Genomic DNA, 57,671 nt, shown 5'->3' with positions numbered 1-57,671 from the left:
AGTTTGTGGATAACTCTCACTTTCTAATGGTCCGTAACGCTTTCTTTACAATATACTGCGTTTCTTTTGTCGGACTTTCCCGAAGCCATTCATCGCAGATTTCCACTACAAATTCGGGTTGAGATTTGCTGGCATCATTCAGCCAGTTGCCAACACTATCCTGTACATATCTGGAGGAATCTGATCGTAAAGGTTCCAGTATTTCCAGTCCAAGCCCTGGATTTTGTTTTAAAGCATCAATATGTTCACACCACACACCTCTTGGCCTTGTGGATTCGCTGGCAAAGCGTCTTACATTTTCATCGTCATGCATCGTCCATTCTGATAAAAGAGATAAGCTTTCCTCAAGGTTTCTGGCGATATCCGGGCGCATCGTCATCCAGCAGATTTCCCTCACTCCAAAATGAGAGTCAGAAGCAAATGGCTGAATTTTGTTTAATTTTTCCTTAAGTTGTAAATCGTTATTTCTTCCAATCGTATAAGCTGCCCAGCAACGTACCAGATCTGCGGGATGAACTGACAATTTCAAAAGAAATTCGTTATCCTTATTTTTCACAGCCAGATTAAGTAAGCCAATTCCTATTGTTTCATTAATGGTATTGACAGTTTGTTTTTTCAGCTGGTTTACACTTTCTAAAACGGGTTTCAAATATTCCTTACGATCATTCTGTAAAAGCAGATTTTCCAACAGCAACCTTTGATCTACTGCCAGCCATTCCGTAAGATTGGCGGTTTCAATTTCTCCTCTGTTCAGCTGTTCCAAAATATCCGTTGGAATATCTTTGATGGAGCGGGCTCCTTTTCGTTTTTCTGTCATACTATTTAATGATTACCTTTACAAAAGTCTGAAAGTGGGCGGAGAAAAACAATACCGCACATTTTTACCACATAGGGATAAAAAAGTCAATTTTATGGAAACAAAGGAAAGAGCTGAAGAAAATAAAATATGTCCGTTGGAAGTTGCTGTTAATACCATCAGTGGAAAATGGAAAATTCCTATTGTCTGGCAGATCAATGAAGGAAAAAAACGTCCCAGTGAATTTTTGCGAGGTATTGCTAAAGTGGACCGCAGGGTTCTCAATCAGCAGCTGAGTGAAATGGTGGAAGACGGTATTTTAACGAAACATTCTTTCAATGAACTTCCTCCAAGAGTAGAATATACTTTGACAGAACTTGGGGAAAAACTGGTAGAAATCCTCTGGCAGCTGAATGAATGGGGAAAATTATTGATTCCTGAAAAAGAGGAGTCGTTGAACCGCTAAATTTTCAAATAAGATATTGGCAGATAGGTGAAAAAAAATGATATTTGTGTTCACTAAAACGCATGAAAAAAGTTATCACAGGAATCATTGTTATTCTCATTTACACAGGCTGTACAAAAGAAAAAATATCAGACCGTTTATTACCTGAACCAGATAAAAATGAGCATTTAATTGCTGAAAATGCTTTAAAAATTAATAAAGGTAAAAATACTATCAGGGAAAGATTTTCTCCTCCGGAAGGGTATGATTGGATAGAAGAAAAACCTGGTTCTTTCGGATATTTTATTGAAAACTTCAAACTCAAACCTTACGGCAGCCAGATTGTAAAATATGACGGAAAACCTATTTCTACCCAGCATCTTCATGAAGCGGTTTTTGATATTGATACCGGAAATAAGGATCTTCAGCAATGTGCTGATGCAGTCATCCGAATGAGAGCTGAATATCTTTATAAGGCAAAAAAATTTAACGAAATTAAATTTCATTTTACAAGCGGTGATCTTTTCAGCTGGAATGATTATAAAAACGGAACGAGAGCTTTTGTCAGCGGAAATTCTGTCAACTTCAAAAGAGCTGCGTCTTTTGATGATTCTTATCAGAGTTTCAGAAATTATCTGGATGTCATTTTTAATTATGCAGGAACGATTTCATTAAATAAAGAAACAAAACCTGTCAATAAAAATTCAGATCTGAAAACAGGAGATATCCTGATCACACCGGGAAGTCCCGGACACATTGTTTTTATTTCCGGTGTCTGCCGGAATAAGAAAGGAAAAAGATTATTCTTATTAAGTGAAGGATTCACCCCGGCGCAATCGGTTCATGTACTTTCAAATCCGTTTAATCCCTATTTTACGCCCTGGTATGACCTTGACATCCATGCTGAGGAGACCAAAACTGCACGATATTTTTTTAAACCTACAAACTTCAGAAGCTTTTAATAATTTATATTCAAAACTATTGGAAACTTACTACGATAATCTGAACTTGTTTTTGTAAATTTGTTTTCGAAATTTTTTACTTGATGAAAGAGAGTGCTGTAAAAAAAATTGCAGTTCTTACTTCAGGAGGTGACTCTCCGGGTATGAATGCGGCGTTAAGAGCGGTAGTAAGAACCGCCAATTACTATAATATCGAATGCTACGGAGTGAGGGAAGGTTACAACGGCCTTATCAATAATGATTTCCTGAAAATGGGAGCCCGTTCCGTAAAAAATATAATCAACCAGGGCGGAACCATTCTAAAATCTGCCAGATCTGCTGAGTTCAGAACTAAAGAAGGCCGTCAGAAAGCTTATGATAACTGTATAAAGCTGGGAATTGACGGATTGGTATGTATCGGAGGTGACGGAACATTTACCGGTGCCAAAATCTTTAATGAAGAGTTCGGAATCAGGGTAATCGGTATCCCGGGAACGATCGACAACGATATTTTCGGAACTGATAATACGATCGGATACGACACTGCATTGAATACGGCAATGGATGCCATTGACAAAATCCGTGACACAGCAACTTCCCACAACAGGGTTTTCTTTGTGGAAGTAATGGGTCGTGATGCTGGTTTTATTGCTTTAAATAGCGGATTGGCAACCGGAGCTCTGGATATTTTAATTCCTGAGAAAAAAGACAGTATTGATGAGCTTTTCACAAAATTCAGGGATGCGGAAAAAACCGGAAAAGCATCAAGTATTGTGGTGGTTGCAGAGGGTGAGAAACTAGCCAATGTGTACGAACTTGCAGAAAAAACCAAACAAACCTTCCCTGATTATGACATTCGTGTAGCGATTTTGGGACATATGCAGAGAGGAGGTTCTCCAAGCTGTGCAGACAGGGTTTTGGCAAGCCGACTGGGCTATGGAGCCGTAACCGGATTAATGGAAGGACAAACCAATGTAATGGCAGGAATGCGTTCCAATGATCTGACGTATACGCCAATTGAAGAAGCCATTAAAAAACATAATGAAATCAATAAAGATCTTTTACTGATTTCAGAAATTTTAGCAATCTAATTATTTTTATAATCTAATAAAAACAAACTATTATGTCAACAATTAAAGTAGGTATCAACGGTTTTGGTAGAATTGGACGTCTTGTTTTCAGAGCAATGACTGAAAGAGACAACATTGAAGTTGTAGGAATCAATGACCTAATCAATGCAGAATACATGGCTTACATGTTAAAATATGACTCTGTACACGGTATTTTCCCAGGTGAGGTTTCTGTAGAAGGAAATGATCTTGTAGTAAACGGGAAAAAAATCAGAGTAACTGCTGAAAAAGATCCAAGTAACCTAAAATGGAATGAAATCGGTGCTGATTACGTAGTAGAATCTACCGGTTTATTCCTTGATAAAGACAGCGCTGCAAAACACCTTGCTGCAGGTGCTAAAAAAGTAATCCTTTCTGCTCCTTCTAAAGATGACACTCCAATGTTCGTAATGGGGGTAAACCACAAAGAGCTTACTGATGATATTAAAATCTTATCAAATGCTTCTTGTACTACAAACTGTTTAGCTCCTTTAGCTAAAGTAATCCACGATAACTTCGGAATCGCAGAAGGTTTGATGACTACTGTACACGCTACAACAGCTACTCAGAAAACGGTTGACGGTCCTTCAATGAAAGACTGGAGAGGTGGTAGAGCTGCTCTAAACAATATTATCCCTTCTTCTACAGGTGCTGCTAAAGCAGTAGGAAAAGTAATCCCTTCACTAAACGGAAAATTAACGGGTATGTCTTTCAGAGTACCAACTGTTGACGTTTCTGTAGTAGATTTAACAGTGAGAATTGAAAAGGCGGCTTCTTATGAAGAAATCTGTTCAGTTATCAAAGCTGCTTCTGAAGGCGAATTGAAAGGGATCCTAGGATATACTGAAGATGCAGTAGTATCTCAGGACTTCGTAGGAGATAAGAGAACTTCTATCTTCGACAAAGATGCTGGTATCATGCTTTCTCCTAACTTTGTGAAACTTGTTTCTTGGTATGACAACGAAATGGGTTACTCTAACAAGTTAGTTGATATGCTTGTACACGCTGCTTCTTTATAATCAATAATGAGCGATAAGCAATAAGTAATATAAAACCTTCCCGATGGGAAGGTTTTTTTATAAATACTATATTTGTCATTTAGTACTTTTCCTTTCCAATTGTTTAAAAGTTTGTTGAGATTTATTTTTTTGTATTGTCATTGCCATTAGAAAATAAATTATAAGTTACAGCAAAGAAAATAGCTGGTTTATACATTTCAGAATAGGAAACATCTAAATAATTAGGATTAATAAAATTATCATTAGCATCTAAATTATTTCTATTAAGTTTTTTTACATTTACAAAAGAAAGGCCTCCTGTAAAAACAAGTCTGTTCTTTTCTAAAAATGCAACAGAAGGTCCAGCATAAAAATTGAGTTTTGCATCCGTATTAATACTAATTCCCGATGAAATACCAAACATTGCCGTTTTTCCAAAATCCCAAAATATATGAGCTAAAACTCCAACTGCATGTGTAATACTATTTTTTTCATTTTCGTAAACACCACTACTTTTACCATCACTACTATATTTTAAAAGATAATTATCATCTCCTATAAAACTTAACATATAACCAGTACTGAAATTAACTTTTACTCCACCAAATGTTGTAATTTTTATAGGCTCAAATTTCTCTAACTCTTTATTATCTTTTCCTAAAAGAACAGGAGTTATCACTATTTCATCATCTGTTAATTGAGTTGCCTTAGTAAATGTAACAAAATCATCATTTTTTATAGTTTCATATGTTTTTCTCCCCACAAACGCTTTATTTATTATTTCATTTTTTTTCTTTTCTTCATTAACTATATCGATAATTTTTTTTGCAGAGTTCATTTCTTCTTCAAACATAACATTAGTAGAACTTACCTTTACATCATTAATTTTTGCTTTAGAACCATTAACACTAATTGTACCTAACAAAGAAATATTATCGGTTCTTGAATTAACATCTTTATAAAGTTTTTTCAATTCCACATATGATTTCTGTAATTCCAATATGTCTTTTTCTATAGGAGTATCTATTTCATATGTGTTTTCATATATTTTTTTTGCAAGAGCTTTAACTGAATCAACATTCTTTATAAAGTTATTATCTCCAAGTAATTCAACCAAAATATTATTTAGATTTGCTTTTCTCTCTATATTGGATGCTTTTTCTATTAAAACCTGATATTCAGCAATAAAATCTTCCTTAGGATTAAAAGAACTTGAAGCAGGATTTCTTCCTTTATTCTTATTTTCTTCACTTTTCTCTTCATTTCCTATAAAACTATCACTTATCGACTTTGGAATTTCAAATTGAAAATTTTCACCTTTAGCTTCTATATTACTACCTATTACTTTTAAAGGATTAACATTACTAATAACAAATTTTATAGTACTTCCTTTTTTTAATTTAAATCCAGCAGGATAAGTATCCTTATTAAACGGTTTAATAAATATTTCTAGAGAATTTCCATTTTTTTCGGTAGAAGAAACCGAACAATTTTGTCCAAAAGCCATCCCCACCCAACCGAGCAGAAACAGTAATACGATTTTTGTTTTCATGATTTTTATTTTTCTGGTTAAGTTTTTTTGAATTTTAGAATTAGTTTATCATTGTAGAAAAACGAAATATTTTTATAATTGAGTTTTCATGGTTATTAGTTTTGTTTTACACAAAGTTTCAAATTATATAAGCACAAGTAAATTACCCGTTTGTGGTATTTTTCATGAAAGTTTTCCTGGATAGCTGACAAATCTCACCAAAATATTTCAGCATAAAACTTGTACTTTTATAGGGAAAGGAATGAAACATGATACAACCGCGTTTTAAAGATGCCCCCCATTTCAGGAACTTTTGGGAAAATGGCAATGGAAAGCAGCTTATAGAATTTTCCGGGGCAGAAGTGAGTTTTGAGCATTTTGAAAAATTTGCTCCCTATTTTCATCATACGGATCAGATCGGTGACGAGGTGGTAAAAGATGTTTATTTCACTAAAAAATTTCATGAAGCTTCCAGAGAAATTGAACATTACATCAGAAATGGAGTTTCGGAAGCTGATGATGTCCCTGAAAGTGTAAAAAAAATGTTCAGCCAAACTCAAAAAATTCCTCAATGGCTGGATTATAACCTGCTCAAAAGCGGTGCTGAACTCTGCATGAGAAGCAATCTTGATTCATTAATTTCATTGAGGGATTATTGTCTGATTGGTGGTTATGATTATGCCTACCTCAACAAACCTTTAATTGTTACTGAAGCTTTGAAAAAAGGGGCGGTGAAGCGTCTTTCTGAAACCTTGGATTTTTGGGTGAATGCTACCCGGTACAACGCACTGGAAATCCATGCAAAAGGATATGAATTTGCCATAAAAACCCGTTTGATACATTCCTATGCAAGGCTTTCCATTAAAAAACATTATAAAGACTGGGATACCGAAAACTGGGGAGAGCCCATCAATTCCTGGGATATGATGGCAACGTATATTGGTTTCAGTCTGGTGTTTCTCCATAGCCTTACAAAGCTGGGAAATCGTTTTTCTGTTGAAGAAGAACAGGGAATTTTCCATCTTTGGAAATACGTGGGTTACCTTTTGGGAATTCCGGAGCAGCTTCTTCCTGATGATAAAAAACAGGCAACGGAATATTTTTATTTATGGACTTCCGTTCAGCCGCCTTCGGATAAAGATTCTGTTCTTCTGGCTCATTCTCTGCTGGATGAATCTCTCGAAAATCCTATCTTAAAATTTGAATTCCAAAGAAAAAACTTAAGATATCTGCACATCTGCTGTACCTGGTTTCTTTTAGATGATGAAGTTTGCAAAAGATTACAAATTCCGGAAGTTCCTTACAGAAATCTGTTTCCAAAATCGAAAATACTTTTCAACACAATTTATGACAGCCTTGTAAGCCGTAATGCCAGAATAAAAAGAGGAAACAAAGATCAGATGAAAGTACTGGAAGATTATCTTGCCATCACTAAAAATTCAAATTTCCATTAAAATTAATTGTTGGAACTCGCAAAGGCGTAAAAATTTCAAGACATTGCAAAAGTTTTTAGGACGCAAGAAAATCGAAGATTTTCAGCACGGAATATATAATTTCAAGTAAAATTCTTGCAATCAACCCGATGATACAGGTTTTCATTAATATCTGCGTTATCTGCAAAATCAGCGTGGGGTAAAAAAATACATACACTACTCAATTTTATCGGAGATAAAATCCTTGCGCCTTAAAGCATAATCTATATTAAAAGAATGGCGCCTTTGCAATTTCCAACAAAAAAACTCATCTTAATAAAGTAAAAAGCATTAAAAAAATACTTTAGATACAGCATTCCGCATGTGCTTCGTTATGAAGGAGATCACTTATAAAATTTTATCATTTTTTAACTCTAAAAACAGCTTTCAGGGACAAATAATATTAGCTTTTGATCTATAAATTATGTATTTTTGAGAAATTATTTTAATAGAGATGAGTAACATTGATGATAAGAAAAAAGCACTCGCTTTAGTGCTTGACAAGCTAGATAAAACATATGGGAAGGGAACGGTAATGACTTTAGGTGATGAATCTATAGACAATACGATAGAGGTCATTCCTTCCGGTTCTTTAGGTTTGGATATTGCCCTAGGGATAGGCGGATATCCAAAAGGAAGAATCATTGAAATATATGGTCCTGAATCTTCAGGTAAAACAACGTTGACCCTTCACGCCATTGCTGAAGCTCAAAAAGCAGGCGGTATTGCAGCATTCATTGATGCAGAGCACGCTTTCGATAGAACGTATGCTGCGAAATTAGGAATTGATCTTGAAAACCTGATCATTTCTCAGCCGGACAACGGTGAGCAGGCTTTAGAAATTGCAGATAATTTGATCCGTTCAGGAGCAATTGATATCGTAGTAATTGACTCTGTAGCGGCTCTTACTCCAAAAGCAGAAATCGAAGGTGAAATGGGAGATTCCAAAATGGGTCTTCATGCAAGATTAATGTCTCAGGCATTAAGAAAGCTTACTGCTACGATTTCAAGAACAAAATGTACCGTGATTTTCATCAACCAGTTGAGAGAAAAGATCGGTGTAATGTTCGGAAACCCTGAAACCACTACCGGAGGTAATGCACTGAAGTTTTACGCTTCTGTAAGAATTGATATCAGAAAAGCAAGTGCTCCTATCAAACAAGGTGATGAAGCAATCGGTAGCCGTGTGAAAGTGAAGATTGTGAAAAACAAAGTAGCTCCTCCATTCAAGCAGGCAGAATTTGACATCATGTATGGTGAAGGTGTTTCTAAAGTAGGAGAAATTCTTGATACCGCTGTAGATATGGGAATTGTGAAGAAAAGCGGATCATGGTTCAGCTACGAAGAGACTAAATTGGGTCAGGGACGTGATGCTGTAAAAGATGTTTTAAGAGATAATCCGGATCTTGCTGAAGAATTGGAAGCTAAGATTAAGGAAGAAATGAAAAACAAATAATTTTTCAGAAAATATAGAAAAGGCAGTCTTCGGATTGCCTTTTTCTGTTTTTAAAATAAAGATTTTTCTAACGCAAAGGTTTCATCTGTATGCTGTAATATTTTTAAGGGAGCAGAGAGCTGAATCAATTTCATTGATTCTTACTAAGCAAATGCATCATTTACCACAAAGCTCCATCAACGATGCGTTTAAATAAATGAAGGGTCAGAAAATAAAAAAGAGGTCATTCCGTAGAACAACCTCTTTGAGATTTTATATTTTTTTAAAATTATTCAGCAATTTTACCCTGCAGCTGAAGTGCTCCGGTCACTTTCATTCCTTTTGTAAGCGTTTCCATTCTCATGTTCTCTTTGTTCACAAAAGCATCAATGGTGAAGAAATCTTCATTCTCTTCATTCGTGATCAATTTCAACTTCAAAATATATCCTTTAACACTTCTATCTTCAAGCAATTCTGTTTCTTTAAAGTCTACTACCTGACCAATAAAATCGAAACATGCATAATTAGGCAGGTCCTGACTTGGTGCATAGGTAGTAAAATCCTCACTCATTTTGGTTCCATCCGGTAAATCAGTATTGGTTTGAACATCAAGAATGAAAACAATTCCGCTGACATTCACCTTCAGATGAGGCTGAGTCATGTAGGTATTTCTGTTTTCAGCATAATCTGTTGCAAAAAACCAAACACCAAAAGTATCTCTGGCAGGTCCTGCTACAATTGCCTGTAAATTCAATGCATTTTCCCATTCTCTGATTGATCTGGTTTCAAAATCCAGGGTATAATCCGTTTTTACTTCCGGAATTATAGTACTCAATTCATCTGTAACAATGGTTTTGAATCTTACATCTTCAAATTCGGTTTTATTTCTGGCCTCTCCTGTCGGATCAGAAACGGTGGACTGCATTAAAACTGTGCTAAGATACTGCCCGTAATCTTTAGTCTGAAAGTTCTGGTGTCCAAAAACGCCACTCCATGTATTCACAAGGTTATGAACATTGGATTTTCTGATAATTATCCCAGCTTCATTAGTGGTTTCAGGAGTCGTGATTCCTACTGTATTCTGGAAATAATTTTGTCCCTCAATCAACTGATGATTCATAATCGCATTATTTTCTTCATGAGAAAACTCTGCAAAACCTTTATACGTAATATTCTGGTTTTCGAAAATATAAGGCAATCCTGTTTTCTTCTTTTCATCACCGGCAAAGTGGTAAGCAAGTGAAATTCCCTTAAATTCCCCTTCCTGAATAGCCGGAGTGTGATTACCGTTATGATCAAACTGAGAATGATATAGTATCATATAAGATTTAATCTTACCTTCCTGAAGCTCACTTTCAAACTTTTCTTCCATCTGTGCAATCGCCTGTTGTGGAGAAAGTGCATAAGCATCTTCAGTAACCATATACGCAAAACCCTCTACCTCACCATTTTCTTTTTCAAAAGCAGAAAGCGGTGTATACTCACCTCTTAGCTGAAGGGCTATAGAATACACGATATAATCATTATAAATCCTGATTTTTTCATATTCTTCATTTACTTTCGGCTCTTCTGCCAGCTGCGAAGGAACTTCCGGTATTGTTTCCACAACTTCTTCCACCACTTGCTCTACTACTTTTTCTTCCGGCATTTTCATTTTCTGAACCGGAGTACTTACATTTTCCTGACTGTTATTTTTTTTCTTAAAAAAATCAAAGATTCCCATACTGTTATTTATAATTGGCGGTAAATATAATAAAAGTGCTCAACAGGCTCATCATAAAAAAAATGCCATTGTGTCAGTGTGCTCTTTATTGTTTTTATAATAAAAAATTCCGGCGGAGCCTTTGGCTCCGCCGGAATTCTGTTAATTAGGTTTATCATCTGTCAGTTCAAATCCCCAATCCTTTCCTTTTTGGGTTGCCGGGATTCCTTTTGTCATCCAGACCGGAGCTTTAGCACCTTTAAGATAATAATCAAAAAACTGCTGTTCGCGGATTTGAATATCTTTTCTGTTCTGACGTTTCATAAGGTTATGATCATCTCCATTATAATTCAGAAGCCATACCGGTTTTCCGAGACGGCGTAGTGCGGTAAACATTTCAATCCCCTGATACCATGGCACAGCTCCATCTTTATCATTACTCATAATAACTACCGGAGTTTGTACTTTATCAATGCTAAAAAGCGGTGAATTTTTAATATAAAGATCCGGTGCTTCCCACAAGTTTTTCCCCAATCTGCTTTGTGATTTCTCATACTGAAACTGTCTGTTCATTCCTGAAGTCCATCGGATTCCTCCATAGGCAGACGTCATGTTGACAACGGGTGCTCCACTCCATGCAGCTGCATACATATTGGTATGAGCAATAAGATAAGCAACCTGATAACCTCCCCAGCTTTGTCCCTGAATTCCTATTTTTGCACCGTCTACCCATGCATTTTGCTTTAACTTTTCAACTCCGGAATTAATATATTCCATGGCAGATTCTCCCGGGAAACCATCTGTATAAGAAATATCAGGAGTGAAAACAAGATATCCGTTGCTCACAAAATAAGAAATATTTAATCTTGAAGGTGTTGGAGCTGGTGCAACATACCGGTTTAAATTATCCGAAAGTTTTTCGTAGAAATAAACAATCATCGGATATTTTTTATTCGGATCAAAGTTTTCCGGTTTGTATAGCACTCCTGTAGAAGTATTTCCTTTTGGTGTTGTCCAGTTTACCAATTCGTTTGTTCCCCAGTTATATTGATTTTGCTGCAGATTGGTATTGCTCAGTTTTTGTTGTTCTGAAAAATCTGATGTTGCAAAAATATTGGGAGAAGCCGTGTATGATTCTTTTATCAGAATATACTGTTCAGCATTTTTTGCTTTTTGAAGGGTTCTGTATCCCCATACATTTTCCATCTGAATTTTTACCGGATCAGCGTTTGACTGAACAGATGTCTTAAAAATTCCGTTGGCCTTGGATGTATTGTCAAATGCGGATAAATAAATGACTGATTTTCTGTTTAAGCTTTTAATATCCTTATCCAGATCATAGGTATCAAATGTTATTTTATGCTTACGCCCATATCCATTGGTCATATTTCTTGGCTTTTTTGAACTGTTCAGAAAAAATTCCCAAAGATCGTAACGGTCTCTGATAATTACAGATTCATCATTATCTGTCCAGGATGCAATACCATAAGAATTTGGAAAATCCGGCATATCAAATTCCTCATCTACAAAAGAAACAGGTAAGCCTGTACTGAGCGGAAGGGTTTGTTTTGTCTTCACATTATAGCTCAGCCATTTCCCTTTTTCTCTGTCAAAGATCACAACAAATTTTCCCAGCGGAGATACAGCCGCTGCTCCATTGAGGTTTTTAATAATTTCGGTTCTCTCTCCCGTTTTATTGTCAATCAGAAAATAGGTTTTCTTTGTTGCACCTTCCCATTGTGAAGAAATCCTGTTATTGATACTGGTAATTCCCAGCGCAAATTCTGCATTTCCTTCGTTCACCAGTCGTAAAGTATCCAAATCTTCTCCGTCAATATTGGTAAAGAAATCCGGTTTTCCCGTTTGCATTACTGCAGCGTAGGATTTTTTCAGATCATTCTTCAATTCTTTTAGCTGTACCGTTTGCAGATAATCGTCCTTATAATTCCAGATATCCACAACGGCATGATCATTTGCAATCATTGCCGTATCTTTTGCAACAGGCTTTGGAGCAACACCGAAATACAACTGTTTCCCATTTTTACTGAACAGCGGCAACCGGTTTTCGGAAATTACCCAGTTTCTCTTCATCTGTGCATTCTCATTGGTAACAATTGCTTTTTTGTTTCCTTTAAAGTTAAAGTAATATAGCTGATACAATTTCACCAGATCATTCTGTGCAGAAGAAGTTCCTACATAAGCCAGCTGATTTCCTTCTTCGTCAAAAGACAATTGTGAAAAGTCTCCCTCCATTTCAGAAATTTTATTGATGGTTCCTTTTTGCAGATCAACTACCTGCACGGTTTGAAACGCATATTTCTTAGGTTTAGACTTGTCTGTATCTTTTTTATCCGAAGATTTTTCATCTGTTGAATCCTTTCCTTCTTTTTTATCTTTCTTTTCGTCCGGCTTCTTAGTCACAAAAACAAGTTGCTTCCCATTTTTGCTGAACTCATAGCGTATGACATTATCATATGTTGTACTTTTTCCATCCAAAAGGTTTTTCACCACAAGCTGTAATGGTTTTACATTTTTTTCTTCCTCTTTATTTTCTTCCCCGTCTTCTTTGTCGGAAGCATCATCAGAAGATTTATCTTTTATATTTTCCAGAAGATAAGCAACGTAAGAACCTGCTTTTTCAGGAATTTTAAATGATTTTACATTCGGAATTTTCTCTGTTTTATCATTAAAAAAATCAACAATGGCAAGGCTGTCTTTTGTTAATTTATTTTTCTTCAGTTTTTTATCTTTTACCGCTTTTATATCTTTATACTGCGGTCGGATCTGAAAAACAGCAAACCTGGAATCATTGGTAAAATCCACTTTTGCCGCTCTTGCAAACTTCTTTGTTGTCTTATTTTTAACGGAATATAAAGAAAGGTCAGAATTTCCTTCCTGAGCATCTACCGAATAGGCAATCCACTTTCCATCATTTGAGATTTTTCTTGATCCGATATTTTGCCAGCTGTCGTAAACAGAATGGTCTAAAGGCTTCTTCTGCCCATATACCCAGAAGGTCATGATGAGCAGCATAAAAACTGTACATTTCAACTTCATTTTAAAAATATTTTAAGATTTAAAAGTAAGGCATTTCTTTGACAAATCCATATAACAATACCTTTTCAATTTGAAAAAATGACATTCTGTCACTTTCTCCTGCATGGTATTTTTTTTGAGAAAGAATTTTAAATTAAAAATCTAAAATATGATGACTAAAGGAAATATTAATGTATCTGTGGAAAACATTTTCCCGCTTATTAAAAAATTTCTTTACAGTGACCACGAAATATTCCTAAGAGAATTGATCTCCAATGCAACGGATGCTACTTTAAAATTAAAACACCTGACAAGCATTGGTGAGGCAAAAGTGGAATATGGAAATCCCAAGCTTGAAGTTAAAATTGATAAAGACCAGAAAACGTTACGCATCATCGACCAGGGAATTGGTATGACCGGCGAAGAAGTTGAAAAATATATCAACCAAGTTGCTTTTTCAGGCGCTGAAGAGTTTTTGGAAAAATATAAGGATTCTGCAAAAGATTCCGGCATTATCGGACATTTCGGTCTTGGATTCTACTCTGCTTTCATGGTGGCTGAAAAGGTGGAAATCCTTACAAAATCTTATAAAGATGAGCCGGCAGTACGTTGGGTCTGTGACGGAAGCCCGGAATTCACGCTTGAAGAAACTACTGATAAAACAGACAGAGGAACGGAAATAATCCTTCATATTGCTGAAGATTCCGTAGAGTTTCTGGAAGAAGCAAAAATCCGTGAGCTGCTATTAAAGTATAACAAATTTATGCCTGTTCCGATTAAATTCGGGACAAAAACACATACACTTCCTTTACCGGAAGATGCTCCTGAAGATGCTGTGGCTGAAACAGAAGAGGTAGACAATATCATCAACAATCCGGTTCCGGCATGGACCATCGCTCCAAGTGAACTGACCAATGAGGATTATATGAAGTTCTATCATGAACTGTACCCAATGCAGTTTGAAGAACCGTTATTCAACATCCACCTGAATGTTGATTATCCTTTCAACCTTACCGGAATTTTATTTTTCCCGAAATTGAGCAATAATCTGAATATTGATAAAGATAAAATTCAATTATATCAAAACCAGGTATTTGTAACAGATGAAGTAAAAGGAATCGTTCCGGACTTCCTGATGTTATTAAGAGGTGTAATTGATTCTCCGGATATCCCATTGAACGTTTCCCGTTCTTATCTTCAGGCAGACGGTGCTGTAAAGAAAATTTCATCGTATATCACGAAAAAAGTTGCCGACAAAATGGCTTCTTTAATTAACGAAAACCGTGAAGATTATGAACAAAAATGGAACGACATCAAGGTAGTTATCGAATACGGAATCATTACTGAAGAAAAATTTTCTGAAAAAGCAGACAAATTCACTTTATATCCTACAACAGACGGTAAATATTTCCTGTGGGATGAACTGGTAGAGAAAATCAAGCCAATACAAACTGATAAAGACAACAAACTGGTTGTTCTGTATGCTACCAATGCTGATGAGCAGCACAGCTATATCCAGTCTGCAAAAGATAAAGGATATGAAGTTCTGTTATTGGATTCTCCTATCATTTCACACGTGATCCAGAAACTGGAAACTTCAAAAGAAAATATTTCGTTTGCAAGAGTAGATGCTGATCATGTTAATAACCTTATCAAAAAAGACGAGCCGGTAATTTCAAAATTGAATGAAACGGAAAAAGAATCATTGAAAAAGAATGTAGAAGAAGCTATTCAGGATTCTAAATTTACGGTACAGCTTGAAGATCTTGACAGCAATGATGCTCCGTTCACTATTACCCAGCCTGAATTCATGAGAAGAATGAAGGAAATGCAGGCTACAGGCGGAGGCGGTATGTTCGGAATGGGAGGTTTCCCGGAGATGTATAATCTTGTGGTGAACTCCAACAGTGAGCTTTCCAGCCAGATCTTAAAGACTGAGAATGCTGAAGAAAAAGAAAGCTTAATCAAATATGCTCTTGATCTTGCCAAGCTTTCACAAAACTTACTGAAAGGAAAAGACCTGACAGATTTTATACAGAGAAGCTATAAGCAGCTTGAAAAATAATTTACAAGAGACTGTTTCATTTTGAAGCAGTCTTTTTTGTTTAAAAGTATAAATTGTAAATAGATAATCCAAACCTTACAGTTTTTAGAAACCTGTAAGGTTTAAATCTTTAATCACATATTCTTTGATCAAATCAGAATTGATTCTGAAAGTAAAGTTTCAACAATTAAACCAGATAACCCTTCTGTTTTTAAATTTAGTTTCATTTTATCTTTAATTTTATTCTTTAGCACCTATTTTTTTCTACTTTTTATTGTATAGCTTCTGCTTTTTTGCCATTTTTGTATAAAATGTAGGTCATGCAAAAAGAAAAATTACGTCTCATCAGAAAGCAAAAAGGTTATACTCAACAACAGGTAGCTGATTTTATCGCAACAGATGTATCTAATTACAGCAGAAAAGAAAGCGGTGATGTGAGGATCGTAAAAGATGAGTGGGATAAACTTGCCCGTTTTCTGGATGTACCCATTGAGGACATTTATGAAGAAGAGGAAGCTACAGTAGTTGTTAATAATGATCATCCTGTATTTAATGATAGATCTGCAGGAGTTATCAGTAACCAAAATAATTATGATAATATCCCTGGCGACATCATTAAAAACCTTCAAAACTATATTGCTCTATTAAAAGAGGAGAACGAAAAGCTGAAAGAAGAACTAAAAGATCTCCCAAGAGGAAGAAAATAATACGGTTTCAAACTGTAGAAAATATTGATGTCACTTCATATTAATGTATGGAGTGACATTTTTTTATAATGAGATTAAATTTCATCAAATTACAATTCCTCCAATGGATCCCAGAACAGTTTTTTGAAATTCTTTATTCTGAGGTTTTCAACAATGATTCCTTCTGCTTCCAGCTTTGGCTGAAATTCGGGGACAGATAATACTCCTGAGCTTGAAATCACGCGGTGCGCAGGAACATCTTTCGGACATCCTCCCATCGCTTTTCCTACATGTCTGGAATGATTAGGATAACCAACAGCTTTTGCTATGGCGCCGTAAGTAGATACTCTTCCTTTGGGAATAAGTCTTGCCACTTCGTATACCTGTTGTTTGAAAATTTCGTCCATATCAAAATGATTATTTTAAGTTGGTTCTCTTTTTTGCATCATTTTTGAACTCTTTTCATCTCAATGATGTTTCATTAAAAGATAAAGATATGAAAAAATCATTTTTCAGGCTGTTGAATGCCGTTAATAAAAAAGTTCTTCCGAAATTGAGTAAGAAAGATCCTAATCATCTCACTAAGATAGAAAAGGGAATTCTGGCCTACAGATACTTTGTGCTGGTGAATTCTTTGGATTGATTTTTTATTTTCCTGCAGATCGCGCAGATTTTCACAAATGTTTATGTGTATTTTTGGGAAAATGCAAAGGCGCAAGATTATTTTAATACTATGTGTGGTAAGGCGCAAGGATTTTATCTCCGATAAAATTTCATACGACATAGCTTATTTTTTCTCTCGCTGATGATGCAGATTACGCAGATTGTAAAAATCTGTGCAATTCGTGTAATCTATGGGAATACTGTATACTATTTTTTAACCATTAAGAAAAATGAAGATGGGAAGAATAATTAAATTTCATCTTTGATGAAAGTAAAGCATGCGGATAAATAAAATAGCTTTAGCTATTTCTCTTAATGCCCTTTAAAACTTAAATAACCTTAATGGTTCAAATTATTTTTAGTTTTCAAAACAATTCTATTTTTACATCCTAAAACAAAAAGCGCTCCAAATGAATTGAAGCGCTGATATTATAATCTCCAGTGAGATATTTTTCTTAAGCGTTTTCCAAGATATAAGAGAACATCAATGGTGCACAGATCGTCGCATCACTTTCAACGATAAATTTCGGTGTAGTGATATCCAGTTTACCCCAGGTAATTTTCTCATTTGGAACTGCTCCTGAATATGAACCGTAAGAGGTAGTAGAGTCAGAAATCTGGCAGAAATAAGACCAGAAAGGAATGTCATGCATTTCCATATCCTGATATAACATTGGTACTACACAAATAGGGAAATCTCCTGCGATACCTCCACCAATCTGGAAGAATCCAACTCCTTTTCCTCCTGAGTTTTTAGTATACCAGTCAGCAAGGTAAGTCATATATTCGATCCCTGATTTCATTGTCGTAGGCTTAAGTTCTCCTTTGATGCAGTAAGAAGCGAAGATGTTACCCATTGTAGAATCTTCCCATCCCGGAACTACGATTGGTAGGTTAGCTTCTGCAGCAGCAATCATCCAGGAATTTTCTCTAGGAATTTCATAATACTGCTCCAATACTCCTGAAAGGATCATTTTGTACATGAATTCGTGAGGGAAATATCTTTCTCCTTTAGCTTCTGCGTCTTTCCAGATCTCTACGATATGTTTTTGTAATCTTCTGAAAGCTTCTTCTTCAGGGATACAAGTATCTGTAACTCTGTTCAGACCTCTTTCCAAAAGATCCCACTCATCCTGAGCCGTTAAATCTCTATAATGAGGAACTCTTTCATAGTGAGAGTGTGCTACAAGGTTCATTAAATCTTCTTCAAGGTTAGCCCCTGTACAAGAGATAAAATCTACTTTTCCCTGACGGATCATTTCAGCAAGAATCTTCCCTAATTCAGCAGTAGACATTGCTCCTGCCAAAGTAATCATCATTTTTCCGCCATCTTTAAGATGTGCAACATATCCTTTAGAAGCATCCACCAATGCAGCTGCGTTGAAGTGCAGGTAATACTTTTCTATGAATTCAGTTATCGGTTTGCTCATTTTTTTAATTTTTGCAAAGATAAAACTTAAAAACGGAATGCAGCGAAAGCACTTGAAGAAAGTATAACAGAGGCGTCTTTTTTTATCATTTGTTAAATTGGGAAGGTATAAGTTGGAAAATGCAAGGGCAAAGGGTTTTAAAACTTTGTGAATATTTTAAGGCCCAAGAAAATCGAAGGTTTTCAGCAAGGGAAAGCATCATTTTTACACATATTGCACAGATTTTTATTTTATATTATCCGAAAAATCAGCATGTGATAAAAAATAAATTGTACAGTATAAAATTTTATCGAAGATAAAATCCTTGCGCCCTTAAAGTAGGAGCCATGTCAAAAAATTTGCGACTTTGCGTTTTCCAACAATAAAAATTTATAAAAAAGCGCGACCCAAATGAGCCACGCTTTCACTAACAATCAACTTAATATTATTCATCAAAGATTTATCCTTCCCAGGTTTCCACTTTCAGAATTTCGATTTTTCTTTCTCCGTCTCTGAAAGGCCAGCTGATAACGTCTCCTACCTTATACCCTACTACTGCAAGAGCAATATCAGACAGAATGGAGTGTTTGTTTTTTTTAAGTTTTTCTTTCGTAGAAGGTACGAAAATGTATTCGTGTTCAAAACCAAGGGTATGGTCTTTTAATGTTACTTTTCTATCAACTGTGACAATATCAGCAGGAAGATCTCTTCTCAGGACCTGTTTTGCTTTTCTGAGCTCTTCGGTCAATCTTTTTTCTTCTTCGATGCTTACTTTTTTTCTTCTCAGTGTATCTTTTATGGCATCATAAATTCCGGTGGTTACAATAATATGATCAGACATTTTTTATTTTTTTAAATTAAAATGCAGTTATTCCCTGATGATCCAATGTAGAATCCAGGCATACAACAGCCTTCTTCTATAGAAAACTGCAAAAAACAATATATAAAATCCGAAATGAGTCCCTGCCTTGGATCCTGACAGGGCTTAGATAATGAAGTCCTTGGAACTTTTCAGAAAAGAATCTGTATGAAGATAAAGTAAAGACAGCAGCAATCCTGACCGGCGGTGTTCTGCAGATAAAAAAATTGTTGCTGTCATTATCAATTATTATTACTTCTAACAAATATACGGCTTAAAAACGGAATGTAGCGGCTGCACTTAAAGAAACTCTGTGCAAACCTTCTTTTTGATCATCATCAAATTTATAAGTCACCCCGTTATACTTCATTTTATTCAGGGTTCCGCCACTTAATCCTATTTTTGGCCCTATCATAAAATTCTTGCTTACCTGATATTGATATCCAAGATCAACTTCTGCCCCGAAAGTACTTCCTGTACCTTTTACAGATCCTGTTTTTGTAGTATAAGATAGTACTCCCAACGCCACATCTGCAAATACCTTATGTCTTGTATCCAGATGATTATTTGAAATAAGTCCGGAGAAACCGAAAAATGTAATATGATCCTTTGTCGTTACAGGAACAGATACTGGCATTCCATCTACATAACCAAGCAGAAATCCGTCGCTAGATGCACTGTAGTTGGAATATTTCACTCCGAATCCGAGACCGTTTTTCACTTCATAATGGGCTGCAATATCAAAGTTCAGTCCATTTTTCAGGTCTTTTACATATTCTTTTTCTTCTTTGCTAAGTCCGGGAATTGTCTTTGCAGTTCTCCATGCATATCCTATGGAAGGTCTGACAGAAAATTTCTGAGCGAAAGACATGATGGAGATTGAGAACACTCCAGCTACGATTAGTTTTTTTATCATGGTTTTAAAATTTCCGGCAAAAATAAAATTTTCTACCGGAGAAACCAATTAAAACCTGAAACGTCTGCTTTCTTTTTTATCTGAAAGCTTTTTCTTGTTATCCAGTCTTTTCTGTTTCTGACCTTTTGAAGGCTTGGTTGCTGTTCTTTTTTTCGGAACAATAAGTGCTTTGTTTACCATTTCAATAATTTTTTCAATGGCTTTATTTTTATTCATCAGTTGTGTTCTGCTTTCAGAAACTGAGAGGAATAAAAAACCGTCCGCATTGATCCTGTTTTTCAGTTTAAGCTGAATCAATACTTTTTCGGCTTCATTAAAAAAATCTGATGCATCTACTTTCCAAAGTACGGTAACGGCAGTCTCCACTTTATTGACGTTTTGTCCTCCTGCACCGCTGCTGCGGGAAGTTTTGAAACTGAGTTCTTTTGAAAAGTCTTTCATTTTTTAAGATTTTGAGATACCGGAATCAACTAGAGATCTCCAGTTAAATTTTTATACAATTCCAATCTGTTTACCTTCCCGTTGGGAGTTCTCGGAATTTCTCTGATGAAAATAATGTCTTTCGGCCTGTGGAATTTTTTTTCAAATGGTATTTCTGAAACTTTCCTTTTTACCTCATCAGATTCATTTCCTTCTATAATCAATATCAATTTCTGGCCCAAACTTTCATCCGGCAACCCTGCAAATATGACCTCATTTGGGAGTTCTTTTTTTACCAGGGCTTCCAGGGCTTCCGGAAAAATTTTTGCTCCTCCAGAGTTAATCACATTATCAATTCTTCCCAGGAATTTAAACTGTTTCTCATTCTTAATCTCAACTAAGTCATTAGTTTGCAATTCTTCAGCATTTACATTGGGAGCAAAGATCTTCAGACAACCTCTATCATCTAAAGAGATCGCTACATTTTCAAAAACGGTAAAATACTCTTCCTGTTCCGGCATTAATTGTTTTAATCCGATATGAGAAAGGGTTTCAGACATTCCATAGGTTTCAAAAATCCGGTTGGAAGAACTAAGGTTCATATGCCGGATTTTATTTTTCAGGCTTTCTGAAACGGCAGCACCACCAATGATCAGGTTTTTAATCAGATGAAGCTTTTCCAGTGAGTTTTCTACCTGAAGAGGTGTCATCGCACAAAAATCTACTTCTTCATTCAGATTTTCAAGAGGCTTTAAAGAAGGATCTGTAACTTTTAATTGTAACTTTCTTTCTATAGAACGGACAACCATCATTTTACCGGAAATGTATTCTACAGGCAGGCAAAGCAATGCCGTATCACCTTCTTTTAATCCTAAAAAATTACAGGTCATTACTGCTGAATTGACCATTTTCTTTGTTTCAATTTCAAAAATTTTCGGCACTCCGGTAGAACCCGAAGTCTGGACATTTACTCCTGTTTTTTGTGAAAACCATTCTTCCAGAAAATCTTTTACTTTCTTTTCAAATTCTGTAGAGAATGATAATTGATTAATATTGAGATTATTGAAGTCTATCAGCATGTTTTCCGTGAATAAATTCTACAGTAAATTTAAAAAAAAATTCAAAAATTTCTTGTATATAAAGAAAAAAGCTGTAAATTTGCACCACTAAAACAAACAGAGACTCATGGTGTAGCGGTAACACTACTGATTTTGGTTCAGTCATCTGGGGTTCGAATCCCTGTGAGTCTACAAACCATCCTTTTTTAAGGGTGGTTTTTGTTTATAATGCTAACTCAGTAAAAAAGCCACCCTTAGCAAGGGCGGCCTTTGTTATTTATTATTGTAAATACTTCTTGTTTCTGTATGATATTATTCTAAATATACATTAGATGGTTCCAAATCTCTTATTTGTTTTTTTTGATAAATTATATCAGAGGCATTATTAATAATCTCAAATACTCTTTTAGCTTTTCTGTTATTTTCTTTACTTTCCAAATCAAATGAGATATTAACTACCTTTTTTATACATGAATTGTTATAGGACACCCTACTCTTATATAAGGGACTCTTATTAAAAAATGATTTAGCAATAATAGAATCTGATAAGTCTAAAAATCTATTTTCTTTAAAGCATAAATTCATTCTTCTGATCTCATCTTTGCTGAGTATCACCTTTACGTCAGTTTTTCTTCCCCAATATGATCTTTCGAAAATATTAGTTTTTGAATTATAGCTATCTGTATGATTAAACTGTATCATAAAATTCATATTCTCACAATTATAATTCTGAGAATTATCTTTACAGGAAATCAAAAGTATAAACAATAAAAATATTAATTTTCTCATCTTGTTCTTGGTAATAATGAATAACTATTCCAATCTATTCTTCTTCTAAACAAAGGATCCAGGAATTTTATTAATTTATTAATAGACTGTTGCGAAGATACAGGAAGTTTATTAAAATACTGAGACCAATCTTTCATATTAACAAGATTATTAGGGTTATCATAAGTAATAGCTGTATGGGACAATCCATTAATATTAGTAAATACATGTTCAGAGTATTTTATTCCAAAATGCTCAACAGTATCATAAATCGCAATTTCATATTTAGAATCACTATCTATTGGTGTTAATTTATCAAACTCAGTAGTCTTCCCAAATGTAAATGTAATCCATGCGTGAGCAGTTTCATGCAACATAGTTTTAGCTAATAAAAATTTATTCAGTACTGCTGCTTTTGAAATACTAATTGTTGATTTAATATTTCTCCAACCAAAATTTCTTTTTGTATGTGCTACAACATTCTCACCTAAATTTGCATCATACTTATATTCCTTAACACCATAAGCTTTTTCAACATCAGTATCTTTAAACAACATGAGCTTTGTTTTTTTAATATTATAGTCAGCTTCGGCTTCGCTAATATTACCTTGTGAGTTTGTTATACCTTTATCATATACAACACGTGTCCTATTTACAAAATAATCTACTGTATAAGATACCCCTGCTATGACAGCAGCAGTTATTGCCCCCTTCAATATCCCCTGCATTACATTAGTATTATTTACAATAGCATCCAATGCTCCTCCTGCCGCACCAATAGCAGCTCCTTTTGCGACTACACCCCAAAAAGCGTTTCCAAAAATGTTTAATGCGCTTACACCCGCGGATACAGCTCCCATTATAGCTGATGTTAACATTGTCTTTAAGAATCCTGCTTTACTTGCATTTCCTGTAAGAGCAGCCATTCCGGTATAAATGAGTCCACCAATCACAACTGCTTTCAGGGCTCCTACAATCATTACTGGTAAAATAGCCAGAAAAGCAAATTCACCACTTGGATCATTATACATCAAAGGATTATTCAAGACATATCCATACTTGTTGTAATTTTGTGTATTATATGGGTCCTGAATATTTTCGTCGGCATTAAGGAATCTTCTTAGTAACGGGTCATAGAGTCTCCCGTTCATATGAATAATTCCCACCTCCATAAAGTGTTCATGAGATGTATATCCTCTATCTAACAATAAGCCGGCAGTACTTGTTATTTTTTTAATCATCTTAGCATCTGTAATCACAGAACCACTTCCCAGTTGCAGATGAGTAAAATTCCCCCAGGCATCAAAATGTCTCTGCTCCAGCTTATTACCTGCTTCATCACTGATTGCCAATATACTTCCTAAATAGTCTCTATGTAAAAATTTATACGAGCCATTACTTTCTGTAAAATTCTTTACATATATAATATTACTTTCATAAGGAGTTCCTCCAATATAGATGATATGTTTTTCCTGACCTGTTGTATTATTTTTAACAATTTCAAAGCTTCCATCTTCATTATAGAATTTAGTAAGCCGCCCTTCCTGCTTAGGATCAAAATTCCCGCCATAGGTAACCTTCTGCCTCATATTTGTTAATCCATACTGAAAAGCTACATCTCCATTTTCACCATCAATAAATACAGGATCATTATTTTCATTATAAACGATGGTTTGAATCAAATCATTTTTATAGTTCTGAACTCCATCTGCATTAAGGATCATTCCCGTTGCCTGATACACTTTGGATGAATTGTCAAATCTAATTTTTCCCACTTGATTATTAACCATAATTCTTCCTCTGGCATCATATTCATTCGTGTGAGACTGATTCGTGACCGGATTAGTCCATTTTATCAATCTATTATTACCATCATAATCAAATATTTCCGTGATATTAAAATCTCCACTTGTGGTCCTGCTATTTAATCTATTCCTGATAGCATCAAACTGGTATGTAACTTGTAAAAGATTTGGTTTAGCAGCAGAAGCATGTTTAATATCTTTCAGAAATCCATTATTTACATCATAGTTATTAGTAATATCGACTTCTCCTAACTTGCTTCTAAGTATCTGCGCTCTCACATTAGTTTCATTAAGCTGCCAAAGTACTTTTCCTGAATTTTTATCTTTTATCTGATACAGCTCCCCATTCCATGGGCTATAAACATTTTCAATCTGCACTTTAGTCAGCACTCCGGAAGAATAAAGTTGTTTTTCATAGGAGATCACCCTTGCCTTATCATCATAAGTAATTCCCTTTTCAATAAAGTATTTATCATTACTATTTTCAGATGAAGAAGTGATCCTTCCCTGTGGATCATAACTTATATTTGAACTGTAAGCCTTTCCTTTAGATGTTCCGGATTTTAACACGATTCTCCCTTTATTATCGTAAGTATACGAGATTACCTTATTGGTGGCCTGACCACCATCGACTGTAGAAATTTCATTTTGGGAAATCAGCTGTCCTAAATTATTGTATGTATATTCTTTAGTCCCCTTTGGGCTGATCGTCTTCTTAATCTGCCCAAATCCATCATACTCATATTTATATAATCCATTGGAAGGATCATTAAATTCTGATTTATTCCCCCAAGCGTCATATTTCGTTGTTACAATATTCTGCGCATATTCAGCTTTAATACTCTCTCCTGCTGCATTATAACTAAAGTTAATTGTTCCCCCTGAGTCTGTACTGGAAACTGTATTTCCTAAAGCATCTATAGTCTGGGAGGTTGTTCTTCCATATCCATTAACTTCCTTTATTGTAGTTGTAAAGCCAGAAACTGTGGTTACCATTTGCTTACCTGAAAATGAAATAACAGCACCGGACAAATCCAGAGAAGCCAATGAAGTAGCCGTTATCTTTGCAGGAAAAACAGAATCATCATATGATAATGCATTCCATAATGTAGCCGTTTGAGTATCAAAATAAGGTTCACTTTCAGCTGTCTTTCTTCCCAGAACATCATAATAAATATTTTTAGAGACAAACTCTCCTTGCCCAAAAGCTTTAGTAGATGTTCTATAATTTTGTCCAAGAATATTAGTATAGGTTATATTTTGTTTCCCATCAGGTAAAAACTCAATTACAATATATCTTGGAGGTTCAAAACCACTCCATATATCACCCGTCCACGTTTTCTTTTCGTAAGTATATGTTTTTGTACCTGTAACGTTAGATTTGGAGCTCGTCAGTTTTCCCCAATTATCATAAAGATTGGTTAATACGTTACCTAACGGATCTGTCTGTGTAAGAATCTGCCCCAAGCTATTATGAACAGTATTTGTTTCTAATCCCAAATTGTCTGTTTGCTTAGTAACAAATCTTCCTTTACTCTCATATTCGTTTTTAGTAATCTGGATTTGAGAATCAACACTGTTACTTACTGTTTTCTCAATAAGATTTCCGAAACCATCATACAAATAAGACTCCTGTAGCCAGCCTGAATTATCTCTGTTCCAAGCTTTAAAGGTCTTTAAGAAATTATTTTCATAAGTGTATTCTTCTTTGGCCGATTGGGTATTACCGTAAGCCTGTATTACAACCGTTTTAGATGAAGGGCGCCCAACATAATAATCTGATCCTACTCCAGATGGATTATGTACATATTCGTAGTTGGATGTTGTTACCCCATAGCCGCTGTTAACGTTTGAAATACTTTGTGTTGGAAGATAATAATTGTTATATGTAATTGTTTTATCTGTAACAGTTCCCGTTAAAAAGTCTTTTGTTTTATTACTTTTAGGTATAATGGCAGTAACAACCTTTGATTTGTCTATAGAAGGTAAAGAAGACACCAGCTGTCCGTCCACCAATCTATCAGTCTGATATATGGTTGATTTAAAAGTAATCAACTGTGTATTATTTTCTGAAAGATCTGCTGGAAAGATCAAATTCTCATCATTAGTTCTAATAGACCATTCTTTTACCGGAACCCCTTCATTCAAAGGGTCTATTTCTGTTCCTGACCATATTTTAGTATTTTCAAAACCATCTGCATACCAAGAAGAACGTGCCGTCTGACGGAATCCTATAATTCCTCTTCCCTGCAAATGAGCTATATAGCCTCTGTATCTAAAATCTTGTTTTCTTCCCAATATTCTTATTTGAGATACAGCATACATCTGAGATAATCTGTCAAGCTCCATATAAGGATACTGTTCTTTTTTAACCGAAGCATAAATATTGGGATTCACTGCAGGGTCAAGTTCTTTATAATCAACATCATATTGAAGATCTGCCTGTGATATGGACGAAATATTCTTATCTACGTTAAGATTATAATGCTGATAACTTATCAACTTTCTTTCGTTTGTATCTGTTGCTTTTAATAAAAAGAGTATTTTCGATGATGTATTATTTACTCTAAAATCACCGAATAAGGGCTCTACCAATACTTTTGGCCTTTGAGTATACGATAACTGTTTTTTTACAAAACGCCATTTGAAGTCTGAAGTACCAGGATTATAATAAGGCTCAGAGTAGCTGTCAATAAACCAGGTAGATAATTGATTATTGGCAGGTGCAAATATTATTGTAGAATTTAAGATTTCCGTTTTTCCATCATTATCCAAATCAATAAGTCCCGTCCTGGAATAATTGGTAAGTAATGTCGGGTTCATGGAAGGTTTTCTATAATACATTAATCCCTGCAGACTTTCAGATAACGAAATACCCGTATTCAGATAAATTGACCATCCAGTTGTATAGATGTCATTCGTGGCATTTTCATGCAAAGGTAGAAGTATTTCAATATTTCTGTCCCCGTTTAAATCTCCAAACTGCAGACCGTCTATCAGCCCTTTTACCGTGTAAACGTTTTTCAGATTTAAGATATAGCCATTATTCTGTTTTTTTAATTCATATTGTCTGACACTGTTCAATGGAGTCGTAAAAGTCCTGTTTGTGGTAGGTCCGTTTTCATTCATATACTCTTTTGTAGTGAAAGTAACAGATGTATTTCCTCCAGTTGGATCTACAAAAACAACATCCTGTGTGCCATCATTATCGAAGTCCATAATCCCTCCCTTACTGAGAATATTTTTAGGAGTTGTGTCAGGAATAATCTGAATCGAACTATTCTGTATATTATCTTTATCCAGAATCATATACCTGTAACCTAAGGATTTGCACATCCAGGTACCTTTTGGCGGATCAGGAACAATGATGTGATATTTACATTTATTATCTGCTACTGCCATAATCAATTCAGACATTCCATCAGAATCAATATCTACTTCCTTTAAACTTTGCAGAGCTGATCTGTTAAGCCCCCCAATATAGTCAGGATCAGTTTCAGGAGGATATACAGAATTAGCAAATTCATAGGTGTTACTTGGTATTGTTTTAGAATATTCCAACACAAGCGGATTATTGTAGGTATTCAATACTGATCCATCACTTTTTATTGAGTAAAATTTTAGTTCAATATTTCCAGTAGAAGGAGGATTAGACCCTGTATTATCTTTATAAATAACTAATCCCTGTTGAGGTTTAATGTAATTATCTGCCGGTTTTATATTTACAGTGGTCATACTACTGCTAGGCCAATACGTACTGGTTGCCCCTAAATAGACAAATGAAGGATTAGTACTATTTACCGCATCAAAATAAATATAATATCCTTCCGGCCTTCCGTTTTGTGCTGGTTGTCTGACAATAAAATCAACCAACCCATCCCCATTATAGTCTCCTGTTGCTGTGACATCTGTATAATCTCCAAAACCACTCTCACTGCTTCCGGTTGTTAATGTTTTTGTTGCAAACGTAACCGGATTAGCCGCATCTCCTACACTATTTCCTTCCGTTATACTTTTAACAAACTGATAATTAAGCCTGTTGTTTGGATCATTATTAACCGTTTCAATTGAATAATTGATGGAATAGCTTCTATAGGTTGTACTGCTTGCTTTAACAACAATTGTACTTAAAATTTTATCCTGTATCAACGGAATACCTCGTACATAGGAAGATTCCTGGATATTTCTGGGTGAATAATAAAATTCAACCTGGTTGAAATGAGGTTTTCCAAGTGTTTCATTCCCTCCCCACTGGATCGTATTAATTAAAGCAATATTATTATTTTGCAGATAATTATAGGTAATATAGTTCCCTTTTTTGTCTTTCCACTTTACAATATTATATTCCGTAGGAGTTCGCCCAGCATTATTTCCTGAGCTAACACCTCCATACCAGGCCCGTGAACCATCTTCAAATGTAATCTCCCAATACTCCGGACCCTGCCAAGATTGTCCTGTAACCGTTCCAATTGATTTTATTTTAATATTGGAATATTTATCAGTGACATATTCGGCCCCATCCTTACCGTATTCTCCGGATTTTAAGATCAGTCTCTGTCCGTTAAAGCTGTAATAATCTGAGTAATCAAGCTGAAGACCTTTGGTTTCTCCATCTTTTTCAAATGTCTTTCCACTTCTGAAGATGGTAGTTATTCCGGAAACGCTCCATCCATAACCGGCTATTCCATTTCCTGTGCTACTTAGGTAGACAAGATTCAGGTTAGGAGATACGTCTTTTACTCCTGGAGGTAATTCGATAGAAAGGTTATATTGTAATTGTCCCGCTGCCGTAACATCAATGTTTCCTTTGGTATTATGGAAACTTTGACCAGCCGGGGATGTCGTTCCGCTAGGATTACTAGCTCCAGCATTGGAGTCTGTAGGTCCTCCTCCCGGATTCTCCGTAGCAGGTCCTAATTTTGCTACAAAAGGATTGGAAATATCCGATTTGGCATGAAATCCCTGTGCCATAACCACCGTTTGTGGATCTTGAACCGTCCGGGATGTTGTTTCTGCCTGGTACAGTATGGTCTGTGAATAGCCCAATACTGAACACAGGAATAACATCAATGATGAAATATATTTCATATCTGTATTCGTTATTTTATAAGTAATGATGTAATTAATAGATAATAACTGATAGTGGAGTAATAATAAGTCTATTAAAAATCTTTTAATTTTTAATGTTTACATTATCTTCCTCTAACTTTTATCTTTTCGTAACATTTCTGCTAAAGACTCTTCCATCTTTCAATGTAAAGCGCAGAATATAAACTCCCCAGTCATAACCGGTCATATTGATCTTCACCTGACGGTTTAGTTCCGGAGCATTCTGCTGCTGGAATTTCCAGTGGACTGTACTATGCTGGTAAAGTGAAACGGATTCTATTAATCCATCTACTTCTTCAGTCCAGTCTATGGTAAGGTAATCATTCACCGGAACCGGATAGAGTCTGATCTGCTTCCAGAACGCCTTTTTGTCAATGGCAGACACCTGCCTGGCAATAGTTGTAACTTTTGCCTGTTCTTCAGCTTTTTCTTCTTTTGTAATAAGCTCTTCAGGAACTTTCTTCCCTGCTGCATCAGGACCTCTGTATCTTTGGTTTCCTGCTTCGTCATATTTGAAATAAACCTGAGTTTGTGAAAACCCAAGAGCTCCTATTAACAGAGATATCAGGGAAAATAATTTTGTTTTCATTGCTTATTTTTTATAGTTATCAGTTTTTGTACTTGTTTTTTTAATTCCTTAATCTCTTCAGACTGAGATTTCAAAGTTTTATTTTCTGCTTTAAGTTCTTTAATTTGCTTGTTCTGCTCAATTGAATAAAGCGTAAGTTCTTCTATTTTCTGCAATAGTTTTATCTGGAACTCTCCAATATTTACACCTTCTTTTTCCATCACTTTTGCAGAAGCAATTTCCGGAAGGTGCTTTTTTTCTTTGATGTGTTTTTCAATATCTTCTAACTTAGGCAGGTTATAATTCTCATCAAATACAAAATCAGCGGTAGGGCTCAATGTCACTTTAATTTCTTTTGCTTCAAACTTTCCATATAATGAAGCATTTCCGCTTTCTCCATTGATCACAAATGATTTCCCCCAATCCCAATCATTATTTCCTGCAGTTCTCGGTGCAATATGTAAGGTTTTTCTTCCGTCATCAGGAGAGTGGAATATCCAGGAATTACTCCCCCCGCTAACGAAATCCAGGAATCTGGCATCTCCATTTACGTCCAGCTTAGATTCAGGTACAGCTGTTCCTATTCCTACATACCCGTTATTCAACAACTGTATTATTCCCCCGGTCGTTTGCAGTCTTATTCCTCCGTGCCATTTGATGTCCAATCCATCTGAACCACTTACCGGATAATGGGTCAGATAATAATTGACAGGGTCCGAATTCCCATATAATTTGTCAAAAGCAATGTTTTGGGAAAATAATGTTCCGAATGCAATTAACCCAATAATTGATGTTAGTTTTTTCATGGTTGATAAATTTTAAGTGTTTAATTGATAATTTTTTAGCATTTTTCTAGCATGAACAGATATCATCAAATGTCCCAAGCTTCTTTAAACAAAGAAAGTAGTAGCTGTTCATTTTGTCAAAATTGCCGGTAATAATTGCTTTAGTAAAGCTTGATAATAATTTGTTTTCATGTTTTTTTATTTAGTTTTTCAAGATGCAATTTAACTGTTTAGCATGTTTCAAACTTATTAAATTGATTTAACATTTATAAATTCATAAATTTATAAGGTATTTATACGTGTCGAAGAACAAAAATCTCTCATCACAGCGACAAAACTTGTCGTATTAAAAAGTTTATTTTTAACTAAAGTGAAGAATCCCCAAATAACAATTCTTTTCAGCACATGAATGCTTTCTTTCATAAGCTCTGCCGTTTTTTATTTTACAGCATCCGGATTAAACCATAAATATTCAGTAACTAGTAAAGAAACTAAAATGACAAATGCAAAACCATCCTTTTTTAAGGATGGCTTTTTATTTCTAGATAATTTCCAATTTACTTTTTGATAATAATATTCTTCTTCCCTAAAAGCTTTAATATTGATGCCAATTTATATAAGTCATAATCTATAATTTTCCGTTCCCTTTTTAAAACTTTTTGCAAAAACTCCCAATCCTCAATAAGACTTCCCATTGTAAGTTCCGTAGGTTCTTTATAAGGATTGTATAAGTCTTTATCTGGAATATTCCAATAAAGATCATCTCCAAATTCAAAAGTATCTGTGTCATTTAATTCGTTCAATTCATCTGACAAAACATTGATAAGCTTCTTGATATCCAAAACTTTCAAAATCATATTATTGCTTTCCATCATCTATTATTTATAAGTAAGATATTCTGTTTTCTATAAACTTCCATTAGGACTGCATTGATACTAATTTCCAAGAAAATAAAAAAAGACCTCATACAGGCCTTTATATTTTAGATACAACTATTACTTTTTAAGATCATCAATCTCCTCTTGAATAGATTTAATCCTATCCCTTAATTCCTGGCTTACCTTTCCAGGAATTTTTTTCACTTTTCTCAGATCCAGAGCCAGCATAATGGAAGCGATTCCCATAAAGATAAAAGAAACTCCGGTAAGGGTTACTAAAGAAATTCCTGTAAATACAGGATTGAATATCAGCAGCAGGGAAAAGATAATTCCTCCCACACTGGCAAGGGCTACATTCCCCCAACTCATTATTTTCATACTTTTCAGGTCAAATGCAAAACCCAATAACTGAAAAGAACGGAACAGTAAGGTGAAACCTACCACAAACGGCAGCACAGCCATTGAAATCTGAGGATTTGCGATAAGATAAATTCCTATTGCGGTGGTTAATAATCCACTCACTAGAAACCAACCCCAACCCTGTAGGGATTTGCTATTCTGTAAGGAAAAAAATATTTCTGTGATTCCTGAAAATAAGAATGAAACACTGAAAAAGATGGAGAGTGTAACATACGTTGCCAGCGGCACACTGAATACATAAAAACCACAGATAAGGAAAAGAATTCCGAAGATTAACGGGATGTACCAGTGCTTTACGGTATTGGTAAAAGTTTGAAATAAATTGGCCATAAGAGTGTTTTTTGGTCGTGCCTACTTTTTTGTAACGGTTTTCGGCTTCTCCGCAAATATCACAAACAGATTATAATTTTCACCTGAATTTGAAATATAACGTCTTACTAATATATGAAAAATAAGCGAAAATACGAAGTACTCACTCAATGAATGTTGCATTTCTCCTTCACTTAGAAAGTATCGCTAAAAATTTTCAGAAACAAAAAAGGTGAAAATCTTGTAATTTTCACCTTTCCAAAAACATATTTTTAAATGTCTTTACTATTTAATTCGGTTTATATAATTTATACATTACGAACAAAAAGCCAATCCATATCGGGATCAGAATTACCTGAATTTCCATACCTGTAATACTCATTAACCCTAAAATCAGAATTAAAAATGCAATACAGATATAGTTGGATACCGGATAAAATATAGATGGGAATTTTGAATGTATTCCTTCTGCATTTATTGATTTTTTGAACTTTAAATGGGTGTAGCATATCATCAGCCAGTTGATGATCAGTGTAGATACAACTAAAGCCATCAAATATTCAAAGGCTTTCTCCGGTACCAGTTTATTGATTATAATACAGATTCCTGCGAAGCATGAAGATATAATGATCGCATTGGTGGGAACTGAGTTTTTGTTCAGTTTTTTCAGGAATTTCGGAGCATTTCCCTGCTGAGCCAATCCGAAAAGCATTCTGCTGTTGCTGTACACGCTGCTGTTGTACACTGACAACGCTGCTGTCAGAACGATCAGGTTAAGAACATTCGCTATTAATGTATTGAACTGAATCACTTTCCCAAAAAGGCTGAATTCGAGACCATTCAGATTTTGAAATACCATTACAAACGGGCTGGATCCTTCTGTAATATCTCTCCAGGGACTTAAAGAAAATAAAATAACCAACGCTCCTACATAGAAAATAAGGATTCTGTAGATCACCTGATTGGTTGCCTGTGGAATCGTTTTCTCCGGATTTTTGGCCTCTGCCGCGGTAATTCCGATAAGCTCAAGTCCTCCGAATGAGAACATGATCATTGCCATGGCTGCAAATAGTCCTGAATATCCGTTTTCTGTTTTGTTAAATAATCCTTTTGGAAAAAAACCTCCGTCATTCCACAGATTGGTAATTGTCGCTTTTTCTCCTCCTGTCCCGCTTATCAAAAGATAGACTCCGAAAATAATCATCGCAATAATAGCCACTACCTTGATAATGGAAAACCAGAATTCTGTTTCTCCGTAAACTTTTACGGATGCCAGATTAAGCGCATTAATGACCACAAAGAAGAATAAACTTGAAACCCAGAGTGGTATTTCCGGCCACCAAAAATGAATATAATGTCCGATTGCCGTAAGTTCTGCCATACTCACCAGAATATAGAGAATCCAGTAGTTCCATCCGGAAGCAAATCCCGGAAAATTCCCCCAATATTTGTAGGCAAAGTAGCTAAAACTTCCCGAAACGGGTTCCTGAACGACCATTTCACCCAGCTGACGCATAATAAAAAAGGCAATAATACCTGCTAAAGCATAGCCTAAAATTACGGACGGTCCAGCCAGTACTGCTGCCGGTCCGATCCCCAGAAATAACCCTGTTCCTATGGCTCCTCCAAGGGCAATTAATTGTATGTGTCGATTTGTTAATCCTCTAACTAAAGTCTCGTTTTGTCCTGTTTTATTTTCGTTGCTCATTAAATGAATTATTCGGTCGCTAAATATATAAAAACTTTTCAGAGAAATTCACATTCTCAGGGGTAAATTGAGAATCCGGCCTCATCCGTATATTTTCTTTTTACATCATTCTAGATAAAGTTCGGAATACAGTTACAAAAATAGTTTTAACGATTGTAGTTAAGATTCAATTTTAGCCCGTCAACATTAATATTTAACATCTCATTCAGATCAAAAAAAAATGATCTCTTTCTATTTTTTGAAAAGAGATCATTCTTAAGAAATTATCTAAGCAATTAAGGTTTATAAAAATTCTTTCGGAACGGAAATATTATTCTTTTTCATATATTCCAACAAACTTTGGTATTTATCTTCATATTCATCATTTCCGCACTTATGCGAAATACTGCAGATGTCAGATGGCTTGATGTCTAAAATATCAGATATTTTAGTCAGTATTTCCAGGTTGATCTTCACCTTGGAATTCTCAATATCGGAATATGCCTTTTGGGAAATGCCCATTTCAAAGGCCATGTATTCCTGCGTAAGATCTTTGCTCCTACGTATTTTCCTGATATTTTGTCCACATACTTTCATCGTTTTTGTTTTAGTAGTTTTCGGTATATTTTAGAAGATTATCTATTAGCCTCTAACAAAGTTAATAAATACCTTTGGCAAAACATTACACACGTTACATGATATTTATTTTCAACATAGAAAAGGTTTAAAAATACGCTTTTTTCAGAGAAAATATCACTTCGGTAAACACTATTGGAATTTATGGAGACGCAAAAATTTAATTATGACAATAATATTGTCAGAGCATTCCTCTATGCGACTATCGCATTCGGACTTGTAGGATTTCTGCTGGGGCTTACAGCTGCATTGATGCTTTTTTATCCTGAATTGCCTGAATTTTTATTCGGTACGGATGATACAACTATTAAAAGCTTGGCTTCAGGTAATATTCAGGGGCTGATCAATACACAGGGAGCCATGGGCTTCGGAAGGATTAGAATGCTTCATACCAGTGCTGTAATTTTTGCTTTTGTATGTAATTCCTTTTTCTGCGGTGCTTATTACAGTATGCAGAGGCTTCTTAAAACCAGAATGTACAGTGACACCCTTTCATGGATTCACTTCTGGTCATGGCAGCTGATGATCGTCAGTGTGGTTATTACGTTCCTTATGGGAATCAATACTTCTAAAGAATATGCCGAACATGAATGGCCCATCGATATCTTAATTGCATTCTCATGGATCATTTTCGGAATCAATATGTTCGGAACTATTGCCAAAAGAAGAGTAAGACATTTGTACGTAGCCATCTGGTTCTATATGGCAACCTGGCTTGCTGTAGCAATGCTTCACATCTTCAATAACCTGGAAGTTCCATTATCTTTCACAAGCTGGAAATCTTATTCTGTATATGCAGGTGTAAAAGATGCATTAGTACAATGGTGGTATGGGCACAATGCGGTTGCATTCGTATTAACCACCCCTGTATTAGGTCTTATGTATTACTTTATGCCAAAAGCAGCTCAGCGACCGGTATTCTCATACAAACTATCCATTATTCACTTCTGGTCGCTGATCTTCGTATATCTTTGGGCCGGGCCTCACCACCTGCAATATACAGCTTTACCGGCATGGGCTCAGGCGGTAGGAACAGGGTTCTCTATTATGCTTATTGCTCCGTCATGGGGAGGAATGCTGAATGGCCTTCTTACCTTAAGAGGAGCCTGGGATAAGGTAAGAGAAAATCCGATTCTTAAATTCTTTGTAGTAGCGGTTACATGCTATGGTATGGCTACTTTCGAAGGACCTTTACTCGCTACAAAATCATTAAATAAAATTGGTCACTATACAGACTGGGTTATCGGACACGTACACATTGGTGCACTCGGATGGAATGGTTTTATGGCATTCGGAATTGTTTATTACCTGGTTCCAATTATGTGGAGAACATCTCTTTGGTCTAAAAAACTGGCCAACTGGCACTTCTGGCTGGGAACTTTAGGAATCATCTTCTATGCAGTTCCAATGTATATATCTGGATTTACGCAAGGATTGATGTGGAAACAGTTCAACCCGGACGGAACCTTATTATGGAAAAACTGGCTGGATACTGTAACAGCTGTCATTCCTTACTATAAAATGAGATTCTTAGGAGGACTATTTTATCTTTCAGGAGCTATTCTGATGGTTGTAAATGTTATTAAAACAATCAAAGCTGGTTCATTCCAGAAAGAAGTTCCTGCAGAAGCTCCTGCCTTAGCCAATATCGGAAGTTCAAGAAAAGAAGGTGAAGGCTTACACCTTTGGCTGGAAAGAACGCCTACTCTTCTTTCTGTATTAGCTTTCATTACAGTAGCAATTGGTGGATTGGTGGAGATTGTTCCTACACTGTCACTGAAGCAAAGTGTTCCGACAATTACTGCCGTAAAACCATACACGCCACTGGAACTGGAAGGTAGAGACTTATATATCCGTGAAGGATGTAACTCATGCCACTCACAAATGATCAGACCTTTCCGTGATGAAGTCGTAAGATTTGAAGGGAAAAACGGACAGTACTCCAAAGCAGGAGAATTCGTATACGACAGACCATTCCTATGGGGATCTAAAAGAACAGGACCGGATCTTCACAGAGAAGGAGGAAGAAACCCGGATTCATGGCACTTCAAACACATGTATAACCCAAGAATTACTTCTGCCGGTTCCATTATGCCACGTTTCCCATGGTTAATCAGTAATAAACTGGACAGAACACAAATGGTGGATAAAATGAAACTGATGAAAAATGTCTTCGATGTTCCTTATACAAAAGCTCAGATAGATTCTGCCAGCCAATGGGCGGACAACCAGTCCAAAGCAATTGTACAGAGAATTTATTCTGAAGCAACGGATGTAAAAGATCAGATGACTAAAGAAAAAACAGCAAAAGGATCTGCCTATGTTCCACTTGAACAAAGAGAAATTGTAGCCATGATTGCTTACCTGCAGAGATTAGGTACAGACATCAAAACAACACAGGTACAAACCGCAAGCGTAGAGTAACATTTAAAATTAAACTGCAATGAAAACGAGAACCCCCATTTCAATATATATCGCAACAACGATAGGTTTAACGATCATGGCCTTTGAAATGTTTGCCGGAGATTCAGGATATTTTTCTTCTCCTTTTTTCTGGGCACTGATACTAATTGCCATTATCCTGCTGCTGATCATGAATTCTATTGGTGACCTGGTAGAAAATGAAAGTTTCAACAGATTATCCGAGGAAGAAAAAAAACAATATCTGGAAGAAAAAAAGATTCCTTATTACCAGAAATTATGGAACTCTGCGTTCAAAAAACAAAGCGCTACAGAAGAAAAAGATATTCTTATCGACCATGGTTTTGATGGAATTACAGAGCTGGACAACTCGCTTCCGAAATGGTGGATTGGCTTATTCTGGTTCGGATGTATTTTCTGTGCCGTATATCTGGTAGCCTTCTCTTTTACAGATTATGCCCATCCGGATGCAGAATACACGAAGGAAACAAAAACCATGCTGGCTTCCATAGAAGAGTATGAGAAAACGGCGCCTCAGATCAATCTGGAATCTGCAAAATACAGTGCTGATAATATTGCTGAAGGACAGGAACTTTTTAAAACGAATTGTGTGACCTGCCACGGAGATGGAGGAAAAGGAGGTATAGGTCCGAACCTTACCGATACCCACTGGATCAATATTAAAGAAAAAAGCTTATTTAAAAATGTATTCTGGATGCTTGAAAACGGCTCTCCAAACAATCCTACCATGAGACCTTTCATTAAAGAAGGAACCATTACCGGTAGAGATGCAGAGAAAATTGCCGCTTATATTTATCACATCAATCAGGAAACCGCTCCTATCACAACGGCACAAGGTGGTGCAGCTCCTCAGGGAGAAGAAGTGAAATGGGAGAACGGAAACAACTAAAATTATTATTATCTATCAATAAACCATGCCACGCCCCCTTCACAGCTACTAACATTTGAATTTCATTTTTGCTAACTAACCTTTTCAACATTAAAAAATGATAAAAGGGGGCGTTTTTTAAACATAATAATCCCTGCCTTGACTCGTCTTACTCAACTATTCACTTGACAACTACAAACTAAAAATTCCATAATAAGACAGCCAAGGCAGGATTTTTGCATTCGCAAAGGGTACCACAACAAAGACCAAATAAAATAGTATTGTTATCTTTGTTAGAAACCTCATCGCATTTGAAACTGAAAATCAACACCACAAAACTCTTAAGGCGTATTGTAATAACCTTTATTTCAATATTGGTTCTTCTTACCCTGTTGATACTAAGCTTAAGGCTTCCAGCCGTTCAAAATTTCATCAAAGACAAACTCATTGTTTACCTTGAGAAAAAAATCAAAACTCCCGTAAGCCTGGAAAGAGTCTATATAGGATTCCCGAACAGCCTTGTCATGGAGAACCTTTATCTCAAAGGACAGGACGTAGATACTCTTCTGGCAGTGAAGAAACTGGATGTAGGTTTACATATGCTGAAGCTTCTTAATTCTACGGCAGATATTACTTCTGTTGAAATGGAAGGAGCACGTGCCAATGTAGTGAGGAAACCGGACGGCAAATTCAATTTTGATTATATCATTGATGCTTTTGCTTCCAGTGATAAAGAAGAAAGCCCATCCAAACCTTTTATTATTTCCCTTGATAAAATCAATTTAAAAGATGTTGGGGTAACATTTAACGACCAGCAATCGAAGAATGATATTCAGCTCTATTTTAAGTCATTCGATACCAGAGTCAAAACTTTTGATCTCAGCAAAAATAAGTATGCTGTTAATGATATCAATCTCGACGGATTAAAATTAAAGTTAAAGCAGGGACTTGTAGAAGAAGTTGCCAACAAGGTGGAGAAAAAAGTAGATTCTCTTAATGAAAAAAAGCCTATGAATATTGGTTTAAGAGGAATCAAGCTTACTCATTTCGACATTGATTACGGCGATGAAAACACCAAAACATTTGCAAAAGTTATATTCAAAGAACTTAGCACTAAGGTCAACAAACTGGATCTTGAAAACAACGCTTTCAACGTAGCGAATGTTTTTCTTTCGGGAGCAGACATTAATGCCAATCTTTATCTTCCCGCTCAGAATGCCAATCCTAAAACAACCAAAGAACCTGAAGTTTCCAAAGCCTCTGATCAGGATAAAGCCATGAAACTCCTCTTAGGAAAACTTGTTTTGAACGATGTAAAGGTCAATTATAACAATACCGCTATCGCTCCTACTAAACAGGGAATGGACTTCAACCACCTTAATTTTTCAAAGATGAACGTGGAGGTGAGAAGCTTCAAAATGGAGAACAACACCTTTGCAGGAACAGTAAACTCAGCAGAAATCAAAGAAGGCAGAGGGCTGGATATTCAAAAGTTCAATACCGATTTTGTGTATGCTGAAAAGGAGGCTTATCTTAAAGATCTTTATCTGCAGACTCCAAAAACAATACTGCATGATGAGGTTGTTTTAAACTATAATTCTATCGACCAGCTTAGCTCAAACTTAGGCGCTGTAAAGATTTCAGCCAATATCAAAGATTCAAAAATAGGGTTTTCCGATATTCTGAATCTGGTTCCGACATTGAGAAATACGGTTCCGTTCAATAAATATCCGAATGCTATCCTGAATGTAAATGCGAATGTAAAAGGAAGCGTGAATGATCTTTTAATTCAGGATCTCAAAGTTTCAGGGCTGGATCAGCTAAGGGTAATGGCTTCCGGAAGGATCAAAAATGCGATGAATCCGGATCAGTTATATTATGATCTGAGAATCGGGGAATTTTCATCCAATGCTAAAACGATATTCAATCTTGTCCCTAAAAATACAATTCCTTCGAATATTTCGCTTCCTTCCCATTTCAGCATCAAAGGAAATGCAAAAGGAACAACGAAAGTGGTGAATACAGATCTTAACCTCTACTCTACTTTGGGGAACGCTGCCATCATCGCGCAGGTAGACATGCGCAGAAAGAATCATGAATTGTATGATGTGAAAGCAAATCTGCAGGGAATACAGGTTGGAAAAATCATTCAGAATAAAGATATTGGTCCTGTTACGGCACAAATTGCCGCCAAAGGAGAAAGTTTTGATTTCAAAAATGCCAGTGCCGACTTAAAAGGCCATGTTGCTTCCGCTGTCTACAAAGGATATCGTTACCAAAACATGAACCTTACCGGAAAGATCAAAAAAGGAGCTTATCATGTGATTTTGGATTCAAAAGACCCGAATGCCAGTTTGCAGCTGACCGCTTCAGGAGTTTATGATGAAAAAAATCCTACGGTAAAAGTAAACGGGGAAGTTATTAAGCTTGATGTCAACAAACTTGGCTTCTATGAAAAACCGATGATCATTGCCGGAAAAATTGATGGAGATTTCACTAATTTAGATCCGAATAATTTGAATGGATATCTCAACCTTAAGGATTTCGCATTCTCGGATACGAAAGAGGTCTATCCTGTACAGGAAGTCAATCTGAAAGCTTCCTCTACACAGGATTCCACACAAATTGTTTTCAATTCTCAGATTGCAGATGTGGAACTGAAAGGTAAATATAAGCTTACCCAGATTTTTGGAGCTTTAACGCAAACTGTCAATCAGTATTACCAGTTCCAGAAACCGGATAAAAGTCAAAAAATTGATCCGGGGCAGCATTTTAACTTTACTGCAAAGATTAAAAATGACGATCTGATCAGAAAATTTGTTCCGGATCTGAAAGATTTTGAAACCATTAATCTTGTCGGGAATTATGATGCAGATTCTCAGAAAATTGAAATTGACGGACAAATTCCACGATTATTATATGGTGAAAATACCATTGAAAAAGGGGCTTTAAAAGTAACGAATGAAAATCAGGCATTACAATACAGCATGAATGTTGCTGCCTTGAAAAGCTCAAGTTTTTCTTTAAATAAAATCAATATTGACGGAGATGTTGCGGACAATACCATCCGGTACAACGTTACTACAAAAGACGAGAAAGATGCCACTCAGTTCCTGATTGCAGGAAATGCAAAATCGTTGAATGACATTACCGAAATATCTCTTAACCCGAACGGACTTAAGCTCAATTATACGGATTGGAATGTTGCTGAAAACAATAAAATTCAGATCAGCAATAAAGGAATTCTGGCAGATAACTTCATCTTGTCCAATGGCAGCAGTGAAATCGCTGTTCAATCTGAAAGCAGTAGCCCAGGCAGCCCTTTGAACATTTCACTGAAAGATTTCAAGATTGAAACCATTACAGAACTTATCAAAAAAGATACAGTTCTGGCTAGAGGAACCATTAACGGGACAGCACAGCTTCGGGATATTACTAAAAATATGACCTTCACTTCGGACCTGAATATTTCCGATCTGATTGTCTATGGAAGTCCTGTCGGAAACCTTGCTGTAAAAGTAAACAATGCTTCACCGAAAGTTTTAAATGCAGATATTGCCCTTTCGGGAAATAACAATGACGTAAAAATCCTTGGGGATTACAATACCTCTTCCAGTACTTTCGACCTGAATATGGCGATCAACCAGCTGCAGATGAAGAGTATTCAGGGATTCTCTATGAATGCCATTACCAATACGGAAGGTTATCTTTCAGGAAACTTAAAGATTACCGGAACGAGTGACAAACCTAATATTTTAGGAAAAGTAAAATTCAATGATGCCGGATTGGAAATTGCCAAAACGGGAAGTGATTTCAGACATCTGAGTGATGAAATAGACTTTACCCGTCAGGGAATAGAGTTTGATCAATTTAAAATCAAAGATAAAGACGGAAATGCCCTTGTAGTGGATGGGCAGGTTCTTACGCAAACCTATAGGGATTTTGCTTTTAACCTTAATGTAAATGCAAAAGATTTTAAAGTAGTTAATTCGGAGAAATCCAATGATGCGATCATGTATGGTATTCTGGCCATTGATGCCGGACTTCATATCCGCGGAAACCTTGATCTTCCAAAGGTAGACGGAAGGTTGAGCGTGGCAGACAACACCGATTTCACTTTTGTTCTGCCTCAATCCAGCCCTTCTCTGCAGGAGAGAGATGGTATTGTAGAATTTGTGGATCAGGATCAGGTGGTTTTAAACAAGACGATCAAAGCTGATTCTCTTAATGCACAGAGCCGTATCAAAGGAATGGATGTAAGTGTTAATATTGAAGTCAGCAAAGAGGCAAAACTATCATTGATCATTGATAAAGCCAATGGTGATTTTGTACAGCTTCAGGGTGAAGCAGAATTAACCGGAGGAATAGATCCGTCAGGAAAAACCACATTGGTAGGTGTATATGAAGTGGAAAAAGGAAGCTATGATCTTTCGGTAAGTTTCCTGAAGCGTAAATTTGACATCCAGAAAGGCAGTACCATTACATGGACAGGTGAACCTACGATGGCTCAAATGGATATTACCGCCGTTTATAAAACAGAAGCTCCGCCTATTGACCTTGTGGAACAGCAGATCAGTGGAGAGAGTGCCTCAACGATGAATCAGTTTAAGCAGAGGGTTCCTTTTAATGCCTTGTTAAAAATGAAAGGGGAATTATTGAAACCTCAGCTTACTTTCGATATTACTACTGATGAAAAAAATAATTCTGTATCTACGAATGTAAAAGATGTTGTAGATCAGAAGCTGGCCCAGATCAGAACCCAGGAGTCTGAGCTGAACAAACAGGTGTTTGCCTTATTGCTTCTGAACCGTTTTATCGGAGAAAATCCATTTGAAAGCGGTGCCGGAATGTCTGCAGAGACCATGGCAAGGCAGAGTGTAAGTAAGATCCTGTCCCAGCAGCTGAATAATCTTGCAGCAGGGCTGATTAAAGGAGTAGATCTTAATTTTGGTCTTGATTCTTCAGAAGATTATTCCACCGGAGAAAAAAACACCAGAACCGACCTGAATGTAGATATCAGCAAAAAATTACTGAACGATCGTCTGAAAGTGACGGTAGGAAGTAATTTCGGACTGGAAGGCCAGGCTCGTCAGAATGAAAACATGACGAATATTGCAGGGAATGTTTCTGTAGATTACAGCCTTTCCAAAGACGGAAGGTATATGCTTCGTGCTTACCGTAAAGATGAATATCAGGTAGCACTTCAGGGACAGATCATAGAGACCGGAGTCGGATTTATTATTACATTGGATTATGACAAGTTCCGGGAGATTTTCCAGAAATCCAAAGAGAAGAAGCCGAAAAAAAATCAAAATAACCAAGTGGTAGAATTTAAATAATGAATAGTAAGTTCCATATATATTGTAAGTATCTGTTGGTTTCCGGAATGGCATCCACGGTAATCTCGTGCAGCAACACCAGATTTTTGAAAGAAGGCCAGATGCTCTATACGGGAGCCAAAGTAAAGATTGAAAATGATACAATTTCCAAAAAAGAAAAAAAAGGTCTTGAGTCTGCACTGGAAGCAAATCTCACCCCAAAGCCTAATTCTACATTCCTGGGATTGCGCCCAAAGCTGTATTTCTATAACATAGCCAAAGAGCCTAAAAAAGACAAAGGTTTTAATTACTGGCTTAAATATAAAGTGGGTGAAAAACCAGTATTATTGGGAGATGTAGATCGTGAGTTCAATAAAGATATCATTGAAAATTATTCTGAAAACAAAGGATATTTCAATGCCAGAGCAACGTATGACACCGTTTCAAAGAACAAAAAGGCTCAGGTTATTTATACAGTAAGGCCTGGCTCAAGATATCTGATAGACGGTGTAAAATTCCAGAAAGATTCAACACTGGTTAATCAGGAAATTCAAAACCTTACGGATAAAACTCTTCTTAAAAACGGAAAACCGTTTGATCTGGATGTCATCAAAGCAGAAAGAGAAAGAATTGACAACAGGTTAAAGGAACGAGGTTTCTATTATTTCCATCCTGATAATATTATCGTGCAGGCCGACAGTACGGTGAGTAAGAATCATAAAGTTGAGCTTAATGTAAAACTGAAGGACAACACGCCTGATTTGGCAACGCAGCAGTTCAGTATTGATAATGTTATTGTATTTCCCAATTACAATATTCAGGATGTGAAAGATGGTAAATACAGCATCCCGATGGATAAAGATTCTCTTTCCAAATACCGTTTTGACGATATTTATGTCATTGATCCGCAGCATAAATTCAAACCGAAGATTTTTGACAGAGCCTTATATTTTAAAAAAGGAGATCTTTACAACCGTTCCAACCACAATCTTACCCTGAACCGATTGATCAGTCTGGGAGTATTCAAATTTGTAAAAAACGAGTTTATTGTATCTGATTCTTTAAGCCATAAATTTGATGCGTATTATTTGTTGACTCCAAGACAGGTACAATCACTCCGTCTGGAAGCTTTGGGAAGAACCAATTCCGCCAACTATGCGGGTAGTGAGCTGAACCTGAACTGGACCCACAGAAATTTCTTCAGAGGTGCAGAACAGTTTAAAGCAGCCATCTACGGAGCTTTTGATTTCCAGATGGGAGGTGCCCAGAATGCCAATAATATTTTCCGTGCAGGAACAAACGTACAGCTTTCAATCCCAAGAATTGTAGCACCATTCCGTTTTCATTCTTCCAGTGAATTTGTTCCCAGAACGAATATCACATTGGGATATGAATTCCAGAACAGAACACAATATTATACCTTAAATAATTTCACCGGATCATTCGGATATGTATGGAAAGAAAATGCAAGAAAAGAACATGATCTGAAGGTGATTGATATTACGCTAGTATCTCCAGCAAAGGTTACAGAAGAATATGAAATTAAATCTGCAACAAATCCTGCTATGAAAAGAATTGTTGATAAACAGCTTATTTTCGGTCCTACCTATTCTTACACCTATACCAATACCATGCTTCCAAAGACCAACACCGTCTATTATAAAGGTACGCTTGATCTTGCTGGAAATATCACTGGTCTGGCCACAGGAGCTGATGTAAAAAAAGATAAGGAAAAGAAAATATTTGGTATTCCTTTCAGCCAATATGTAAAGATTGAAAATGATTTCAGGTTCTATCATAAGTTTACTGAAAAATCTTCTCTGGCAACAAGATTTATCGGAGGGATTGCCTATCCGTATGGAAACTCGGAGTTTATTCCTTTTTCCAAGCAGTTTTTTTCAGGAGGAAGTAACAGTATCAGAGCATTCCGTGCAAGAACATTAGGGCCGGGAAGTTTTGATCCGAGAACGATAGATCCTGGGACTTACTTTGACCAGTCCGGAGATATCAAACTGGAATTAAATGCGGAGTACCGTGCCAATCTTTATAAGTTCTTAAATGCTGCCGTTTTTGTAGATGCCGGAAACATCTGGCTTCTTCACGATGATGAAAACAGACCCGGGGCTAAGTTTTCAAAAGATTTTTTAAATGAAATTGCGGTGGGAGCCGGAGTAGGTCTGAGACTGGATTTTTCAATCCTGATTCTAAGACTGGATCTTGCCATGCCACTGAGAGTTCCTTACTATCAGAAAGGAGACAGATGGGCCTTCGATAAAATTAACTTCGGAGACTCAAGCTGGAGGAAAGATAATCTTGTTTTAAATATTGCCATCGGATATCCATTTTAATATGATTAAAACTGCCAAATTTTTCTGGGAAGTTCTGAAAGACACCTTTACAGGATGGAACAATTCTTCCGCATCAAAAGATTCGGCAAGCCTTGCTTATTATGCCATTTTTTCTATTCCGGGTTTATTGATCATTATTATCTGGGTACTTGGAAATTTCTTTGGAGAGGAAGCGATCCGCGGGCAGATCAGCACACAGATCAGCGGTATTATGGGTCCGGATGTGGCAAAAAGTATTGAAGGAATGCTGGCGGGCGCTTTGATCGACAAAAAGAATATTTTTATGAAGGCAGTAGGGGTCGGATCACTGATTTTCGGTTCCACTACTCTTTTCTTCCAGCTGCAACATTCATTAAATACCCTTTGGGAAGTAGAAGCTGCTCCCAAAAAAGCATTAGTGAAATTTTTACTGGACAGGGCGAATTCTTTAGGAATGATTCTTATTCTGGGATTTCTTTTGATGATCACCATGATTTTATCTTCTCTGATCAGCCTGTTTAATACAATTATCACCCAGTATTTCGGTTTTGAGACCTATATGCTGGTAGAATTTGTCAATTTCGCCGTAGGTTTTGGCCTTGTGATGCTGTTATTTGCCTTAATGTTTAAAGTACTGCCTGATGTTTTGATCAGCTGGAAACCGGTATGGAAAGGAGCATTTCTGACAACGGTTTTATTTACCCTCGGAAAATTTTTATTAAGTCTTTATTTTAACCAGGTAAAACCTACTTCAGCCTTTGGCGCTGCCGGAACAGTTATTCTGATTATGATGTGGATCAATTATTCCTGTATGCTGATATTCTTTGGTGCAGAATTTACTAAAGTGTATACCTACAAAAAGGGCTATAAAGTAGTTCTTTCCAAACATGCACGATGGACTCCTGCTAAGTTGTACGCGGATAGTCTGAAACAGATGCAGGGTGAAAGTAATGATAAAACGTAGATTTGGGTTACAGGGTTCGGGTTGCGAGATTTTGAGATCCGGGATATTTCTGATGCGAGATTATTGATATATAAAAAATAGAAAGAAAGCCTCCTGAAAAATTTCAGGAGGCTTTCTTTCTATTTTTACATTCTGTTTACGGTTCCGATTCCCAAGAGTTCCAACGATTTTTTAATCGTCTTTGCTGTGAGATCTGATATATTTAAACGGAATTGTTTTAAATTCTCATCTTCCAGTTTCAGAATAATATTACTTTGATAGAACGAATTATAAGATTTAGCCAGATCATAAACATAATTGGCAATCAGGGCCGGGCTCAATGCATCTGCTGCTCTTTCAACAATTGTTTTGTAACTGGTCAAAAGCATAATCAGTTCTTTTTCATACTGGTTTAAAGTTACATCCGATATTTCTTTATACTGGTAATCTGCTTTTGCCAGCAAAGACTGCGTACGAGCGTAGGTATATTGAATAAACGGTCCTGTATTTCCATTAAATTCAATACTTTCTGCCGGATTGAACAACATCTTTTTCTTAGGATCCACTTTCAGCATGAAATATTTGAGTGCTCCCATTCCAATGATTTCATAAGAAGCTACTTTTGCTTCTTCTGAAAGACCTTCAAGTTTTCCCTGTTCTATAGCTTTTAATTTTGCCGTTTCATGCATTTCTGCCATCAGGTCGTCTGCATCTACAACGGTTCCTTCACGGGATTTCATTTTGCCTTCAGGAAGTTCAACCATACCATAAGAAAGGTGGAATAACTGATTTGCCCACTCATACCCCAGTCTTTTAAGAATCTTAAATAAAACCTGGAAGTGATAATCCTGTTCGTTTCCTACAGTATAGATCAGTTTCTGAATATCATTTTGCTTAAAACGCTCAACTGCCGTTCCAAGATCCTGAGTCATATAGACTGAAGTACCGTCTGAACGAAGTAACAGCTTCTGATCAAGACCTTCATCGGTAAGGTCACACCAAACAGAACCATCTTCTTTCTGATACAGAACTCCTTTATCCAGTCCTTCCTGAATAAGATCTTTTCCTAAAATATAGGTATTGCTTTCATATTGAACCTGATCAAAATCAACACCTAATCTTTTATAGGTTTCATTGAATCCTTTGTAAACCCATGAGTTCATTTCTGCCCAAAGCGCTCTTACAGTTTCATCTCCATTTTCCCAATCCAACAACATCTTCTGAGCTTCCTTCATTACCGGAGCATCTTTTTTAGCCTGCTCTTCTCCTACCCCTTGTGCTACAAGCTCCGCAATTTCTTTTTTATAATTTTTGTCAAATTCTACATAATAGTTTCCAACAAATTTGTCTCCTTTGGTATCGGTTGTTTCAGGAGTTGCTCCGTTCCCGAATTTCTCCCATGCCAGCATAGATTTACAGATATGAATACCTCTGTCATTGATAATCTGGGTTTTAATTACATCATATCCGGCCTCTTTTAAAATCTGAGCGACTGAGAATCCTAATAAATTATTTCTGATATGCCCTAAATGCAATGGTTTGTTGGTATTTGGTGAAGAATATTCTACCATTACCGTGGCATTTTTCTTTGCTATAGTAGAGAAATTTTTGCTTACAGATCTGAAGTTGTCCACAAACAGCTGGTTTTTCACTTTAACATTCAGGAAACCTTTTACTACATTAAAGCTTTCGAAAAGTTCCGTCTGTTCTGTTAACGCTTCACCTAATTCAACCCCGATACTCTCAGGATTTTTTTTCAATTGTTTGACCAACGGGAAAGTGACAATAGTAAAATCACCCTCAAATTCCGTTTTATTCTCCTGAACTTCCAATTTGATGTCTTTTAACTGATATACATTTAAAATAACCTCTGAAAGTTTTTCTTCTATAATATCTTTAATATTCATGTGTTCATACTTATTTTTTCAAAGGCCACATGTAATAGCCCGCATTTCATTTCAAAATTTTGAAGTACAAATATACGGAAATTAAAAAACCGCCCGAAGGCGGTATAATATGAATGTTAATAAAATATGTGTTAATTTTTATCCCAGAAAAGCTTTGTTGTGGCCTTATCTCCGCCAATTTTAGTACCAGCAGCTTTCACATTATCTCCGTTTAACACATACTCCTGATCAGAATAAGGCATTCTATAAGGTACAGAAGATAAATTTGACTTCGGAGGATTCACAAGAATCGGATAGTCTAAACGTCTGGTAAAATTCCAACTTGCAAATCCTTTGTTAAACATAGCAATCCAAGCTTGTACACCTATAGACTGTTTCCAGTTTGCCGGATTATAAGGATGTGCAAGCACATATGCATCTGCAATAGCAGCGCTTACACCATTCTCCCTCATAGATTCTTTCACTGCAATTGCATAAAGCTCTGCTGCTGTACCTCCTGCTGAATAACCTCTTGCAGCAGCCTCTGCTTTTAAGAAGGCTACTTCCGCATAACTAAAAAGGTTGGATGCTGCAGTAGCACTTCTGAAATAAGAGCTTAATTGAGAGAAGTTAGTGTATGGATCATTCAGCTCTCCAAAGACTCCTCCTTTATATACTCCTCCTACTTTGGTAAACCACACATCCATTCTTGGATCGGAAAGAGAACTCATAGTATTGATTGTTAATTCACTAGGCAAAAAATCATTTCTATTTGATGCTACTAAATTATCAAATACCGGATTTGAGAAAGTTCCGCCGTCATATTTAAATTTGTAAGCGTCGTCGTCAGAAGAAATAACCCCACTGGCTATTGCAGATTCAACGGTAGTTTTTGACAATGCAGGATCAACATCTGCTAAATTTATCCCTAATCTTAATTTGATAGAATTTGCAAATTTCTTCCATTTGGTCATATTACCTCCATAAACCAGATCACCATAACCGGTAGCGGCAGGTTTTATAGTAGCCGTAACAGCATCAATTCTTTTGATCAAGTCAAGATAAATAGTCTTGGCATCATCATATTTAGGGGTTAATATTTCATCAGGTTTGAAAGCCTCAGAATAAGGAACATCTCCATAAGTATCCACGATATTTTCCCAAATAAATATTTCTTCAATTTCTAAAGTAGCCAATTTATTGATTCTAACATTTTCATCTGGTTCTACTTCTTTTACCAGGTTAACCTTTGCTTGTTTCAGATTATTAATACTGTAAACATACATTCTGTTAAAATGATTACGAGGCTGATTTCGGGTCACCAAATTATATTGAGTTTCGTCCGGATACTGTGTTTCTGCCCACTGTTGTGTAAAGAATCTGTAATTATTAAAATTCACACTGGGATTATCCATATAATAAGATGACTGATATAAGGCCGTAGCTAATAAATTATCAGACGGAAGGATTGATGGATGCTTAGGGTCATCGTTAAGAGAAGTCAAATCACTTTGGCATGAACTTAAAGCCAACCCAATGCATGCAGACACCAAACTTATTTTTATAATATTTTTCATTTTTAAAGTAATTTAGAATTTAAATGTAACATTGATACCCAAATCTCTTGTCGTAGGCATGGAACCAATTGACCATCCATAAGAGCTAAGCCCGCCGCCTACCATGGCTTCAGGATCAGCATATGGTAAATTTTTATGAATTATCCACAGATTTCTACCTACAATTGAAATCTTGGCATCATAAATCTTGGTACCTGCCAGTAAAGACTTTGGAAGCATATAACCAATACTTGCTTCTCTAAGCTTAATAAAAGATCCATCATAAACAAATTCGCTTGCAGGCTGTGTTTTATATCCTGTAGAACCGCTGTTATCAAATGGTGATAATGCGATATTATTTGGAGTACCGTCAGGAAGAACACCAGGTAAAACAATAGGTTTATCCCTGAAATCTCCTTCAGCTGTTTCTTTGTACAGACCGGATGACAATCCATAATACATATCTGTTGAGAATATATCCCCTCCTTTACGCATATCAATTAAAAAGCTTAAAGAGAAACCTTTATAGCTAAAGCTATTTCTAATACCTCCAATCCAGTCCGGGGTAGTATTACCTATCACCTGATTTGGGTTTTGTAAATATTTTCCTGTCTTAGGATCGATAACTTTTTGTCCATTTAAATAGGTATAATCAGCACCAATCAATGTTCCCCAAGCTTCACCAACTCTGGCATTTAAAGACACCCCACCCTGAAAACTATTTAATAGATAGTTATTAATTCCCGGATATAATTCTACTACTTTATTCTGATTTTTTGACCAGTTTGCATCAATATTCCAAGTAAAATCTTTTGTCTTTATTGGCACTAGTCCTAGCTGTACTTCAACCCCGCTATTATCAATTCTACCAGCGTTGAATATTTTACCTGTATATCCTATAGCTGCAGAAGTAGGAAGTGGAGAAAGTATCTGAGGAGTAGTTCTTGTTTTATAATATGCAAAATCAACCGTTATTCTGTCTTTTAAGAAATGTGCTTCAGTTCCAACTTCAAATTCATTGGCCTTTTGCGGTTGCAGGCCTGGGTAAGGTTGATTTAAAATAGAGTTATAAATTCCTTGATTAGATAAAATTCCAGCAGGTCTATAATTATTAAATAATTGATAAGAAGCAGCAGATCCTCCAACCTGAGCATAATTTGCTCTTATTTTCCAGAAATTCATCCACCTTTTGGTATCTAGAATTTCGGACATAATTAATGATCCTGTAATCGAAGGGTAGTTGAAAACATTATTACCTTTTAAAAGTGTTGATGTTTCTTCTATCCTGAATGTTGCATCTAAATAGAATTTTTTATAAAAATCAAAGGAAGCTGTTGCGTACCATGAGTTAGTTTGTATTGTATACTCAGTTTCATCCGCAGCTAGTGGTGCCTTTTTAGAGTTGGATAGGGCATAAATCCCAGGTACAATTAGTCCTCCTTCTGTTGATGCATAGACTGAATTATAATAATTTCGACGTATATTTCCTCCTACAACTCCGGAAAGATTAATATTATCCGTGATATCAAATTTGTAATTCACCATTAAGTCATAGTTGGTCTCCGTCTGTAGTATGTCACGTCTTCCATATCCAGAACCAATGGTGTTATTTGATTGTCCAAAAGCCTGAGGCAAAGAACCAACCGCCAATCTAGTTTCCGCTATAAGATTTGATCTGTCATATGAAACTTTTCCGGTAACAGAAATATTATCAAACAGATCATATGTTACCAGCCCATAAGTGAAATTTCTGTATCTTTTGTCTGAAGAATAATTCTGATAGGCCTGGAAATATGGATTGTTCCAATATGCGGGTGCCCCGTTTGCTGCTGACTTTCTGTTCCATGTAACATTACCATAATTATTGGATGCATTGGCTACATTCGGATCTACGTTTGCAAAATATAAGTTTTGCAGAGCATCAATATCTACGTTAGTTTGCCACCATTGTCTGAAACCGGTAGCTATATTGTTTGAATACCCCGTAATACTCCTACCTTTAGTATCCTGTAAAGTTATTGTTGAATAGAAAGACGAATGCAATTTAGGCGTTAGATCATAATTAATCTTTAAAGAGAAATTATTTTTATTAAGATGGGAGTTAGGTATTAACCCATCGGACATCATATTTTCATAGGTAAAACTAATGTTTTTTCCTTTTTGCCCTTTTTCTAACGTTACGCTGTTAATATATGAGGCTGGATTTTCGAAAAATTTAATCGGTCCATTCTTAGCGGCCACCCAAGGAGTTGCTTTTTGATAATTGGGGGATAAAGGATTAAATGAATCCCACTGATATACCAGCAAATTAGGATCAAATTTAGGTCCCCATGAAGCATCTGCTCCAAAATTCGCATTATTCAAACCATCAGAAGCCTGTGTACCGAATTTTTGAGAATAACCGGCACCATATCTTGTCTGATATTCAGGAAAAGTAGACTTATCAATAAATCCTACCTGTACTGCTGAGGAAAACGTCACACCCCAAGAACCATCATCTTTTCCTTTTCCATTTTTAGTTGTAATAACAATTACTCCATTTAACCCTCTTTCACCGTAAAGGGCTGAGGCTGCTGCTCCTTTTAATACGTTAATGGATTCAATATCTTCCTGGTTGATGTCAGAAAGAGCATTACCGTAATCAATTGAGTTTTCCCGAGTACTGGTGTTATTAACAGGTGATCCATCAATAACAATTAACGGATTTCCGCCCGCAAGCGACTTCACCCCTCTTATAACCAAATTGGAAGATCCTCCAAAGTTGTTATTTGTAGTAACATTAAGACCGGCCACCTTACCTGATAATTGCGCTGCAATATTTCCTGTATTTGTTGTTCCGTCTGACAAAGCGCTTGCTTTAATTTCCTGCGACGCATACCCCAAAGATTTTTTTTCTCTTTTAATACCCAGTGCAGTTACCACCACCCCTTCAATTTCTTTTGCTTTAATTGTATCTTTCTTCTCCTGAGCACTTACAATAGCCATAGAGGAAGTCAGTACTAAAACAAGAAGACTTGCTGTTAGTTTCTTCATATCAATTATTTTTATATCCGTACAAATTTGCCGAATATATTCAATAATTCAAATAAAAATGTTAAAAAAAATAAAAATTTATCATAAATAAGCAATAAAAAACAATAATTAACAAATATTTTAAATCAAAAAATTCACATACATAAATAAAATACTATTATTTTAAAAAATAAGAAAAAATAATTCAATTTACTTAATCGCTTAACATAATTTAATTATTAAATAAATGATATTATTAAATAAAAAAAACCGCCCGAAGGCGGTATAATATGAATGTTGTTAATACGTTTTAATTTTTATCCCAGAAAAGTTTTGTTGTTGCTTTATCTCCACCAATTGCATTCGCAGCTGCTGAAACGTTAGCATTATTGACTACATATTCCTGATCAGAATATGGCATTCTGTAAGGCATTCCTCCAATATAAGATGATGGCGGAGCAGTAAGTACAGGACTATCTAATCTTCTCACAAAATTCCAAGCAGCAAAAGGGTTATTCCACATAGCTACCCATCCTTCATATCCGATAGATTGTTTCCAGTTTGCAGCATTATATGGATTAGCTAATATATAAGCTGCAGCATCTGTTGCAGATATACCATTTTCTGTCATAGACGCAGTAACGGCAGCAGCATATAGACCAGCTGCAGTTCCTCCCGCGTTATATCCTCTTGCTGCAGCTTCGGCTTTTAGGAATAAAACTTCTGTATAACTTAACAAGTTTGCAGGAGCATTACCTGTTAAAAAAGTAGGATTTACATGAGAAAAATTAGCAAATGTGTTTAAAGTTCCATATACACCTCCTTTATAAGTACCTCCTATTTGAGTAAAATATGCTGCTCTTCTTGGGTCTGATTTCGTATTCATTGGATTTACAATAACATTAGAAGGCAAATAATCATTCCTACCTGATGCAACCAAATCATCAAATAATGGATTTGTAAAAGTATTTCCATCAAACTTCAATGAATAAGAGCTATCATTTGAATCAATTACTCCACCAGTGATAGCGCTTTCTGCTACTGATTTTGATGTAGCAGGATCAACATCTGCAAGATTAATTGCCAATCTTAATTTAATTGAATTGGCTAGTTTAACCCATTTATTCATATCTCCTTTGTAAACAAGATCTTCAGGGTAACCAGCTTTAGTCTTATTAATTTTTGCTATTGCTGCATCTAATCTTGTTATTAAATCAAGATAGATTGATTTAGCATCATCATATTTTGGAGACTTAATAGTTTCTGCTTGCAAAGCCTCTTTATAAGGTACATTACCATATGTATCTACAATATTTTCCCAAACAAAAATAGAAGCAATTTCTAAAGTAGCCCATTTGTTATTAACTACATCAGGATCAGCATTAATCTCTGTTGGCAGATCTTTTTTAGCTTGCTCAAGAGGAGCTAATGTATAAACATACATTCTTCGGAAATGGTTTCTTGGCTGAGCTCTAGTAGTCAAATTATAATTGGTTTCCTGTACATAGGTTGTCTCTGTCCATTGTTGCGTAAAAAAACGATAATTATTAAAGTTTACACTACCCGTATACATATAATAGAATCCTTGAAACATACTTGTTGCCAATAAATTCCCTGTTGGTACAGTTGAAGGGTGCTTGGGATCCTCATTCAGAGAGGTAAGATCGCTTTGACATGAGTTAAACAATAATAACGAAGCAACAACACCTCCAGCGTATAATATATTTTTAAACTTTTTCATTTTAATAAATTTTATTTTTAGAATTTAAAGGTAAAATTAACACCCAATTCTCTTGTTGTAGGAAGAGCTCCCACAGATGATCCATATGAATACAATCCACCCATTTGAGATGATTCAGGATCAGCATATGGAAGATTCTTATGAATAATCCAAAGGTTTCTACCCACAATAGAAATTTTAGCCTCATTCATAAAGGTATTTGCTAATATACTCTTAGGAAGAGAATACGTAATACTAGCTTCTCTCAGCTTTACAAAAGATCCATCATACACAAATCTTTTGTCAGGAGCAATAGCATAACCATCATTTGGATTGTTACCATATTCTAAAGGATTAACTACGTCTGTGTTAACTGGTGTAGTATTTACCTGGCCATTAGGATTAACTCCAGCTAATACAGGTATATTTGTTCTGTAACCATCAACTGCAGTTTCAGGGAATAATCCACTCGCTAATCCATAATACATATCTGATGAAAATACATCCCCTCCGTGACGAACATCTATTAAGAAACTTAATGAGAAATTTTTATATCTAAATGAATTTCTTAATCCACCGGTCCATTTAGCTTGAACATTTCCGATTACCTTATTACTTTCTGTTTGGTACAATCCTGTATCAGGATCAACCACTTTCTCGCCATTCAAATAAACATAATCACTACCATAGATATCTCCCCATTGGTTTCCAACTGAAGCAACTATGGAAGCACCTCCTACCAAGCCTACGAGTTGATATACCTGCAGACCTGCATCAAGCTCTACAACCTTACTTCTGTTTCTAGCCCAATTGACATCTATATCCCATGCAAAATCTTGACTTTTTATTGGACTTACTCCTAAATGTAATTCGATACCTTTATTGTTAATTTGTCCAGCATTGATTGCTGCCCCAAGTTTTCCTGAACCAGCTGAAATATCAGGAGTGATAAGTTGGTCAAATGTCTTTGTATCATAGTAGGCCCCGTCAAGAACAATTCTGTCTCTTAAAAAGTGAACCTCAGTACCAAACTCAAATTCTCTGGATCGTTGAGGTTTTAAGTTTTCATTTTTTAGAATTGTTTGTGGTCTGTAGATATTGATATTTCCATTTCCTGTATTAAAATAACCTGCTGTATAATACGAATATTTTAATTGATAGGGATCAGCTGTTCCTCCTACTTCGGCATAATTTCCTCTTACTTTCCAAAAATTCATTACTGATTTTTCAGATTTTAGAAGTTCAGATAAAATTACAGATCCGGAAACAGATCCATAAGTATATTTGTTATTACCATCAGGTAAAGTTGAACTTGCATCTCTTCTAATTGTACCATCCAAATAGAATACTTTATTAAAATCAAATGAAGCTGTTGCATATAAACTGTTTGTTTGTACTGTTGCTTCAAATTCCACCGGATTTAATAAAGGAGCCTTGGAATTATCTAATGAATAATATCCTCTTTTAATTAAACCACCTTCCGTTGATGCTTCGATTGAGCTCTCATGATTTCTTCTTACATTTCCTCCAACTATACCACTGATGTTTAACCAGGAAGTAATATCATATTTATAATTTGCGAATAAATCAAAGTTTGTTTCACTTCTACTTAAATCATATCTATGGTATCCAGAACCTATAGCTTTTCCTGAAACACCAAAATTTTGAGGATACGAGCCTTCAGCCAGTCTTCTTTCAAAAACTAAATTAGTATTGTCATAACTAAGCTTACCTGTAATATTAATATGATCATTTACATCATAAGTTAACTGAGCATACGAAAATGTTCTTGTTCTGTCATCAGTAGAATAATTTTGATATCTCTGAAAATATGGATTGTTCCAAAAGGCAGGTTTTCCATTTGATCCACTTTTTCTATTCCATGTAACATTTCCGTAATTATTAGCAACTGTAGGATTTCCAACATTATTGAAGTAAGCATTCTTCAAAGCTTCCAAATCAACATTTGTCTGCCACCATTGTCTGAAACCTGTAACAATATTGTCATTATAACCAGTTTCTGTTCTACCTGTCGTTCCCTGTATTGTTAGTGTTGTATAGACTGTCGCGTGTAATTTAGAATTTAAATCGTAATTTACTTTTGCCGAAATTGTATTTTTTCTTAAATCTGAATTTGGTAAAAGACCACTAGACATGTTATTATCGTATGTCAGATTAAAATTGAATCCTTTGCTTCCTTTTGATAAGGAAATGGAATTAATAAATGACATCGGTGTTTCAAAAAATTTAAGCGGTCCATTTTTTGCTGCTACCCAAGGGGTTGCTTTTTTATAATTTGGAGATGTCGGATCAAACGAATCCCATTGATAAACTAATAAATTTGGATCAAACTCTGGCCCCCACGATGCATCTTCTCCGAAGTTAGCATAGTCTTTACCATCTGCTGCGCTTCCATAATAAAATGATGGATCATAACCTCCTCCGTATCTAGTCTGGTATTTTGCGAATGTAGATTTATCTATAAAACCTGCCTGAACTGAGGATGATAAAGTAACCCCCCAGGAGTTATCGTCTTTTCCTTTACCATTCTTTGTTGTAATAACAATTACCCCATTAAGTCCTCTTTCTCCGTATAAAGCAGAAGCTGCAGCTCCTTTTAAAACGTTTACAGACTCTATATCTTCTTGATTAATGTCTGATAAGGCATTACCTAAATCGAATCCTCCATTCTGATTACCAAAGGAAGTAGATGAGTTATTTACTGGAGACCCATCAATTACAATTAAAGGATTACTCCCACCTAAAGATTTTACCCCTCGAATAACCAAGTTTGAGGATCCTCCAAAATTAGAAGTGGTTGTTACATTTAAACCAGCAACTTTACCAGATAACTGAGAGGCTATATTCCCCGTATTTGTAGTTCCATCAAAAAGTTTATCCGCCTTAACTTCCTGGGATGCATAACCTAAAGATTTTTTTTCTCTCTTGATCCCAAGTGCAGTAACGACTATACCTTCAATTTCTTTAGTCTGTGAAGTTGTATCATTTTTCTTCTGCTGAGCATTTACAATCGCTACGGAAGAAGATAATACAACAACAAGAAGACTCATTGTTATTTTCTTCATATCAAATTAATTTTGTACGTTACAAATT

The 57,671-nt window shown here is 35.9% G+C and carries 37 protein-coding genes and 1 tRNA gene; 15 read left to right on the top strand and 23 right to left on the bottom strand.

Annotated features, from left to right (window positions below):
* Positions 1 to 16 precede the first annotated feature (16 nt).
* Entirely contained in the window at positions 17 to 817 is an 801-nt protein-coding gene (locus FFS26_RS17590) for a DNA alkylation repair protein (RefSeq protein WP_137905687.1), read from the bottom strand.
* Between the two features lie 94 nt (positions 818 to 911).
* Between FFS26_RS17590 and FFS26_RS17585 the strand changes: the two genes are divergently transcribed.
* The 4 genes from FFS26_RS17585 (at position 912) to gap (ending at position 4,310) form a co-directional block, all read left to right on the top strand.
* Positions 912 to 1,262: a winged helix-turn-helix transcriptional regulator gene (locus tag FFS26_RS17585; RefSeq protein ID WP_137905686.1), complete on the top strand. Its 351-nt coding sequence runs from the start codon at positions 912 to 914 to the stop codon at positions 1,260 to 1,262.
* A gap of 62 nt (positions 1,263 to 1,324) precedes the next feature.
* On the top strand, positions 1,325 to 2,203 hold the full coding sequence (locus FFS26_RS17580) for a DUF4846 domain-containing protein (protein WP_110008108.1): 879 nt from the start codon (positions 1,325 to 1,327) through the stop codon (positions 2,201 to 2,203).
* Positions 2,204 to 2,286: 83 nt separating this feature from the next.
* On the top strand, positions 2,287 to 3,273 hold the full coding sequence (pfkA, locus tag FFS26_RS17575; protein ID WP_120232866.1) for a 6-phosphofructokinase: 987 nt from the start codon (positions 2,287 to 2,289) through the stop codon (positions 3,271 to 3,273).
* Positions 3,274 to 3,305: 32 nt separating this feature from the next.
* Positions 3,306 to 4,310 (top strand): type I glyceraldehyde-3-phosphate dehydrogenase, encoded by a 1,005-nt coding sequence (gene gap / locus FFS26_RS17570; protein ID WP_137905685.1) that lies wholly within the window; start codon positions 3,306 to 3,308, stop codon positions 4,308 to 4,310.
* A gap of 121 nt (positions 4,311 to 4,431) precedes the next feature.
* Here the strand turns inward: gap and FFS26_RS17565 are convergent, their stop codons facing one another.
* The gene (locus FFS26_RS17565; RefSeq protein ID WP_137905684.1) at positions 4,432 to 5,841 is read right to left on the bottom strand and encodes a hypothetical protein; all 1,410 of its coding nucleotides are present in this window, start codon (positions 5,839 to 5,841) and stop codon (positions 4,432 to 4,434) included.
* A gap of 248 nt (positions 5,842 to 6,089) precedes the next feature.
* Here FFS26_RS17565 and FFS26_RS17560 point away from each other — a divergent pair, with 248 nt between their 5' ends.
* Complete coding sequence (locus FFS26_RS17560) at positions 6,090 to 7,274, top strand: oxygenase MpaB family protein (RefSeq protein WP_137905683.1); 1,185 nt, start codon at positions 6,090 to 6,092, stop codon at positions 7,272 to 7,274.
* Positions 7,275 to 7,746: 472 nt separating this feature from the next.
* Positions 7,747 to 8,748: a recombinase RecA gene (gene recA, locus FFS26_RS17555; protein ID WP_062676286.1), complete on the top strand. Its 1,002-nt coding sequence runs from the start codon at positions 7,747 to 7,749 to the stop codon at positions 8,746 to 8,748.
* A 268-nt stretch (positions 8,749 to 9,016) separates the two neighbouring features.
* Here recA and FFS26_RS17550 read toward each other — a convergent pair whose 3' ends face one another.
* Positions 9,017 to 10,450, bottom strand: coding sequence for a hypothetical protein (locus FFS26_RS17550; RefSeq protein WP_137905682.1), 1,434 nt, complete (start codon positions 10,448 to 10,450; stop codon positions 9,017 to 9,019).
* A 141-nt stretch (positions 10,451 to 10,591) separates the two neighbouring features.
* Positions 10,592 to 13,486: an alpha/beta hydrolase family protein gene (locus tag FFS26_RS17545; RefSeq protein ID WP_137905681.1), complete on the bottom strand. Its 2,895-nt coding sequence runs from the start codon at positions 13,484 to 13,486 to the stop codon at positions 10,592 to 10,594.
* A 151-nt stretch (positions 13,487 to 13,637) separates the two neighbouring features.
* On the opposite strand from FFS26_RS17545, the gene htpG reads away from it, so the two are divergent.
* Together htpG and FFS26_RS17535 are read left to right on the top strand one after the other, a co-directional pair.
* Entirely contained in the window at positions 13,638 to 15,530 is a 1,893-nt protein-coding gene (gene htpG / locus FFS26_RS17540; RefSeq protein ID WP_137905695.1) for a molecular chaperone HtpG, read from the top strand.
* A 299-nt stretch (positions 15,531 to 15,829) separates the two neighbouring features.
* The gene (locus FFS26_RS17535) at positions 15,830 to 16,216 is read left to right on the top strand and encodes a helix-turn-helix transcriptional regulator (RefSeq protein ID WP_110008116.1); all 387 of its coding nucleotides are present in this window, start codon (positions 15,830 to 15,832) and stop codon (positions 16,214 to 16,216) included.
* Between the two features lie 89 nt (positions 16,217 to 16,305).
* Here the strand turns inward: FFS26_RS17535 and FFS26_RS17530 are convergent, their stop codons facing one another.
* A complete protein-coding gene (locus FFS26_RS17530) occupies positions 16,306 to 16,602 on the bottom strand; it encodes an MGMT family protein (protein ID WP_110008117.1) in 297 nt (98 codons plus the stop codon).
* Positions 16,603 to 16,691: 89 nt separating this feature from the next.
* Between FFS26_RS17530 and FFS26_RS22595 the strand changes: the two genes are divergently transcribed.
* On the top strand, positions 16,692 to 16,838 hold the full coding sequence (locus FFS26_RS22595) for a hypothetical protein (protein ID WP_165791608.1): 147 nt from the start codon (positions 16,692 to 16,694) through the stop codon (positions 16,836 to 16,838).
* A 475-nt stretch (positions 16,839 to 17,313) separates the two neighbouring features.
* On the opposite strand, the gene FFS26_RS17525 is transcribed toward FFS26_RS22595, so the two are convergent.
* From FFS26_RS17525 to FFS26_RS17505, 5 genes are all read right to left on the bottom strand, one after another.
* A complete protein-coding gene (locus FFS26_RS17525) occupies positions 17,314 to 18,288 on the bottom strand; it encodes a deoxyhypusine synthase family protein (protein ID WP_002976594.1) in 975 nt (324 codons plus the stop codon).
* A gap of 439 nt (positions 18,289 to 18,727) precedes the next feature.
* The gene (locus FFS26_RS17520) at positions 18,728 to 19,108 is read right to left on the bottom strand and encodes a GreA/GreB family elongation factor (protein WP_110008119.1); all 381 of its coding nucleotides are present in this window, start codon (positions 19,106 to 19,108) and stop codon (positions 18,728 to 18,730) included.
* 292 nt (positions 19,109 to 19,400) lie between these two features.
* On the bottom strand, positions 19,401 to 20,042 hold the full coding sequence (locus tag FFS26_RS17515) for a porin family protein (protein ID WP_137905680.1): 642 nt from the start codon (positions 20,040 to 20,042) through the stop codon (positions 19,401 to 19,403).
* Positions 20,043 to 20,090: 48 nt separating this feature from the next.
* Positions 20,091 to 20,483 carry an alternative ribosome rescue aminoacyl-tRNA hydrolase ArfB gene (gene arfB / locus FFS26_RS17510; RefSeq protein WP_110008121.1) on the bottom strand — a complete coding sequence of 131 codons (393 nt, stop codon included), beginning with the start codon at positions 20,481 to 20,483 and terminating at the stop codon, positions 20,091 to 20,093.
* 29 nt (positions 20,484 to 20,512) lie between these two features.
* The gene (locus tag FFS26_RS17505; protein ID WP_137905679.1) at positions 20,513 to 21,541 is read right to left on the bottom strand and encodes an AMP-binding protein; all 1,029 of its coding nucleotides are present in this window, start codon (positions 21,539 to 21,541) and stop codon (positions 20,513 to 20,515) included.
* 100 nt (positions 21,542 to 21,641) lie between these two features.
* Between FFS26_RS17505 and FFS26_RS17500 the strand changes: the two genes are divergently transcribed.
* A tRNA-Gln gene (locus FFS26_RS17500) sits at positions 21,642 to 21,712 on the top strand.
* 120 nt (positions 21,713 to 21,832) lie between these two features.
* On the opposite strand, the gene FFS26_RS17495 is transcribed toward FFS26_RS17500, so the two are convergent.
* The 8 genes from FFS26_RS17495 to FFS26_RS17460 form a co-directional block, all read right to left on the bottom strand.
* Positions 21,833 to 22,222 (bottom strand): hypothetical protein, encoded by a 390-nt coding sequence (locus FFS26_RS17495; protein ID WP_137905678.1) that lies wholly within the window; start codon positions 22,220 to 22,222, stop codon positions 21,833 to 21,835.
* 83 nt (positions 22,223 to 22,305) lie between these two features.
* The gene (locus FFS26_RS17490; RefSeq protein WP_137905677.1) at positions 22,306 to 29,181 is read right to left on the bottom strand and encodes an RHS repeat-associated core domain-containing protein; all 6,876 of its coding nucleotides are present in this window, start codon (positions 29,179 to 29,181) and stop codon (positions 22,306 to 22,308) included.
* Positions 29,182 to 29,302: 121 nt separating this feature from the next.
* Positions 29,303 to 29,791, bottom strand: a complete 489-nt coding sequence (locus FFS26_RS17485) for a hypothetical protein (protein WP_137905676.1) — start codon at positions 29,789 to 29,791, stop codon at positions 29,303 to 29,305.
* A complete protein-coding gene (locus FFS26_RS17480) occupies positions 29,788 to 30,576 on the bottom strand; it encodes a hypothetical protein (RefSeq protein WP_228449454.1) in 789 nt (262 codons plus the stop codon). The genes FFS26_RS17485 and FFS26_RS17480 overlap by 4 nt, the downstream gene beginning before the upstream one ends.
* 536 nt (positions 30,577 to 31,112) lie before the next feature.
* The gene (locus tag FFS26_RS17475) at positions 31,113 to 31,430 is read right to left on the bottom strand and encodes a hypothetical protein (protein ID WP_137905675.1); all 318 of its coding nucleotides are present in this window, start codon (positions 31,428 to 31,430) and stop codon (positions 31,113 to 31,115) included.
* A gap of 120 nt (positions 31,431 to 31,550) precedes the next feature.
* Entirely contained in the window at positions 31,551 to 32,183 is a 633-nt protein-coding gene (locus FFS26_RS17470; protein WP_137905674.1) for an HdeD family acid-resistance protein, read from the bottom strand.
* A 268-nt stretch (positions 32,184 to 32,451) separates the two neighbouring features.
* Positions 32,452 to 33,870, bottom strand: a complete 1,419-nt coding sequence (locus FFS26_RS17465; protein WP_110008126.1) for an amino acid permease — start codon at positions 33,868 to 33,870, stop codon at positions 32,452 to 32,454.
* A gap of 282 nt (positions 33,871 to 34,152) precedes the next feature.
* Positions 34,153 to 34,446, bottom strand: a complete 294-nt coding sequence (locus FFS26_RS17460) for a helix-turn-helix domain-containing protein (RefSeq protein WP_110008127.1) — start codon at positions 34,444 to 34,446, stop codon at positions 34,153 to 34,155.
* Between the two features lie 183 nt (positions 34,447 to 34,629).
* On the opposite strand from FFS26_RS17460, the gene ccoN reads away from it, so the two are divergent.
* The 5 genes from ccoN to FFS26_RS17435 all read left to right on the top strand — a co-directional run bounded on the left by ccoN (position 34,630) and on the right by FFS26_RS17435 (position 46,404).
* On the top strand, positions 34,630 to 36,909 hold the full coding sequence (ccoN, locus tag FFS26_RS17455) for a cytochrome-c oxidase, cbb3-type subunit I (RefSeq protein ID WP_110008317.1): 2,280 nt from the start codon (positions 34,630 to 34,632) through the stop codon (positions 36,907 to 36,909).
* 19 nt (positions 36,910 to 36,928) lie between these two features.
* Positions 36,929 to 37,816: a cbb3-type cytochrome c oxidase N-terminal domain-containing protein gene (locus FFS26_RS17450; protein WP_110008128.1), complete on the top strand. Its 888-nt coding sequence runs from the start codon at positions 36,929 to 36,931 to the stop codon at positions 37,814 to 37,816.
* A gap of 290 nt (positions 37,817 to 38,106) precedes the next feature.
* Positions 38,107 to 43,134: a translocation/assembly module TamB domain-containing protein gene (locus FFS26_RS17445; protein WP_137905673.1), complete on the top strand. Its 5,028-nt coding sequence runs from the start codon at positions 38,107 to 38,109 to the stop codon at positions 43,132 to 43,134.
* Positions 43,134 to 45,461: a BamA/TamA family outer membrane protein gene (locus FFS26_RS17440; protein WP_137905672.1), complete on the top strand. Its 2,328-nt coding sequence runs from the start codon at positions 43,134 to 43,136 to the stop codon at positions 45,459 to 45,461. Before FFS26_RS17445 ends, FFS26_RS17440 begins: the two co-directional genes overlap by 1 nt.
* Position 45,462: 1 nt before the next feature.
* Positions 45,463 to 46,404 (top strand): YihY/virulence factor BrkB family protein, encoded by a 942-nt coding sequence (locus FFS26_RS17435; protein ID WP_110008131.1) that lies wholly within the window; start codon positions 45,463 to 45,465, stop codon positions 46,402 to 46,404.
* A gap of 125 nt (positions 46,405 to 46,529) precedes the next feature.
* Here the strand turns inward: FFS26_RS17435 and argS are convergent, their stop codons facing one another.
* The 5 genes from argS to FFS26_RS17410 all read right to left on the bottom strand — a co-directional run bounded on the left by argS (position 46,530) and on the right by FFS26_RS17410 (position 57,643).
* Positions 46,530 to 48,290: an arginine--tRNA ligase gene (gene argS, locus FFS26_RS17430; protein ID WP_110008132.1), complete on the bottom strand. Its 1,761-nt coding sequence runs from the start codon at positions 48,288 to 48,290 to the stop codon at positions 46,530 to 46,532.
* A 131-nt stretch (positions 48,291 to 48,421) separates the two neighbouring features.
* Positions 48,422 to 49,846 carry a SusD/RagB family nutrient-binding outer membrane lipoprotein gene (locus tag FFS26_RS17425; RefSeq protein WP_110008133.1) on the bottom strand — a complete coding sequence of 475 codons (1,425 nt, stop codon included), beginning with the start codon at positions 49,844 to 49,846 and terminating at the stop codon, positions 48,422 to 48,424.
* Positions 49,847 to 49,858: 12 nt separating this feature from the next.
* The gene (locus FFS26_RS17420; RefSeq protein WP_110008134.1) at positions 49,859 to 52,858 is read right to left on the bottom strand and encodes a SusC/RagA family TonB-linked outer membrane protein; all 3,000 of its coding nucleotides are present in this window, start codon (positions 52,856 to 52,858) and stop codon (positions 49,859 to 49,861) included.
* A 289-nt stretch (positions 52,859 to 53,147) separates the two neighbouring features.
* Complete coding sequence (locus FFS26_RS17415) at positions 53,148 to 54,578, bottom strand: SusD/RagB family nutrient-binding outer membrane lipoprotein (protein ID WP_110008135.1); 1,431 nt, start codon at positions 54,576 to 54,578, stop codon at positions 53,148 to 53,150.
* Between the two features lie 17 nt (positions 54,579 to 54,595).
* Entirely contained in the window at positions 54,596 to 57,643 is a 3,048-nt protein-coding gene (locus FFS26_RS17410) for a SusC/RagA family TonB-linked outer membrane protein (protein ID WP_110008136.1), read from the bottom strand.
* Positions 57,644 to 57,671 lie beyond the last annotated feature (28 nt).

Origin of the sequence: Chryseobacterium sp. 2VB (assembly GCF_005503635.1) — a bacterium.
Taxonomy (GTDB): Bacteria; Bacteroidota; Bacteroidia; order Flavobacteriales; family Weeksellaceae; genus Chryseobacterium; species Chryseobacterium cupriresistens.
This window is presented reverse-complemented; position numbering and strand designations above follow the sequence as displayed.

Bases quoted from the DNA above. Each gene is read 5' to 3' on its own strand.
- FFS26_RS17495 (WP_137905678.1), bottom strand. From the start codon at position 22,222: ATGATACAGTTTAATCATACAGATAGCTATAATTCAAAAACTAATATT.
- ccoN (WP_110008317.1), top strand. From the start codon at position 34,630: ATGGAGACGCAAAAATTTAATTATGACAATAATATTGTCAGAGCATTC.
- FFS26_RS17450 (WP_110008128.1), top strand. From the start codon at position 36,929: ATGAAAACGAGAACCCCCATTTCAATATATATCGCAACAACGATAGGT.
- FFS26_RS17545 (WP_137905681.1), bottom strand. From the start codon at position 13,486: ATGAAGTTGAAATGTACAGTTTTTATGCTGCTCATCATGACCTTCTGG.
- FFS26_RS17465 (WP_110008126.1), bottom strand. From the start codon at position 33,870: ATGAGCAACGAAAATAAAACAGGACAAAACGAGACTTTAGTTAGAGGA.
- gap (WP_137905685.1), top strand. From the start codon at position 3,306: ATGTCAACAATTAAAGTAGGTATCAACGGTTTTGGTAGAATTGGACGT.
- FFS26_RS17480 (WP_228449454.1), bottom strand. From the start codon at position 30,576: ATGAAAAAACTAACATCAATTATTGGGTTAATTGCATTCGGAACATTA.
- FFS26_RS17560 (WP_137905683.1), top strand. From the start codon at position 6,090: ATGATACAACCGCGTTTTAAAGATGCCCCCCATTTCAGGAACTTTTGG.
- FFS26_RS17425 (WP_110008133.1), bottom strand. From the start codon at position 49,846: ATGAAAAATATTATAAAAATAAGTTTGGTGTCTGCATGCATTGGGTTG.
- FFS26_RS17485 (WP_137905676.1), bottom strand. From the start codon at position 29,791: ATGAAAACAAAATTATTTTCCCTGATATCTCTGTTAATAGGAGCTCTT.
- FFS26_RS17505 (WP_137905679.1), bottom strand. From the start codon at position 21,541: ATGCTGATAGACTTCAATAATCTCAATATTAATCAATTATCATTCTCT.
- FFS26_RS17435 (WP_110008131.1), top strand. From the start codon at position 45,463: ATGATTAAAACTGCCAAATTTTTCTGGGAAGTTCTGAAAGACACCTTT.
- FFS26_RS17515 (WP_137905680.1), bottom strand. From the start codon at position 20,042: ATGATAAAAAAACTAATCGTAGCTGGAGTGTTCTCAATCTCCATCATG.
- FFS26_RS17440 (WP_137905672.1), top strand. From the start codon at position 43,134: ATGAATAGTAAGTTCCATATATATTGTAAGTATCTGTTGGTTTCCGGA.
- FFS26_RS17460 (WP_110008127.1), bottom strand. From the start codon at position 34,446: ATGAAAGTATGTGGACAAAATATCAGGAAAATACGTAGGAGCAAAGAT.
- FFS26_RS17475 (WP_137905675.1), bottom strand. From the start codon at position 31,430: ATGATGGAAAGCAATAATATGATTTTGAAAGTTTTGGATATCAAGAAG.
- FFS26_RS17490 (WP_137905677.1), bottom strand. From the start codon at position 29,181: ATGAAATATATTTCATCATTGATGTTATTCCTGTGTTCAGTATTGGGC.
- FFS26_RS17415 (WP_110008135.1), bottom strand. From the start codon at position 54,578: ATGAAAAAGTTTAAAAATATATTATACGCTGGAGGTGTTGTTGCTTCG.
- argS (WP_110008132.1), bottom strand. From the start codon at position 48,290: ATGAATATTAAAGATATTATAGAAGAAAAACTTTCAGAGGTTATTTTA.
- FFS26_RS17470 (WP_137905674.1), bottom strand. From the start codon at position 32,183: ATGGCCAATTTATTTCAAACTTTTACCAATACCGTAAAGCACTGGTAC.
- htpG (WP_137905695.1), top strand. From the start codon at position 13,638: ATGACTAAAGGAAATATTAATGTATCTGTGGAAAACATTTTCCCGCTT.
- arfB (WP_110008121.1), bottom strand. From the start codon at position 20,483: ATGAAAGACTTTTCAAAAGAACTCAGTTTCAAAACTTCCCGCAGCAGC.
- FFS26_RS17565 (WP_137905684.1), bottom strand. From the start codon at position 5,841: ATGAAAACAAAAATCGTATTACTGTTTCTGCTCGGTTGGGTGGGGATG.
- FFS26_RS17535 (WP_110008116.1), top strand. From the start codon at position 15,830: ATGCAAAAAGAAAAATTACGTCTCATCAGAAAGCAAAAAGGTTATACT.
- FFS26_RS17410 (WP_110008136.1), bottom strand. From the start codon at position 57,643: ATGAAGAAAATAACAATGAGTCTTCTTGTTGTTGTATTATCTTCTTCC.
- FFS26_RS17580 (WP_110008108.1), top strand. From the start codon at position 1,325: ATGAAAAAAGTTATCACAGGAATCATTGTTATTCTCATTTACACAGGC.
- FFS26_RS17530 (WP_110008117.1), bottom strand. From the start codon at position 16,602: ATGGACGAAATTTTCAAACAACAGGTATACGAAGTGGCAAGACTTATT.
- FFS26_RS17520 (WP_110008119.1), bottom strand. From the start codon at position 19,108: ATGTCTGATCATATTATTGTAACCACCGGAATTTATGATGCCATAAAA.
- FFS26_RS22595 (WP_165791608.1), top strand. From the start codon at position 16,692: ATGAAAAAATCATTTTTCAGGCTGTTGAATGCCGTTAATAAAAAAGTT.
- recA (WP_062676286.1), top strand. From the start codon at position 7,747: ATGAGTAACATTGATGATAAGAAAAAAGCACTCGCTTTAGTGCTTGAC.
- FFS26_RS17420 (WP_110008134.1), bottom strand. From the start codon at position 52,858: ATGAAGAAACTAACAGCAAGTCTTCTTGTTTTAGTACTGACTTCCTCT.
- FFS26_RS17525 (WP_002976594.1), bottom strand. From the start codon at position 18,288: ATGAGCAAACCGATAACTGAATTCATAGAAAAGTATTACCTGCACTTC.
- pfkA (WP_120232866.1), top strand. From the start codon at position 2,287: ATGAAAGAGAGTGCTGTAAAAAAAATTGCAGTTCTTACTTCAGGAGGT.
- FFS26_RS17550 (WP_137905682.1), bottom strand. From the start codon at position 10,450: ATGGGAATCTTTGATTTTTTTAAGAAAAAAAATAACAGTCAGGAAAAT.
- FFS26_RS17585 (WP_137905686.1), top strand. From the start codon at position 912: ATGGAAACAAAGGAAAGAGCTGAAGAAAATAAAATATGTCCGTTGGAA.
- FFS26_RS17590 (WP_137905687.1), bottom strand. From the start codon at position 817: ATGACAGAAAAACGAAAAGGAGCCCGCTCCATCAAAGATATTCCAACG.